This is a genomic window from Mesorhizobium sp. M0001 (genome assembly GCF_040324255.1).
Classification (GTDB): domain Bacteria; phylum Pseudomonadota; class Alphaproteobacteria; order Rhizobiales; family Rhizobiaceae; genus Mesorhizobium.
On the sequence record NZ_JAMYVS010000018.1, the window covers coordinates 1 to 57,671 of the forward strand.

Genomic DNA, 57,671 nt, shown 5'->3' on the forward strand with positions numbered 1-57,671 from the left:
CGAGCCATCGCGCGTTTTTCCACGACGCGCGCACAACAACATCGCCGCCTTGCGCCATCACCTTGGCGATCCGCTCGGCCTGCAGATAGGCGCGGTCACCGATGCGGATCTCGCCCGGCACCACCGGCACGCGGTCGATCAACTCGGCCTCGCTCTGATCGGTGATCTCGATGAAGTCGAACTGCTCGCGCTCAAGCTCAAAGGCGCAGTGCATGCGCCAAAGACCATTGTTCTTCTTCTCATACGCACCGGCCTTGGCAACCGCTGTCGCATCGAGGATGCGAACCAGTCGGCCTTTGGCCAAACCTGCATCCTCGCGCTTCAAAAGGTGCCCAATCAACTGCTGCAGCCATGGTCCTGCATTGCGCAGCCGGCCAAGCAACGCCACGTCCGAAATGTCGGCTATCCCGCTCGCCGCCGCCCAAGCCACGACGCCCCGCATGCCAACCTTGCCAAGGCAGTAAGCCAGTGTCAGGCGCAACAGGTCGCTCGCCGACCTGACGCCGCGCGGGCGCAGGAACGCCTTCGTCTCGCGGGCACTTCCTGCGATCAACTCTTCGCCGCCCAGAAGCTCAATCGTCTCGGCCCAGCCGTCATCAACAAGCGATTCGTGTGTCATCGCAGCGTAGAATCACACCCGATTCCGCAGGGCAATACCTATCTTAGCGCCTATGCCCACGAGGGGGGAGATCGCGCGCTTCATTGTTTTCGCCAACCTTCAACGTTGTAAGAAAGAGCCGTCGGCGAGGCTGCCAATCTCCCCCCTCGTGGGGGAGATGCCCGGCAGGGCAGAGGGGGGCGCCATAAAGCGCTACCTCGACCCCTCTGCGTAGCTCAGGTCGCGATGCCATACCGCTCTAGGTCCGCCTTGAGCGTTTTTGCATCTGTGAACAGCACAGCATTCCAGCCAGCCGCCCTGGCTCCGTCGACATTCCTGGGGCTGTCGTCGATGAACAGCGTGGCGGAGGGCTCCAGGCCGAACGCGACCACGTGATGGTCGTAGATGGCGCGGTCGGGCTTGATCTCACGGATATCGGCCGACACGGTCACGCCGCGCGGGCGGCTGAGGAAATCGAAGCGCAGTCTTGCCTCGGCAAGTGTGTCGGCGGCGAAGTTCGTCAGCATGGTCACGTCGTGGCCGCTCTCGATCAGGCCGAGCATGATGGCGACGCTGTCCTCATAGGCATGCGGCACCATGTCGTTCCAATAGCGTCGGAAATTGCGAATGTTTTCAGCATGATCCGGGTAATCCGCGATCAGCAGCGCTTCCGCCTCTTCCCACGTCCGGCCACGGTCCTGCTCGATGTTCCAGTCATGCGTGCAGACATTGTCGAAGAACCACTTGCGCTCTTCGGCATCGGGAATGAGGCGGCTGAACGGAATGTTCGGATCGTAGTGGAGCAAGACGCGGCCGATGTCGAACACGATATGGCGGATTTCAGTCATTTCTGGCCTTTCAAAGCGAATGCTAGTCAATGGGGCGGTGCTTTTTGGTTGCGCCCGGTATCGCTGCTTCGATGACCTTTTTCATGACCGTCGGCAGCGCTTCTCCGGAAATGTCATGGGCCAGCGACCAGAAATGCCCTTCCGGCGCATCACTTTTCACTTGAGCGTGAAAGACTTCGAGCTCGAGCGCGAAATGGGTGAAGACATGCGCGATCTCTCCAGCGCGCCGCCAGTCGGCAGGGAAGGGCGCTGCCTCCGAAGTGGTTGCACCGTCGATCCGCGCTGTCCAACCTGTGGTCGGCACCTCGGTCATGCCGCCGAGCAGGCCCTTGTCAGGCCGCTTGCGCAACAGGATGGCGCCGTCGCCGCGCTCGGCGACGAAGGCGGCACCCCGCCTGAGTGGTTTGTCGACCTTGGGCAGGCGGACCGGAAAGCGCTCGGGGTCGCCGGACAGGATGGCGCTGCAATCCTCGCGCACCGGGCACAGCATGCAGCGCGGCCGTCTTGGCGTGCAGATCGTGGCGCCAAGGTCCATCATTGCCTGGGCGAAGTCGCCCGGCCTTGTCTGCGGAACCAGTCTTTCGACGAGCGCGCGGATTTCAGGCTTTGCCTCGCTGAGCGGCGTTGCGATCGAATAGAGCCGCGAGATGACACGTTCGACATTGACGTCGACGACCGCCGCCGGACGGTCGAAGGCGATCGCCGCGATCGCCGCCGCCGTATAGGCGCCGATCCCCGGCAATTCCCTCAATCCCGTTTCGTTGTCGGGAAAACGGCCGCCCTGGCTCGCAACCAGATCGGCGCAGGCCTTGAGGTTGCGCGCCCGTGAATAATAGCCGAGCCCGGCCCAGGCCTTCATCACATCCTCGGCCGGCGCAGCCGCCAGCGCCTTCACATCAGGCCATTTCTCGACAAAGGCGCGAAAATAAGATTTTACCGCTTCGACCGTGGTCTGCTGCAGCATCACTTCCGAAAGCCAGATGCGATAGGGGTCCGGCCGTGCACCGCCGGCCGCGGCGTGCGGCGTGATCCGCCACGGCAGTTCGCGATGGTGCGCGTCGTACCAGGCAAGCAGACGCGCGGCGATCTCTCCCGATAGAGTTGGTCCGGATGCGGCCTTGCGGGTCTGTTCGTGCAGTGCCATTGATCGCGGGCTGGCTCTAGGCTGGTGAGGAGCGTGGCTGGAGAACGTACATGGCAGGGAGAACGCCTTACGGCAATCCCGTTCCGGTGAGCGATCTCGCGACCGCGATCCTCGACCCCGTGCTGCGCAAGCGGGCCGGCATTTCGATCGGGCTGGTGCAGTCATGGGAAGAGATCGCCGGCCCCAGGCTCGCCGGCCATTCGCGCCCCGAAAAAATCCAGTGGCCGCGCCGCATGCATGAGGACGATCCGTTCGAGCCGGCGGTGCTGGTCATCGCCTGCGAGGGCATGGCCGCGCTGCACCTGCAGCACGAGACCGGCGAGATCATCAACCGCGTCAATGCCTTTCTCGGCTTCAACGCGATCGGCAGGATCCGGATCGTGCAAAAGCCGGTGCTGAGGGACAAAGCCCGGCCGAAACCGACGCCGAGAGCACTGACTTCTGTCGAAAAGGCCAAATTGTCGGATACCGTCGGCAAGATCGAGGATGAAGGCTTGCGCGCCTCGCTGGAGCGTCTTGGCGCCACAATTCTTGGCCAAAGGAAGCGGCCAAGGTAATCAACCGGCAATCGGTCGGTCATGAACGCGTCATCTATCTCGCGCATTCGTGATCCTGCATGTAGAGTTTGGCGATTGGAATGGGGACGGCGATGCCTTAATTCCCGCCAACTCTCGCCTTTTCTAGCCTTTGCGTTGCAAAATCAAACCACAGTCAGGTGATTCGCATGAACCGTAGCTTGTCCCGCAGAAACCTCCTGTCTTCGCTGGCCGTCATTCCGGCAGTGGCTATGCTCGCCGCATGCAGCGATTCAGGCGAGGATGCCAAAGCAGCGGATGTGAAGCCTGCGGCTCCCGCGCCTGCTTCGACGCCTGCCACGCCGGCCGCCGTCAAGGTCCCGGAGTCTTCCGGCAATGTCGACATGGCCGAACTGCTGAAGCCCGGCGCTTTGCCCGACAAGCAGCTCGGCAAGGATGACGCCAAGGTCACCATCGTCGAATATGCCTCGATGACCTGCCCGCATTGCGCGCATTTCGCCGCAACCACCTTCCCTGAGTTGAAGACCAAATACATCGACACCGGCAAGGCGCGTTACATCCTGCGCGAATTCCCGTTCGATCCGAGCGCCGAGGCCGGTTTCATGCTGGCGCGCTGTTCGAAGGACAATTATTTCCCGATGGTCGACGTGCTGTTCAAGCAGCAGGCCAACTGGGTCGGCGTCAACAATACCAAGGATGCGCTGCTGCAGATCTCCAAGCTCGCCGGTTTCACACAGGAGTCCTTCGAGGCCTGCTTGACGGACCAGAAACTTCTGGACGATGTGAGATCGGTCCAGAAGCGCGGCGCCGATGAATTCAAGGTCGACTCGACGCCGACCTTCTTCATCAACGGGAAAACCTACAAAGGTGCGATGTCGATTGAGGAAATATCGGCCATCATCGACCCTCTGCTCTGACGTCCAGGCGGCGCCGGAGCGACTGCGCTTCGGCGTCAGCGCACCTTTGTGCCTTCCAGGCAGGCGCGAATGAAGTTTTCGCGCCTTCGCCTCCTCGGCTTCAAGTCCTTCGTCGAACCCGGCGAGTTCGTCATCGAACGCGGCCTGACCGGCATTGTCGGGCCGAATGGCTGCGGCAAGTCGAACCTTGTCGAGGCGATGCGCTGGGTGATGGGCGAAAGCTCATACAAGAACATGCGCGCGTCCGGCATGGACGACGTGATCTTTTCCGGCTCGGGAACGCGCCCGGCCCGCAACACCGCCGAAGTCACGCTGTTCCTCGACAATAGCGACCGGACCGCGCCCGCCGCCTTCAACGACGCCGATGAATTGCAGGTGTCGCGCCGCATCGAGCGCGAAGCCGGCTCGCTCTACCGCATCAACGGCAAGGAAGCCCGCGCCAAGGACGTGCAGCTTCTGTTCGCCGACCAGTCGACCGGCGCGCGCTCGCCATCCATGGTCGGACAGGGCCGTATCGGCGAACTGATCCAGGCCAAGCCGCAGGCGCGCCGCGCGCTGCTCGAAGAGGCCGCCGGCATTTCCGGCCTGCACACGCGCCGTCACGAGGCCGAGCTTCGGCTGAAGGCGGCCGAACAAAATCTGGAACGGCTGGACGATGTCGTCGGCGAACTGGAGAGCCAGATCGAAAGCCTTAAGCGCCAGGCGCGCCAGGCATCGCGCTTCAAGAACCTGTCGGCCGATATCCGCAAGGCGGAAGCCACGCTCTTGCATCTGCGCTGGACTTTGGCCAAAACCCAGGAGGGCGATGCGCGTTCGGCATTGGCGGTTGCCACAGCTCTGGTCGGCGACCGCGCCGCCGCCCAGATGGCTGCCGCCCGTGAGCAAGGCATCGGCGCCCACCGGCTGCCCGATCTGCGCGATGCCGAGGCCGCCGCGGCTGCCGCCTTCCAGCGCCTGTCGATCGCCAAGGCTCAGATCGAGGAGGAGGCTGGCCGCATCCGCGCCCGCCAGGCCGAACTGGAGCGCCGGCTGCAGCAGCTCGACGGCGACATCGCCCGCGAGGAGCGCATGGTCCGCGACAATGCGGATATTCTTGAGCGCCTGCGCGAGGAAGAAGCCACGCTCAACTCCGAAAATGCCGGCGCCGCCGAGCGCGAGGCCACGACGCGGGCCGCTTTCGAGCAGGCCGGCGCAACGCTGTCGCAGAGCGAAGCCAAGCTCGCTGCGCTGACCGCCGAACGCGCCGAGGCCGCCGCCGCGCGCAATCAGATCGAACGAACGCTGCGCGAAAACGCCGAACGCCGCGATCGCTTTGCCCGCCAGCTGGCCGATGTCGACCGCGAATTGTCCGAGATTGTGTCGAAGGTTGCGGGCTTGCCCGATCCCGCCGAGAAGCGCGCTCTGGTCGAGGACGCGCTCGCCCGGTTGGAGGAGGCCGAGGCCGGCGCCATTGCTGCCGAACAGGCGGTCGCCGAGGCGCGCGCCACCGAGAGTGCCGCCCGTCCGCCGCTGCAGGATGCCAGGGCCGAACTCGCCGGCATCGAGACCGAAGCCCGCACGCTGGCCAAGATCCTCAATGCCGCCAGCGGCGATCTTTTCCCGTCGGTGCTGGAGCAACTCAGCGTCGAACGCGGCTATGAGACGGCCCTTGGTGCTGCGCTTGGCGAGGATCTCGACGTGCCGCTCGACCGCAGCGCGCCGGTGCACTGGGGCGAAAGCCAGGTTCAATCAGGCGATGCGGCCTTGCCGGAAGGCCTCAAGAGCCTCGCCAGCGTGGTGCGCGCGCCTTCGCAGCTTGCCCGACGGTTGGCGCAGATCGGCATTGTCGACACCTCTGACGGCCGCCGGCTGCAGGCTCTGCTCGCTCCCGGCCAGCGGCTGGTCAGCCGCGACGGCGCGCTGTGGCGCTGGGACGGGCTGACCGCCAGCGCCGATGCACCGACCGCGGCCGCGCAAAGGCTGGCGCAGAAGAACCGGCTGGCCGAGCTCGATGCCGAGGCGGTACAGGCGACGCAGATCGTGCGCGAGGCCGAAGCCGCCCTTGCCCAGGCCGAACAGGCACTCCGCCAGGCGAGTGAGGCCGAACGCAATGCCCGCCAGGCCGGGCGCGATGCCCAGCACGGCCTGGACGCCGCCCGCAGCGCACTGGCCGAGGCCGAAAAGGCCGGCGGCGAATTGGCAAGCCGCCGCGCCGCGCTCGACGAGGCGCGCGCGCGCATCGTCGACAGCCATGAAGAGACGGCCGCCGCCTTCGCCGAGGCCGAAATGCTGCTGCAGGACGCCCCCGATCTCGGCGACCTGCAACTTCAGCTCGAACAGACCGCCGCCAATGTCAGCCGCGATCGCGCAACCTTGGCCGACGCGCGTGCCGTCCATGAAGGCCTGCGCCGCGAAGCCGAGGCGCGCACGCGCCGGCTCGATGCCATCGGCGCCGAGCGCAGCAACTGGCTGCAGCGGGCCGAAAACGCCTCGACCCAGATCGCCTCTCTCGGCGAGCGCAGGGCCGAGGCCGAGGCCGAGCGCGAAACGCTGGCCGACGCCCCCGACGAGATCGACGCCAGGCGGCGCGCGCTGCTGTCGCAGCTGACCGAGGCAGAGACCTTGCGCAAGGCGGCCGCCGACCGCTTGCAGGAGGCCGAGAACAAGCAGGCCGAGCTGGACAAGGCCGCCACCGCGGCGATCCAGTCGCTGGCCGATTCCCGCGAAACCCGCGTCCGCGCCGAAGAGCGTTTGACCGCCGCCGATGAGCGCCGGCTCGAGGTCGAGGCGCGCATCCAGGAAACGCTGAACACGCCGCCGCATCTGGTCATTCGCCATACTGGCCTGGAAGCCGACAGCCCGATGCCGGAAATGGCCGAGATCGAGCGCCAGCTCGACCGGCTGAAGGTTGAGCGCGAGCGGCTCGGCGCCGTCAATCTGCGCGCCGAGGAAGAGCAGAAGGAATTGTCGGACCGGCTGGAGACCATCGTCTCCGAGCGCGAGGACATCATCGAGGCGATCCGCAAGCTCAGGCAAGCGATCCAGAGCCTGAACCGCGAAGGCCGCGAACGGCTGCTTGCCGCTTTCGAGGTGGTCAACGGCCATTTCCAGCGGCTGTTCTCGCATCTGTTCGGTGGCGGCACGGCCGAACTGCAGCTGATCGAATCCGACGACCCGCTCGAAGCCGGGCTCGAAATCCTGGCACGTCCGCCCGGCAAGAAGCCGCAGACCATGACGCTGCTGTCCGGCGGCGAGCAGGCACTGACGGCGATGTCGCTGATATTTGCCGTGTTCCTGACCAATCCGGCGCCGATCTGCGTGCTCGACGAAGTCGACGCGCCGCTCGACGATCACAATGTCGAGCGCTTCTGCAACCTTATGGACGAAATGGCCGCGACCACCGAGACGCGCTTCGTCATCATCACCCACAACCCGATCACGATGGCGCGCATGAACCGCCTGTTCGGCGTGACCATGGCCGAGCAGGGCGTCAGCCAACTGGTCTCGGTCGATCTGCAGGCCGCCGAGGCGATGCGCGAGGCGAGCTGACGCAGCATGCTTTGTTGATTTCGTCGGCGATGGCCTCGATCCGACTGTTGCAACAGGACCGTCGCCCTTGCGACCTGCTTGCGACGCGCATTCTGTAAGGTTCGAAGAGAAGGAATTTAAGCGCCACCTGAGAGCGAACGCCAAAGCCCACATGCAAAGCGCCGGCCAACGCGAAAGCGATGCCTATAAGGCGCAAATGGCAATAGGCTCCGACAGCAATTCAGCTGCCACGTTTATCGGAAGCCCAGGAAGCTCAGTATCGCAATCACGATAACGACTGCTCCGATGAGCCAGATTATGTTGTTCACCGTATCTCTCCCGAATTAGTTGCTGGGAGTGAACTCGTAAGAGCCTACTAATGTTCCCGCATTTTCTGCGTCGAAACAAATGGCGGCCATCGCTTCGTCGATTGCCAGACCAAGGTCCGAACAGGGTATGACTGAAGTCCTGACGTCGGAGCCATAGGCCTGAAGGCGGGCAACCTATGCCCTCCCGATACATTGGAACCGGGCTGCCGAGCATGAGTCCCTTCATCGGTGGTCAATCGGGTGCCCGCCATTCCTGAGAGGTTAGCGGGCACCCGATTGTCGTGACACCGCCAACGGCGTGCGTTTCAACAGCGAGGCTAACAGTGACCTTTGTCCAGAGATCAGTGCGTGACGGCGCAACCCGACCCGCAAACGACAACGACAGTCCTGCGGAAGTTTCTTCCGTTCTTGACCTCATACCATCGGCTGACGACGACAAGGTCGCTGAGCTTGTCAGGCGAACAGAGCGCCTGGCAATCGCAGTGGTTATCGGAATCGCGGTTCTGCTGATCTTGGCGCCGGTGGTTTACCTTGCACTTTCTTACGGGATCTGAGACGGCCCGACTTAGGCGATCTAAGATGGCCTGATTGGTCTCGTAAATCTCACAAATTGTGCCGATGGTCTTCCTCGCAAGACAAGTGTTTCCCGTCACAGATCAGGAGATCGAACGCGACGACATAGAAGGGTCCTGTGCAGCGCTGCTTTGTCGAGTGGCGTAACCCTGGTGGTCGGCTTGAAAGAGCGCCTTTGCCAGAAGTTGCCAACAGGAGCTGCTGTCGCAACTTCTTCTTTCGATACGCCGTGTTGCACGGGAGCAGCCGTCACTGATCGCGCCCGTGGACCGACGACGCTACTCGGAACCAAAGGGATGGGACGCGGTTATCCCCGCGAAGGGATAATTAGCAGGTGGAGATATTACAATGAAAACAATGATCGTGAGCGCCTTGGCGCTGTTCATTGCCATGCCGACGATAGCTCCGGCAGCCGAAGCTGACGTGGTCATCACGACCCACCATCGACATCATCACAGGAGCGTAAAGGTCATCAATGACCAGGGTCAACGCCTTCATCACCGCAGACACGGCACGGTTGCCTTCTACGACCACGGCCGCAGACATCATCGCCGGGATACGGTCATCGTGACCGGCTCGATCGAGCGCAGCCATCATCGCTATTATCGACATCATCGGCATCATCCCGTCGTCATCCAGGACGACAACGATTACTGATCCTCTCCGCACGGCCCCGGCTCTGTCAACGGAGTCGGGGTCGCGTGGGAGTCAGATAGCTCCTGACGGCAGCCATCGACAAGGTCGGTAAATCATTGATTCCAAAGGCATGTGATTTGGCTGGGGCGCCAGGATTCGAACCTGGGAATGTCGGTACCAAAAACCGATGCCTTACCACTTGGCGACGCCCCAGCAAACGAGCTTTGCCCGCTGCGCGCGGCCTTATAGGACGAGCGGCACGAAAGCTCAATGCCGAGTTGGCCACTGTGCAAAACTGATCCACCGCTTGGCGCGGGGACGCGCTATTCGCCCCAGACCGCCAACTCGTTGCCAGCGGGATCGGTGAAATGGAACCGCCTGCCGCCCGGGAACGAGAATATCGGCTTGACGATCGTGCCGCCGGCGCTTTCGACAACGTCGAGGGTTGCTTCCAGATCCTGCGAATAGAGCACCGGCAATGGTTTCGCCGGAGCCTCGCCTGCATCGGCCTGGAAGCCGCCATCGAGCCCTTCGCCGAAGGCTGAATAGGTCGGCCCGTAATCGGTGAACGACCACGAGAAGGCGGCGCTGTAGAAAGCCTTGACGCTGTCCAGCGTTGCGCCGGTCGCGGGCAGTTCGAGATAGTCGAGTTTTCCGTTGAGTTTCATCACGCTGCTCCCAACTTGTTCCCTATATGTTCTATATCCTGGGCAGCGATCCGGCAAGTCTTTTCGACGCAGCTTTTGCTTAATCGATTGTAGTCGCCGGGCTTCGCTGCCACACCTTGCCTTTCGCACTGCAGCATAATAACGCTCGGGTCGGAACGCGGGGGAACCGGGTCTTGGCCCCGGTGTTCTATCTTCCGAGGACTTGGAGGGCGAGCATGACCAAATGGGTCTACACCTTCGGCGATGGCGCCGCGGAGGGACGTGCGGGCGACCGCAACCTTCTCGGCGGCAAGGGCGCCAATCTGGCCGAGATGTGCAGTCTTGGCCTGCCGGTGCCGCCGGGCTTCACCCTCACCACCGAAGTCTGCAACGCCTATTATGCCAACGGCAACAGCTATCCGGCCGCGTTGAAGGCCGACGTCGTCAAGGCGCTGGACCATATCGGGCAACTGACCGGGCGCCGTTTCGGCGATCCGTCGAAGCTGCTTCTGGTCTCGGTCCGCTCCGGGGCCAGGGCCTCGATGCCGGGCATGATGGACACCGTGCTCAATCTCGGCCTCAATGACGAGACGGTCGAGGCGCTGGCAGCCGATTCCGGCGATGCCCGCTTTGCCTATGACAGCTACCGCCGCTTCATCCAGATGTATTCCGATGTCGTCATGGGTCTCGACCACGAAGTGTTCGAGGAAATCCTGGAGGACCAGAAGGCGAGCCTCGGCCACGAGCTCGACACCGAACTGACAGCGCAGGAATGGCAGAGCGTCATCGCCCTCTACAAGGCCAAGGTCGAGGAGGAGCTCGACAGGCCGTTTCCACAGGACCCGCACGAGCAGCTGTGGGGGGCGATCGGCGCGGTGTTTTCCAGCTGGATGAACAACCGCGCCATCACCTACCGGCGCCTGCACGACATCCCGGAAAGCTGGGGCACGGCGGTCAATGTCCAGGCCATGGTGTTCGGTAACATGGGCGAGACGTCAGCCACTGGCGTCGCCTTCACCCGCAATCCCTCGACCGGCGAAAAGATGCTCTATGGCGAGTTCCTGGTGAACGCGCAGGGCGAGGATGTCGTAGCCGGCATCCGCACGCCGCAGAACATCACCGAGGCGGCGCGCATTGCCGCCGGCTCGGACAAGCCGTCGCTGCAGAAACTGATGCCGGACGCGTTTCGCTCCTTCGTCGACATCTCCGACCGCCTGGAACAGCACTACCGCGATATGCAGGACCTCGAATTCACCATCGAGCGCGGCAAATTGTGGATGCTGCAGACGCGTTCCGGCAAACGCACCGCCAAGGCGGCGCTGAAGATCGCCGTCGAGATGGCGCGCGACAAGCTGATCACGACGGAGGAGGCGGTCGCCCGCATCGATCCGGCCTCGCTCGATCAGCTGTTGCATCCGACCATCGACCCCAAGGCCGCGCGCGATGTCATCGGCGTCGGCCTGCCGGCTTCTCCGGGCGCGGCGACCGGCGAGATTGTTTTCTCCTCGAGCGATGCCGAGGATCTGAAGACGCAAGGTCGCAAGGCAATCCTGGTGCGCATCGAAACCAGCCCCGAAGACATTCATGGGATGCATGCTTCGGAAGGCATCCTGACCACGCGCGGCGGCATGACCAGCCACGCCGCCGTGGTCGCGCGCGGCATGGGCAAGCCTTGCGTTTCGGGCGCCGGCTCGCTGCGTGTCGACTACAAGGCCGGCACGCTGATGTCGATGGGCCAGACCTTCCGCAAGGGCGACATCATCACCATCGATGGCAGCAACGGCCAGGTGCTGAAGGGCGCCGTGTCGATGCTGCAGCCGGAACTGTCGGGCGATTTCGCCGCCATCATGGAATGGGCCGATGCGGTGCGCCGCATGAAGGTGCGCACCAATGCCGAGACGCCGCTCGATGCGCGCATGGCGCGCTCCTTCGGCGCCGAAGGCATCGGTCTCTGCCGCACCGAGCACATGTTCTTCGACGGCGAGCGTATCGTCGCCATGCGCGAGATGATCCTGGCCGATACCGAGAAGGACCGCCGCACCGCGCTTGCCAAGCTGTTGCCGATGCAGCGCTCGGATTTCCTCGAACTGTTCGAGATCATGGCCGGCCTGCCGGTGACGATCCGGCTGCTCGATCCGCCGCTGCACGAATTCCTGCCCAAGACGGAAGCGGAGGTGGCGGAGGTCGCCGCCGCCATGAACGTCTCGCTCGACAAGCTCAGGCAGCGCACCGAAGCCCTGCACGAGTTCAACCCGATGCTCGGCCATCGCGGCTGCCGCCTCGCCGTCTCCTATCCCGAGATTGCCGAGATGCAGGCGCGCGCCATTTTCGAGGCAGCCGTCGAGGCCGGCAAGAAAGCCGGCGCGCTGGTCGTTCCCGAGATCATGGTGCCGCTGGTCGGCCTGGTGAAGGAGCTCGACTACGTCAAGGCGCGCATCGATGCGGTCGCCAAGGCTGTCATGGACGAGACCGGCGTCAAGATCGACTATCTCACCGGCACGATGATCGAGCTTCCGCGCGCGGCGATCCGCGCCCACGTCATCGCTGCTACGGCCGAGTTCTTCTCCTTCGGCACCAACGACCTCACCCAGACCACTTTCGGCATCTCGCGCGACGATGCGGCGTCCTTCCTCGAGACCTATCGGCAGAAAGGCATCATCGAGCAGGACCCGTTCGTCTCGCTCGACATCGAGGGCGTCGGCGAACTGGTGCGCATGGCTGCGCAAAAGGGCAGGGCGACACGGCCCGACATCAAGCTCGGCATATGCGGTGAACATGGCGGCGATCCGGCCTCGATCCGCTTCTGCGAAGAGGTCGGCCTCGACTATGTCTCGTGCTCTCCCTACCGCGTGCCGATCGCAAGATTGGCCGCAGCCCAAGCCGCGGTGCAGATTGCCAAAACAGCAGTGCCGCGCCCCAAAAAGAGCGCCGCGGCATCCTGATTTCGACACAGTCCTTTCGGTATCGATGAAACGGCCACCCGTGGGTGGCCGTTTGGCGCTAAGCTTACGATTTTGTAAGCAAATTCACGCTGATGTGCGCGCCCCAACACGCAATCCCGACATCGTTTCTTCCCAATTTCACGGCCCCCCAACCCGCCCGGTGCCGAGAAAAAGATGTTACAGATTTCGCCCAGACCCTTCCGCTCGATCCTGATTATCCAGACCAAGTTCATCGGCGATATTGTTCTGTCCTCCACGCTCGCCAAGAACCTGCAGCTCGAATATCCCGGTGTCAGGATCGTCTTTCTCTGCGAGGCGCGCCTCGCCAGTTTCGTCACCGCGCACGGCATCGCCGCCGAGGTCGTCAGCTTCCGCCGCGCCGCCATGCGCGGCACCCCGCTGGAGCGTGGGCGCGAGCTCTATTCTATGATCAGCAAGCTGCGCCAATTCCGTTTCGACCTGACCATCGACCTCACCGATTCAAAGACATCGCGGCTCATCGTCAGGTTCCTCAACGCCAGCACCCGCATCGGCTACAATCCTCCGGAAAGGCCGCTGCGCTGGCATGAGCGCCAGCCCGCCAATGTCTTTGCCGAGCCGTTCGGTTTTGGCGAACGTCACTATCTCTACCGCTACCTTTCGCCGCTCGAGCCGCTCGGCGTCGGCCTGCGCGTGCGGGTGCCGTCGATTCGGCCATTGCCGATGGAGACGGCGAGGGCCCAGGCATTGCTGGACAAACACCATTTGCGGCCAAACGGCTTTATCGCGGTGCATGCCGGCGCAAGTTTTCACGGCCGGCGCTGGCAGCATGAACGCTTTGCCGCCGTGATCGACACGATTTCGCGCGAAACCGGACTGGATTTCGTACTCGTCGGCGGCCCTGACGAGCGCAAGCCGGCCGAACAGATCCTCGCCAGTGCCGCGTCGATCGTCAACCTCGTCGGCGCGCTGTCGCTGGAAACGCTGCTGGCGGTGTTGCAGCAGGCGCGGCTGTTTGTCGGCAATGAGAGCGGCCCCATGCACATGGCAGCAGCGGCCGGAACGCCGGTTGTCGGCCTTTTCGGCCTGACCAGCCCGGCCGTCTGGGGACCGGTCGGCGTGCCCAGCCTCGCCTTGCAGCCATCCATGCCGTGCAATTGCGTGGCGGGCAGCCTGTGCAATCCGCTCGATCCCAGCAAGGCCTGCTGCGTCTGGCGCCTCGAGGTCGAACCGGTCGTCGCGGCCGTGCGCGAAGTCCTGTCACGCACGCAGGTGGAACTGGAACACGCCGTCTGACGGTGCGCGGCGGTCACATTGTCGGGATATCAGCTTTCTCACGGCCACTATCCCAATTTCCGCCTTGTTGCGGGTCCTGGGATGCGGCTATGACAGCGCCGATTCTCAGACAAGACAGGCATCCCTTGCAAAAGCTGTTTTGCGCCTTGGCGCTATCTATCCTGGCCGTGTCCTCGGCCCAGGCCGCGCCGCTTGTCGAGCCGACGCTGCATCTGAAGGCTGAGGATGGTGGCAGTGGTAATGTAGGCCGCGTCGCGCTTACGCTCGACGCCTGCGGCGGCCAGACCGATACGAGGATCCTGTCGGCGCTGGTGGAGAACCGGATTCCGGCGACGATCTTCGTCACCGGCATCTGGCTGAAGCGCAACGCCGCCGTCGTCGAGATCATGCGCGCGCATCCGGACCTGTTCGAACTGGAAAACCATGGCGGCCATCACATCCCGGCCGTCGACACGCCGCGCAAGATCTATGGCATCCGCAGCGCCGGCAGCCCGGAAGCGGTGCGGGCCGAAGTCGAATCGGGCGCCGCCGCTCTCGCTGGCACCGGCGAGCCGGCGCCGAAATGGTTTCGCGGCGCGACCGCCGAATACAGCCCGTCGGCCATCGCCATGATCCGCAGGCTCGGCTTCAAGATCGCCGGCTTTTCGATCAACGGCGATGGCGGCTCGTTGCTTGGTGCAAAAGAAACCGCCCGGCGCATCGCCGCCGCCAAGGATGGCGATGTCATCATCGCCCACATCAACCAGCCGACCCACGCCGCCGGCGAGGGCGTCGTGCAAGGTCTGCTCGCGCTGAAGGCCAAGGGGCTGATGTTCGTGCGGCTGGATGACGCCGACGGTGTCGGCAACGACGGGACGACTGATTAGGATTGGGCGGCGGCAGGCAGTTTCATCGCCTTTGGACTAACGTCGCCGACGTTTGAGATAGCCGAGGCCTCTAAACTCGTCATCCCAGGATGAAACAGGAGCGAAGCTCCGTCGCGAAGAGCCTGGGATGACGAAGCGAGCAACGGCGGCTTGAGTCGCTTGCTCAGGCCGGTGCTGCTTCGATAGTGACCCTGTTGGGATAAAACGCGCCGTGGTCGCGAATCTCAGCCATTTCGTCGAAGGGCTGCTCATAGCCCCACATCGCGTCCTTGCCGGTCTCACCGGCCGGCAGCACGCTCCAGTAGCTGGCGTCGCCCTTGTAGGGGCAGTGGGTCGACAGGGTGGTTTTGCCGAGCTGGGTGAAGTCGATGTCTTCGAAGGGGATGTAGAATGCCTGGGGGTAGGGCGGTTCGGACAGAAGCTTCGCCCGCGTCGATGAGGCGATCACCGTATCGCCGGCACGCACGACCACGGTACCGCGATAGGGTTCGACGGTGATGACCTTGCCGGGATTGCTCTGAAAGCCGGGAGCGGGGTTGGCGATCTGGTCCATGCGGGGTTCTCCTTGTTCGATTGGGAGCACAGTCCGATTGAGAGAGTGCGGGGTTGCTTCCCATGTCCCTAAAATGTGTCTGGAGAACCCGTTGCGCAAGCCTTCGCCAGTAGGCCAGAGCTGGCCTTCCGATCACTAAAAACGATCCCGCGTGGAATGCTCAGGCTGCGGTCTTGAACACGTCCATCAGGCCGGCATAGGCCGCGGCAATACCGGCTACCGGGTTGGTGCTTCTTGACGTCGTCTCGACCTTCAGTGGGCCGCCGCCGGTCGGCAAGGTGAGCAGCAGGAACTGGCGATTGCCGCCGTCGCCGATCGATGCGGCGGCGACATGCTGGCCTTCGCCTTCGTTCTGGACGCACATTTTGAACAGCAGCGTGCCGCCGACCGCCTCAAGGGCGCCGCCGACCACCTCGACAAATTCGTCTTCGGAAACCTTTTTGGCCTCCGGCACGAGATCGGCCAGACTTGCGGCAAGCGTGTCTTCAAGCTCTTTGTCGTCGAGTTGAATATCGTCCAACTGCACGTCTTCGGCCCCGCTGTCAGCCAGCTGCCTGTCGTCGATCTGCCTGTCGTCGATCTGCCTGTCGTCGATCTGCCTGTCGTCGATCTGCTTGTCGTCGAGCTGCGTGTCCATGCGAACCTCTTTCAGTCGCCAATCCGCACCCCTACCCCGTTAACGAACCTTAACGTCGACGATGGCCGGATTGTGGCGGTTTTCCCCGCCTTTCGATCACTGCTTGCTTCAGCCGTTAACGGTTGGAGACGTCATGGCTGGACAATCCGTCCGTTCGTCCCACAATGGAACAAAAGACGGGAAAAACGAGGAAGCAATGGGAGGAACCAGATGCTCGGACTGATGCAGGAATGGCCGCTGCTCTGCCACAAGCTGATCGACAATGCCGAGCGGCAGCACGGGACGCGCGAGATCGTCTCGCGCTCGATCGAAGGTCCTGTCGTTCGCACCACCTATGCTGAAGTTCATCGCCGCGCGCTCAAGGTCGCTCAACGGTTGGAGCGCGATGGCTTTGTGCTCGGCGACCGCATCGCGACCCTGGCCTGGAACACGGCGCGCCACATAGAGGCCTGGTACGGCATCATGGGCATCGGCGCCATCTACCATACGCTTAACCCGCGTTTATTCCCCGAGCAGATCGTCTGGATCATGAACAATGCGCAGGATAGAGGGATCTTCGTCGACCTGACCTTCATGCCGCTGCTGGAAAAGATCGCCGGCGCGGTCAAATCGCTGAAAAAGGTGATCGTCCTGACCGACAAGGCGCATCTGCCTGAAACGACGCTGCCGAATGTGGTTGCCTATGAGGACTGGTTGAACGAGGCCGATGGCGACTTCGCCTGGAAGGTTTTCGGCGAAAACACCGCAGCCGGCATGTGCTACACCTCCGGGACGACGGGCGATCCCAAAGGCGTGCTCTACAGCCACCGCTCGAATGTGCTGCATGCCATGATCGCCGCCATGCCCGACGCCATGGGCCTCTCCGCGCGAGACACGATCCTCCCCGTTGTGCCGATGTTCCATGCCAATGCCTGGGGCCTTGGCCAGAGCGCCCCGATGATCGGCGCCAAGCTGGTCATGCCCGGTTGCAAGATGGACGGCGCCTCGATCTACGAACTGCTCGACACCGAGAAGGTGACCTTCAGCGCCGCCGTGCCGACCGTCTGGATGATGCTGCTGCAGCATCTGGAAGAGACCGGCAAGAAGCTTCCCTATCTCAGCAAAGTCGTCATCGGCGGCTCGTCCTGCCCGCGCGCCATCATCAGGAAATTCCAGGACAATTACGGTGTCGAAGTCATCCATGCCTGGGGCATGACCGAAATGTCACCGCTCGGCACGCTGTGCACCATGAAGCCGCAGTATCAAGCGCTCGAGGGCGAGGACCGGCTCGATATCCAGGGCAAGCAGGGCTACCCGCCCTTCGGGGTCGAGATGAAGGTGACGGATGACGACGACAAGGAACTGCCTTGGGACGGCAAGACCTTCGGCCGGCTGAAGGTGCGCGGTCCAGCCGTCGCCAGCGCCTATTATGGCGGCGTCGGAGCCGAGCAGTTCGACAAGGACGGCTGGTTCGACACTGGCGATGTCGCCCATATCGATTCCGGCGGCTACATGCAGATCACCGATCGCGCCAAGGACGTCATCAAGTCGGGCGGCGAGTGGATATCGACCATCGACCTGGAGAACCTCGCCGTCGGCCATCCCGATGTCGCCGAGGCCGCGGCGATCGGCGTCCATCATTCGAAATGGGGCGAGCGGCCCTTGCTGGTCGTGGTCGCCAAGCCCGGCAAGGAGCCGAGCAAGGCCGATATACTGGCGTTCATGGACGGCAAGGTGCCGAAATGGTGGATACCCGACGACGTCGCTTTCATCAGCGAAATCCCGCACACCGCCACCGGCAAGATCCAGAAGATCACCTTGCGCAAGCAGTTCAGCGACTACCGCCTGCCGACGGATTGACCGGGACCGTGCGTTTCCTTGACCTTCAAGCTACCGGCCGCAAAAACGTTAGGGCAGGGGATGTTCAATTTGAGCATCCTTTGCTCTAAGCGTCTGTGCGGGTTGGGGCGGTGCTGAAGACAATGGAAATTGACGAGCGGCAGACATCGAAGGCGGCCGGCTGGTCGCGGCGCACGGGCGCTTTTGCCCTGGTCCTGCTGCTCACCGTGCTGGCCGGCCATCATTTCGAACTGGTCGAAACGCCGGCCTTCCTGTGGGTGCTGGCGATCGTCGCCTTGCTTGCCGCGTTCGCTTTGCTGTTTGCCGGCCTCGCTTTGTCCCGGCTGTGGCATTTCGGTGACCGTGGCGGCCGCGACCTCTCGGTCGGCGCCCTGCTGGCGCTGCTGGTGCTGACGCCCTACGGCTTTGCCACCTATTTGGCGGCGACCACGCCGCCCCTGAGGGACATTTCGACGGACCTCGACAATCCGCCGGTGCTCGAGACCAGCGACCGCACCAAGGACATGAACGTGCTCGCGCCGCCAACGCCTGGCGAAGTGCGCCTGCAGGCCGACGCCTATCCGCTGGTCACCGGGCACAGCTACAATCTGCCGTTCGAAACCGTCGTCGACGCCGTTGAAACCGTGCTCGACCGCCGCGATTGGCAACTTACTGCGCCATATCCGGTGACGGACGGTCAAGACGAGGTGACGATATCGGCCGTTGCCCGGAGCTTCGTCGTAGGCCTGCCCGCCGACGTCGCCATCCGGGTCAGCAATGATGGCGACACCATCGTCGTCGACATGCGCTCAGCCTCCCGCTACGGCCGCTACGACCTCGGCGACAATGCGGCGCGCATCGTCGGGTTCCTCGCCGAACTCGACCAGGAGGTTGCAGGGCAGGTGGGTGCCGCGCCGGCTGAGTAGTTCTACCCCACCGGCACAAAAACGCCGTCGATGGCCGGGTCACCCTGGGTAGCAACCAGGCCGCGCGCCACCAGGTCCTCGAGATGGGCAAGCACCGACAGGCCGGCGGCGCCATGCAGGCGCGGGTCGGTGTCCCGGTAGATAGCCTTGACCATGTCCGGGATCGTCCGGTCGCTGTCGCGGATCCGTTCGAGGATCGCCCGTTCGCGCATCTTGCGATGGGTCTTGAGGCCGCGCATGAAGCTGCGCGGCGCGGTCACCGGGCCGCCATGGCCGGGCAGCAGCAGGCGATCGCCGCGCGCGATCAGCCTGTCGAGCGAGGCCATGTAGTCGGCCATCGCTCCGTCCGGCGGCGCCACGATCGATGTCGCCCACGCCATCACATGGTCGGCTGAAAACAGGATGCCGGTGCCTTCGAGCGCAAATGCCGCGTGATTGGCGGTGTGGCCCGGCGTCAGCACCGTCCGGATCGTCCAGTCATCGCCCTCGACCAGCGCATTGTCGGGCAACGCGATCTCCGGGACGAAAACCGTGTCGGCGCTGGCGTCGAGCGGGTTGATCTCGCCGATCCGCAGCGGCCTTGCCGGGCGGTGCGGGCCTTCGGCCAGTACAATAGCGCCGGTGTGCGCTTTCAGCCGGGCGGCCAGCGGAGAATGGTCGCGATGCGTGTGGCTGACGAAGATATGGCTGACCGGCCGGTTTGCGATCACCTTGAGCAGCGTCTGGAAATGCGCCTCGTCATCGGGGCCGGGATCGATCACCGCCAGCGTATCGCGCCCGACGATGTAGCTGTTGGTGCCGTGAAAGGTGAACGGGCTGGGGTTTTTGGCGGTGACGCGCAAGACGTCCGGCGCAACGGTGACGCCCTCGCCATATGCCGGATCGAAGCTGGTGTCGAATTTGAGCGCCATGGCGGTGTCGTTGAATCTCTGTTCAGGAAGACGGCAAAACTGATTGCCGCATAACACGGAAGCCAATATAGAAAAACGCAAGGCCGCGATCTGCGGCAATCCGGATTGGGGAAGACCATGGCACTTGCAACGACGATGCGCCCGCTTGTTTCTCTCGCTTTGCCCCAGGAGGGCGCGCAGCGCCTGGCAACCCAGCTTTTGCTGGCGATCGCCGGAACGCTGCTTTTGACCCTGTCGGCCAAGACGAAAGTCGTGCTCGGGCCGGTCGACATCTCGCTGCAGACGCTGGCCGTCCTGCTGATCGCCACTGCATTTGGCCTGCGGCTTGGCGTCGCTACCCTGCTTCTCTACATGGCCGAAGGCGCCATGGGCTTCCCGGTCTTCCAAAGCACGCCTGAAAAGGGCATCGGCATCGCCTACATGATCGGCGGCACCGGCGGTTATCTCGCCGGCTTCGTCGTCATGGCGGCCATTGTCGGCTGGGCCGCCGACCGCGGCTGGGACCGCCACCCGATCAAGTTGTTCAACGCCATGCTGGTCGCCGAAATCGTCATGATGGCCATGGGCTTTGCCTGGCTGGCCACCCTCATCGGCGCGGAAAAGGCGTGGCAGTTCGGCGTTTTGCCGTTCGTCCTCGGCGACCTGATCAAGGTTGCGCTCGCCGCCAGCCTGGTGCCGGCGGTATGGTCGCTGCTGCCCAAGCAGCCCTGAAACCGGACAAATGAATGAGCCGGCGGGTCCAAGGCCCGCCGGCTTTTTGTTGTCACGCGTCCGCCAGCCGATGGTGCAAGCCGGTTGCCAAATCGCCACGCCCATTTGCACCGTCAGCTTGTGCCTGGTCGGTCAAATTGCCGCGAGGCGGCAGATGCAGAGCAATTCTGGCGCCGATCCACGGCCGAGATTGAATTGACAAGCCATTGCGCGAAACCTAAGCACGGGCAACTTGATTTCGAGGCGGGGGCCGGTAATTCAAGGAGAGCTTGTTGAAGGGAATAATCCTTGCAGGAGGCAGCGGGACGCGTCTGTATCCCCTTACATTAGCGATCTCTAAGCAGATTCTGCCGATATACGACAAGCCGATGATTTTTTATCCGCTGAGCGTCTTGATGCTCGCCGGTATCCGCCAGATTTTGATCATTTCGACACCTCGCGACTTGCCGGTGTTTCGGGAGTTGCTGGGCGACGGTTCGGAATTCGGGGTCGAATTCTCCTATGCCGAGCAGGCGCAGCCCAACGGGCTTGCCGAGGCCTTCATCATCGGCCGCGACTTCATCGGCAAGGATAATGTGTCGATGATTCTCGGCGACAACATCTATTTCGGCGAGGGCCTGTCGCAGCTCTGCCGCACTGCTGCGCAGCGCCAAAGCGGCGCGTCGGTGTTCGCCTACCATGTCGAGGACCCGCAGCGCTACGGCGTGGTGTCGTTCGACAAGCTCAGCGGCACGGCTTTGACGATCGAGGAGAAGCCGCGGGAGCCGAAGTCCAACTGGGCGGTCACCGGCCTCTATTTCTACGACAATGAGGTCGTCGACATCGCGTCGACGATCAAGCCCTCGGCGCGCGGCGAACTCGAGATCACGGCGGTCAACAACGTCTATCTCGAGCGCGGGAAATTGCATGTGCATCAGCTCGGCCGCGGCTATGCCTGGCTCGACACCGGCACGCATGACAGCCTGCATGAAGCCTCTTCCTTCGTGCGCACGATCGAGCACCGCCAGGGGATCAAGGTCGCCTGTCCTGAAGAAATCGCTTTCGAGCAGGGCTGGCTGACCGCCGACAAGGTGCTTGAGCGCGCCACGCGCCTGGGCAAGAACGAATACGCCGCCTATCTGCGCCGGCGTGTCACCGAGCTGACGGAGACATAGGGTGCTGGAAGTCAGGCAGCTCGGTTTGGACGGCGTGCTGGAAATCGTGCCGAAGCGGCACGGCGATGCGCGCGGTTATTTCATCGAAACCTGGAATGCCGAGGCCTTTGCCGAGGCCGGCATCGATCTGCGTTTCGTCCAGGACAATCATTCCTATTCGGCTGCCGCAGGTGTCGTGCGGGGGCTTCACTATCAACTGCCTCCACACGCGCAGGACAAGCTGCTGCGCGTAATCAGAGGCCGCATTCTCGACGTGGCGGTCGACATCCGCCGCAGCTCGAAAACCTTCGGAAAATGGGTCGCGCTCGAAATATCGGCCGAGAGAGGCAACCAGATCCTCGTGCCGAAGGGTTTCGCGCACGGTTTCGTCACGCTCGTGCCGGACACCGAGGTTCTGTATAAGGTCACCGACACCTATTCGCCGGCGCATGATCGATCGATCCGTTTCGACGATCCTGATATCGGCATCGATTGGCCGTCGCCGGCCGGCGCCTTCGAGCTCTCGGCCAAGGACCTCAAGGCGTCGGCGCTTGCTGAGGCCGAGGTGTTCGCATGACGCGCGACGATGTGAGGAGAGCGCCATGAATTTTCTGGTGACAGGCGGTGCCGGCTTCATCGGCTCGGCCGTGTGCCGGCATTTGTGCGCCAATCCGGCCTACCATGTGACCAATCTCGACAAGCTCACCTATGCCGGCAATCTGGCCTCGCTGCGCACCATCGAGAATGCACACAACTACAAATTTGCGCAGGCCGACATCTGTGACGAGCGGGCGGTTCTCGACATCCTCCACCGCGACGAGATCGACGTCGTCATGAACCTCGCCGCCGAAAGCCATGTCGACCGCTCGATCGACGGACCCGGCGCCTTCATCGAGACCAACATCGTCGGTACCTACCGGGTGCTGAATTCGGCGCTCGAATATTGGCGCGGCCTTGACGAGGACAGGAAGGCGCGCTTCCGCTTCCACCATGTCTCGACCGACGAGGTGTTCGGCGATCTGCCCTTCGATGGCGGCATGTTCGTGGAGGAGACGCCTTACGCGCCATCCTCGCCCTATTCCGCCTCCAAGGCCGCATCCGACCATCTGGTGCGGGCCTGGTACGAGACGTACGGCCTGCCGGTCGTGCTCTCCAACTGTTCGAACAATTACGGGCCTTATCACTTCCCCGAAAAGCTGATCCCGCTGGTCATCCTCAACGCGCTCGACGAAAAGCCGCTGCCGGTCTACGGCGCTGGCGCCAATGTGCGCGACTGGCTGTTCGTCGAGGATCACGCCCGTGCTCTGGAACTGGTCGCCACAAAGGGCCAGCCCGGCGAAAGTTACAATGTCGGCGGCAATTCCGAGCGTACCAACCTTGGCGTCGTCGAGACGATTTGCGGCCTGCTCGACATCAGGCGTCCGCGCAGCGGCGGCAGGAGCTACCGCGATTTGATCAGCTTCGTCACCGATCGGCCCGGCCACGACCGCCGCTATGCAATCGATGCCTCCAAGATCGGCCGGGATCTCGGTTGGGCGCCGGCGGAGAGTTTCGACAGCGGCCTTGCAAGGACCGTCGACTGGTTCCTCGACAACAAATGGTGGTGGGGACCGATCCGCGAGCAGCGCTACGCCGGCGAGCGGCTGGGGCAAGTCCGGTCGCGCGGCCAGGTTGAAGGCAGGAAGGGCGCGGCGTGAGGCTGGTTGTCACCGGACGCGACGGTCAGGTCGCTGCCAGCCTGCTGGAGGCCGGGCAGAGGCGCGATGGCATCGAGGTCGTCACCCTTGGCCGCCCAGTGCTCGATCTGGCGCGGCCCGATACGGTGTTCGACGCACTCGCGGCAGCGCGGCCGGATATCGTGGTGTCGGCTGCCGCCTACACCGCCGTCGACCAGGCCGAGGACGAGCCCGATCTTGCCTTCGCTGTGAACGCCGTCGGCGCCGGCAAGGTCGCCGAGGCGGCCGCGAAGCTCGGCGTGCCCGTAATCCATCTGTCGACCGACTACGTCTTCGATGGCACCAAGGACGGCGCCTATGTCGAGACCGACGCCACCGCACCGCTCGGCGTCTACGGCGCCTCCAAGCTTGCCGGCGAGCTGGCCGTGGCCGCCGTCAATCCGCGCCATCTGATCCTGCGCACCGCCTGGGTCTACAGCCCGTTCGGCAAGAATTTCGTGAAAACCATGCTGCGGCTGGCCGGCGACCGCGACGAGATCGCCGTGGTCGCCGACCAATGGGGAAATCCGACATCCGCACTTGATATTGCCGACGCGATCCTGCATGCGGCGGCGGTGTTGCGCGGCGACGAGGCGTTTGACGGTTACGGCATCTATCATCTGGCCGGCACCGGGGGGATCAACTGGAGCGGCTTTGCCCGTCATATTTTGGAGACCAGCCGCGCTCATGGTGGTCCTTATGCGCGGGTAGGTAACGTCGAGACCAAGGACTACCCAACCAAGGCGTGTCGCCCTCGCAATTCGCGGCTGTCGACGGCCAAATTCTCTGCCGTGTTCGGATGGACGTCCCCGGAGTGGCCGGAAGCGACGGAAGTGGTGGCACACCGTCTCTTGAGCGGAGAGACGAAACTGGCATTGATAACATGAAAAAGTATCCATCACCTGACGCACTGCAGGACGCGAGGTCGACAAAGGGAAGAGATAAGTCACTTCGCAACATATACGAGGAGCATACCGGAAAAATATCGGACAAATGGTCGATTTATTTGGACGCATATGAAGATATATTTTCGGATTTCCGAAACAAGCCTGTTCGACTTCTGGAAATTGGCGTTCAGAACGGCGGTTCGCTGGAAATCTGGCGGCAGTATTTTCCGCAAGCGGAGCTTATTGTAGGCTGCGATATCAATGCGGCCAGTGGTAAGCTGACCTTCGATGATGAGAAGATCGCAGTTATCGTCGGCGATGCCAACACCGCCGACGTCGAACGCGACATTGTCGCCCAGACCGCAAAATTCGACATCATTATTGATGACGGCTCGCACCGATCCTCGGATATCATACGCTCTTTCGCCCGCTACTTCCCTCATCTTGCGGTGGGAGGCCTGTACGTAGCTGAAGATTTGCACTGCAGTTACTGGGGTAAGTATGAGGGCGGCCTATATGATCCTCTTTCCTCCATGTCATTTTTCAAACGTCTGCTTGACGTGGTCAACTATGAGCATTGGGGACTACACCACCTTCGTGTCGATGTACTGGCCGCGTTTTCTCAGAAGTACGACGCCGTGTTCGAGGAAACTTCCCTGGCTTCGATCCACTCCATCGGGTTCTTGAACTCGCTTTGCATCGTCGCCAAACGTCCGTCACAGGAAAATGTTCTGGGTCCCCGTCGTGTGGAAGGCCGGGTTGCACTTGTCGAGGGCAGCATGCTGGCCCTGAACGGTACGGTAAACATACCGATCGATGAGACCGGGAATCCATGGTCGTTGCGTCGTGCGACAATGGAAGAGGAGATTGAAACCAACCGGGAACTGGTCGAACACCAAATGGCTCGCATAGAGGCGCTCTCCAATGAGATCGCGCAGCGCGATGTCGAGATCGCGAATGAGATCGCGCAGCACGATGCCGAAATCGCGAGGCTGGCGGGCGAGAGCAAGGCTCATGAGGCTCTGGCCGGACAGTTGCTTGCCGAGCGGGAGCAAGCGCGCTCCGAGGAAAAGCGGCTGCGTAGCGTTCTCGATGCCGTTTATGCAAGCACCTCATGGCGCGTAGCCATGCCGATGAGAGCAGCAAAGCGCCTTTTGGTTGGCTTTGGAAAGGTCGGGCGAAAATTAACTCCCGGTGCACATCGGACCTCCAACTCTCCTGTTTCGCGGAATAGGACGAGCGACAATTCGAAAACCGGATGAGACCATGAGCGCCGATCCAAACAATAAACTTCGGGTATTTTCAGCAGCGAAGCCTTTAGTGTCCGTGATTATTCCTGTGAAGAACGGACTGCCGCAATTCAAGCGCGTCATCGAGATGGTTTCCAAGCAGGAATTCGAACAGGGATTTGAGGTAATTGTTATCGACTCCGGCTCAAAGGACGGCTCTAAGCAATTGGTGCCGACCAACGACCCTAGATTCAAATTAATCGAGATAGAGCCTTGCTCGTTTGGGCACGGAAGGACAAGGAACCTTGGCGTTCGTGAAGCAAGGGGAGAATTCTGCGCTTTCCTAACACATGATGCTTGTCCCGCCAATTCTTTTTGGTTGAAGGAACTGGTGAGACCGCTCTTGGAGGATGATCAGGTTGCTGGTGTATTCGGTCGCCATGCAGCCTACGAGGACGCAACGCCGTTCACGGCTTGGGAGATCGACACTCATTTTTTGGGATTAAGAAATTGGCCGAAAGTCTGGATCAGCGACGCGAGATTGTATTCGAAAACGCAGGGCGTTCGACAGGTATTTCATTTCTATTCTGACAATTCATCCTGTTTACGCAAGTCTGTGTGGCAAGATTATCCTTATCCAGACGTTGATTTTGCAGAAGATCAACTATGGGCAAAGGTGGTAATTGAAGCCGGTTTTCGTAAGGCCTTTTCATGGGATTCGTTGGTGAACCATTCTCATGAATACTCTCTATGGCAAAGGGTGCAGCGAAGTTATGATGAAGCAAAGGCATTCAGAGAGCTGTTCGGATACAAGTTGTGCCCGACAGTGCGGTATTTGTTCGGGCAAGCTTTGAGAACCAGCGCGCGCGATGTTGCGCTCGCGTTTAAGAATGGTTGGGTAATTTCTCATCCCGTAGCTACTTTCAAGAAACCTCTAGATAATTTAGCGCGACAGGTCGGGTATTACATCGGGACCAATAGTTCTAAGTTTGCGAGAAAATACGGTAATGCGTTGTCCAGAGACAAGCAATTGCACGCTAGATAGGGGTCGTTTTGGATATGCTGTCATCAAATCTTTCAAAATTTGCAAGGACTGTACGGCGAGAGGGATGGCGGGTCGCGACACGCAAGGCTGTTTCTCGAGTGATTGCAACGATGCCGCCAGTCATTCAGGGCAAACAAGACGCTATTGGGCACTATGAATTTCTTCTGGGGGAGGAGCAGGGTTTCGGATTGAGGATCACCCATGAGAATACTCCGATCGGCTCGATGACGTGGGTAATCCCAGACTTCAATGCGTCTTCAGGTGGCCACATAAATATTGTTCGCATGATGCGACTTCTGAAAGATCGAGGGTTCCCCAACCAGCATGTCGTGGTTATGGAACCGCATCGATGGAATTCTGTGGAAGAAGCGCAAATGGCGTTCAACCAGGCTTTCGGAGATCACGGGATTACAATTTCGCTCGGCGTTCGCTCAATCGAGCCGTGCAATTATCTGGTTGCCACGGGCTGGCAGACCGCCTATTGGGTTTCCAAATTTCGCGACACAGAGCATAAATTATACTTTGTTCAAGATTTTGAACCAGAATTTTATGCGCATGGTAGCGAATATTCGTTTGCAGAGAATACCTATAAGCTTGGTATGACAGGTATTACTGCCGGGACATGGTTGGCAGAAAAACTTAGCCGAGAATATGGAATGACGACGTTTCCGTATTCGTTCGCTTGTGACCTCAGTCTTTATAATCCGCAAAGAAGACGTTCGGGCTCCGTAAGGCATATACTTTTCTATGCTAGGCCAGTCACCCCGAGACGTGGATTCGAAATGGGTCTTCTCGCTCTGAAGAAAGTCTGTGAGAGGCTTCCGGATGTTGCGGTGATCTTTGCAGGTTGGGATGTCGGAGCGTACGAGATTCCTTTTCATCATCTCAATGCAGGCACGGTTTCCATTGGAGAATTGCCGGACCTTTACTCACAATGCGACGTCGCCCTAATTCTCTCGGCAACCAATCTTTCGTTGCTCCCGCTTGAAGTCGCAGCTTGCGGCTGTCCTGTAGTGCTTAACAGAGGGCCTCAGTCTGAGTGGCTCATGTCCGATGAGGAGGCTGTATACTGCGATATGAGTGTGGATGGGATATCACAAGCCTTGATCAGGCTATTGGAAGACCCGGTCGGAGCAGCTAGGATTGCAGAAGCGGGCTTGAGACGCGCGAGGGCAGGCAGTTGGGATTCCGAGGCAGACAAGTTGGCGGCATTCCTCGAGTCCCTATCTAGGGAGGCCGTCCATGCGCGCCCCTCGTAACAAATCTGAGTGGAACTGTGCATCTTGGCTCGGTCTCGGTGGAGAGGAATTTGAGTGGGAACGATCTTGAAGATGCTTCCTATCACCGCTAGGAAGCCCCGCCTTCCCAGCGGAGACCACATTACATGATTGTCAAGCCCGGCTTCGACACTAATACCAAGACAATCGTGATCATTGGAGTGCAGCGCGGCGGGACATCGATGGTCGCTGGGATAGCGCGGGAGCTTGGGGTCAACCTTGGGCGGAACCTCGGCAACAACCATGAAGATCCAGAATTCATCACGGAAGACCTACAGGCGATCAAGAAGGTAGTCGCTCATCGTGACGCGAAGTACAATGTATGGGGCTGGAAGATGCCCCACTCTTCCGAGTATATCGTGCGGTTGCTGCCTCACCTTCGCAACCCATTCGTGATCGTTGTGTTCCGCAATCTGGCCGCGATAGCCGAGAGTCAGATGAAGCAATCGGATGTAAATTTTCGCGATGCATTCAGCTTCTCGGCAACACGCTTGGCGCAGGTAGCTTCTGCAACTCAAGAGATCGATTGTCCTCTCATGATCGTCAACTATGAGCGGGCGGTGCTGAAGCCCTCGAATTTATTAGATGAGTTGTGCGCCTTCCTCCATCTGCGGCCATCGGAGGACGAGCGCGAACGAGCTCTCGCGATGACCGACCCGCAGCGCGGCTACGTCAGAACCAAGAAGGAAGACTGGACGGCCCGGGTATCAAAGGCGGAGAGTTTCGATTTCGGATCAAAAGACGCGATTGAGGCCTTCCAGTGTAATGTAGGACTATCTCTGGTCGACAATTGGATCCAGAAGGATGGTGATCAACCGCACATCCTGTTCGAAGGCCTAGCAGGTTACAAGCGGGTATATCTATCGTTTGTAAGGCGCAGCGCTCCGGCCTTTATCGATCTATGTGTCAACACAGGCGACGGCTACACTGACGGCCTCACCGACAGGATTCAGCTATTCCACGGCGAGAACGTGATCACCATTGACGCGGAAAGTATCAATGGGATTGCGATCTATCCACAGTTTGACGGAGCCGCGTCAAACACGGGCCTTTTCAGGATAACCGTTGATAAGGCATCACCAAATCGCCATCGAGGCACCTCGCTTGGAAGCATATCCTTGGTTTCGTAGCACTCGCCTAATGGACGTTTCACGCTCTTTTTGAAAATACCGTCGTTGTGCCCCACGCGATTTCGAACTGCTTTTCAAGCGAGAGACGCGTAAGAGGGGGATCTTCATCTCTTTCAAACCGTTCAGCCAGCGAGAAAATCTCTCGCACCGGCATGTTCAGAAATTCCTCTCGCACTCCAGCATCAAGTCCCGAATGATAGACTCGAAGTATCTGATTTAATGTGTTTATTGGATGGTTCGAGCGGTGGATCGTTTGGCTCTCAACGTCGAGCTGCTCAAATAGCTTCGTTGCACCAGATCGAGTTGCATTAAAATAATGGGACGGATAACCGTGCTCCGCCTGTAAGAATGGGATCATCAGAAGAAGTTTGCCACCGGGCTTCAGCACCCGTACCAGTTCCCTTGCGCATTGGAAGGGGTCATCTACATGCTCGAGAACAGCCAGTGATAGTATCCCCGCGAACGAGTTATCCTTGAAGGGTAGAGATTGTCCTATCGCAAGGACGTCTGTGCTGGGATAGTCATAGATCTCTACGTTTATCACGTTTGGAACCGGGCGCTTTCTCAGGCCAGCCCCAGCATCTAGTGCAATGGCTCCACTAGGCAATCGCTTGAGGAATTCATGAATCATTCCGCCGTAGAAATGCGAAGAGACAGCATCAATTTTAGATTCGAGTTGTGGCGAAATGGGCCAGCCTTCCGGCAGCGCCGACGGTGCTACGCAGCCCTCGCATTGTTGCAAGTCACGGTTCAAGATTTGCTTCAAAATATCAAGCTTGGCAGCTTGATTGGCTCTGCAACTGTTAGCCAAAGCAATCGCCTCATCAGTTACGGCAACTGCCACGTCGGCTGCCCTCTCGCCCTCAGCCCTGAATATCAGGTCCAACGTTCCCGCTTTGTGTATCTCGTTTCGTACGAAATCCACGTAAAAAGTGAAGCCAACGCCCTGAGAAGGGTCAAGATCAGCCCTCCGGTACGTTGATAATCGAAATTTCCCTGTTCGACCGTCCAAGGTTTCATAGCCAATGGAAATTTCAGTACCAAACGGCTTCGCGATCCAACCGTTAACGGCGTCGATTGGATGTCGTAGAAGCCTATCTCTGGGCTGGTCAATTTCTACTCTGGTTAGGCCCATGAAAAAATTCCTATCGCTTCTTCAAGGAATGGAATGGCAGGCTAGAGACCGGTCTTCTTCTCAAGGGCTTTCTCGAAATACTGTGCGCGCAGCGACATTGTTATCGCCCCGTACCGCTCATGCTTGCTACTGTCTTGGCGATGCCCTCGTCAAAATCGGTTCGTGGTACCCACCCCAGAACGGAGCGCGCGCGCGAGACATCCAGACTGGCAATGTCAACGTCAGTGTTTCTGGCAGCAACGTATTCGCGCTCGAAACGGTGGCCCGTTGCTGATTCGACCGCGGCAATTATCTCGGTAACGGACCGAACCTGGCCACTGCCAATGTTCAGGATTAGGCGGGGGGTGCTCGGCAGCACAAGCGCGCTTTCTATCGCGTTGATGACATCCTCAACGTAGATATAGTCGCGACGCGCTTGGCCGTCGCCGAAAATTCGGACGGGTAGGCCTTTCTGCCAGTGGTCTAGGATGGCTGGGATCAGCCCTTGACCCTTGCGGAAGGCTTGCCCTGGACCAAAAGGATTGGCGACCCGCAGGATCACGTATTCCAGCCCTTCGAGATGTCCATGCATCTGAATGTATTTTTCCACGATGAGCTTGGTCAGTCCGTGTGAATTTATGGGGTTGGTAGCGCAGGTCTCCGGCGTAGGTATTGGCGCACCAGGGCCATAAACCGTGCCCCCAGATGAGAGAAACAAATAGCGTCTCACGCCAGCCCGCACACAGGTTTGCAGGAACTCTACATGGGGAATAACATTTTCCTGAATATCGGCGATGACGTGGTCGTTCTTGAGGCCGGGACTCGAGGTCGATATTAATTGCACAACAGAGTCGACGTCTTGCAGCGAAGAGGCCATTGCGATCGGATCACGCAGGTCGGCTTCAACAAAGTCAACCGACTTGTCAAAGGAGCGAAGGAATTCTGGGTCAAATCTTCTGGATACGGCACGAATTGCCACACCCTGTACCGCCAACCGCCGAACAAAATGACGGCCAATGAACCCGTTCGCACCGTAAACCCCAATCATGCCGCTCCAACACCTTTGCCGCAAAACCCTTTATTACTTTATCAAACTAATCCAGCCCGTCCCTGCCCCAACTCCAGCAACTTTCTGTCATGACACGACAATTTTTTCAGTTCCGGTGTGTTTGACCGGCCCTGCCGTTAGCGATTCCACGCGGCCGCTTTTGAGCGTCAGCTTTTTTGTGCACACTCTTTCGATGAGGCTCTCATTGTGGCTTGCCAGAACGATGATGCCAGCCTTTTCCGCCAATTCGTCCATGCGCCTTTGGGCCTTGTCTTGAAAAGAGGCATCACCGGCACCGATCCATTCGTCCATTAGCAGAATTTCGGGATCGAGCGCGGTTGCTGCCGAAAAGGCAAGCCGCGCGGCCATGCCCTGGCTGTAAGCCTTGAATGGCATGTCGATGAAGTCGCCGAGCTCGCTGAAAGCGATGATACTTTCCATCTTTTCCTCGATCTCGGCTTCTGTCCATCCGTTGATCAAGCCACGCAGAACGATGTTCCTGCGGCCTGTGGCTTCGCGGCGAAAGCCTATGTTGATGTTGAAAAGGGCGTCGACCTTGCCTTCTATGGCGATGTTCCCTCCGGATGGTTCATAGATTCCGTAGAGCACCTTGAGTAGTGTCGTCTTGCCCGCTCCATTTGGGCCGACCAAGCCTAATCGGTCGCCGGCCTTGAGCTGGAAACTGACGCCGTCGAGCGCCTGCACGAACTGGTTTCTGCCTGAACTCTCAATCCTGCCGCCTGGTCCGCCCATACGCCGATCCGGCGCGGAAAGCGTCAACTTTTCGTGCAGTTTGTAGACCAGACTGACGTTATCCAGCTTGATAGAAACCATCGAAAAAACTCAAATCAGGAAAACAACTTGCCTGCGATATCGGCCAAGCAGCAACAATGCAATCGCCCACATGAACAAGGAAATATAGACCGTTACGGCGAATGCGTGCATCGGAAACGCGCCGTTCGTGATCGGCTCGCGCACGATTTCCAGGAAATAGCTGAATGGATTCCAGTGGTAGGCGTATTTCTGTATGCCGTCCTGTCCGCTGTAGATCCAGAAGACAGGCGTAAAAAACATCCCGACTCGCATGATGTTGCCGACGATGAACTGGCTGTCGGGAAAAAATGCGCCGAGGAAGGCGAAGACCGTGATGACAGCTGGAGTGGCGAACAGGATCAGGAGTAGCCCTGCAAGCGACCATAGCCATGCGGGGGTAAGTCCCGAGCCGCTCAGGAGCAGAATCACGATGCAACCTGCGATCGCATAGCCCACGCGAATGACGGACTGAACCGTCATCCGCATCACGTACACAAACAGGGGCAGGGTCGTGCCCTCTATGAAGCTCTCCTCACGCTGGAAGAGGGAAACACTCAAGGAGATGATTTCCATCAGGTAGAACCAGACCATCAGGCCTATTGCGACATAGGCGGAATAGCCTGCGGCATCCTTACCGGCAGGCTGGAACACGAAAACGAATGTGCCGACGAACGCGATGTAATTGACCAGCAGCCAAAGCGGGCCAAGTGTCGTGCGTCTGTGCTGGTCGCCGATATCTTCGTGAGCAAGCGCAATCCAGACCCGATGCAGCCTCATAGCCTTGCTGATATCGTCGAGGGCGCCGTTCAGTGCCAAAATCATTGTTGGTGTCGCAATCCGTTCTTGGTCGCTTCGTATGTCCGATGGCCACATGAGGCGAGGGACATTTCATAGCCATTGCGACGAGCGTATGGCAAATGATTGCGGCTTAGTGAAGCCCAGCAATATCTTGAGCGCAACCATTAGCAATGTCTTTTGGACCTGTACAATTGTCCTGAAAGGCCACAGTTCAGCCAATTGCGATTGGTCCGGAACAGCCGCATTCACCTTTGATCACATATTCGTCAAAAACATCTGGCGATACCCCCGACTCCGCGCTATTGCGATAGCTGGGCAAGGGACTTGGAATTTGCAATCTGGAGTGGTGACGGATGATGTTCCATCCGGTGCCTGTCCGGTATTGATATACCCGCGCCTGGAGTTCAGTACTACCCAATGACATCATACGTACAAGCCGTATCGGGACTTCGGCCGAAGATGCGGCGCGCCATTATAATGATCCAGGACCTGGTCATGGTCTTGGTCGCGGTGGCGCTGAGTCTCGGGCTTTCGCAGTCGAGACTTTCATTCGATGCGCTCTCCTGGCCGGGCCTGGCGTGCTGGGTGAGCATTGTTCTTCTCAGCCATCTCTTGTTTCGCTATTGCGGCCTCTACAACACCGTGTGGCGTTTCGCCTCCACGCCGGACTTCTTCAACATCCTGAAGAGCTGCGCGATCCTGACCGTCACGCTCTATGTCGTCTCGCTGGCGGTCCGATGGTTTCAGCCGGTGACCGGCCTCAACGAGCGCCAGTTCATCGTCTTTTTCCTCGTCTCCTTCACCATCATATCGGCGCCTCGGCTCTATTACCGGTTCCTGCGCGACGGGGCGAGCTGGCGAATCCTGAGCCGCAACGCAAACAATGCGGCGATCAAACAAGCGCTGTTCGTCGGCAGGCTTGGCGAAGCAGACGTCATCATCCGCTTCACACGCACGGCCGAGCCGGCCGAATATTCCATCGCCGGCATCATGGCCATCGAGAACGGCGCGCCGTTGGGCACGCAGATACAGGGCGTTCCGGTGGTGGCCGTGCGGCCCCGCCTGGTCGAGGTCCTCGAAGAATATGCAAGAGGCACCAAAAGCCTCGACATGCTGATTTTCGGCAATGGCACCGAACGCGAGATCGAGGAATATTCGGAACTGGTCCGTGTCGCCCGTCACAGCGGTATCGCCGTCGTCCAATTCTCCGGCGTTTCGGAGCTCGGCCAAGGCGGAAAGCTGGTACTCGACGCTGTCGAGATGGAAACCATCCTGCGCCGCTCCACAGTTGCTTCCGATATTGAGCGGATCGGCGGCTTTATCGGTGGCAAGCGCGTCCTGGTCACCGGCGGCGCCGGCTCAATCGGTCGCATCCTGGTCAAGCGGTCGCTGGAACTTGGCGCCGAGGCGGTTCTGGTCGCCGATATCTCGGAGTTCGGTATTTTCCAGCTCGACCAGCAGGTTGACGAAAAGGACCATGTCCGGCTCAAGAGCCGCATCGTCGATGTCACAGACCGGCGCCAGATCACCCGCGTCGTCAGCGATTTCAAGCCCGACATCATCTTCCATGCCGCCGCGCTCAAACATGTGCCGCTGCTCGAGGAAAATTGGGAATCGGCGATCCAGACCAACATTTTGGGCACCCTCGTCTGCGCCGAGGTTGCCGCCAAATGCGGGGTGCCGCAGTTCCTGTTGATTTCCAGCGATAAGGCGGTCGATCCGACCTCGGTGCTCGGTATGACGAAACGCGCCGCCGAGCAGATCGTCTCTTCGCTGCACGAAACGCACGCCACCGGGCCCAGCGGCCGTCGCTCCGGCACCAAGTTCATCGCCGTGCGGTTCGGCAATGTCTTCGGCTCCAATGGCTCGGTCGCCACCATCTTCCAGGCGCAGATCGAGGCCGGCGGTCCGGTCACCATCACCGATCGCCGCATGACCCGCTACTTCATGACGGTGGCCGAAGCCGTCGACCTCGTCATCATGTCGGCGGCCGACGCCGAGCGGCGCCAGGGCAAGGACGACTACGCCATCTACATGCTCGACATGGGCAAGCCGGTGCCGATCCTCGAAGTCGCTGAAACCATGATCCGCATGGCCGGCAAAAGCCCCTACATCGACATTCCGATCCGTTTCACCGGGATCAGGCCGGGCGAGAAGCTTCACGAAGTGCTGCATGGCGGCAATGAGGAGATCGTCGCGCTGGATATCCCCAAGATCTTCGGCCTCAGGACCGATGTCGTGGGATGGCCCAAGGTCCAGGCGGCGCTGACATTGCTGCAGGCGGCCATGGGCGATCAGGACAAGGCCTCGGCGCTCGCCGTCATGGCCGGCCTCTATCAGGCGGAAGAGCCTCCAAGTGACGCACGCCGGGAAACCGTTGCGAAAACAGTCGGGCAAGCTGGTTAGAGCAATTCCAGGAAAAGTGTGGAGCGGTTTTCCGTCCGGGATTGCGTCAAAACAAAGAGCCTGTCCTGATCGACCGGGATTGGCTATTGAAACCGATCCGATGGCCGTTCCCAGGCGTTTGCAGATGATTTTGAACCAGTGAGCAGACAAGATCAGCGCGTGGCCGTGCTGCTGGGCACGAAAGATGGCGCGGCTTTCCTTGACGAGCAGCTCGCGTCGCTGGCTGCGCAATCGCATCCTGTTGTCGACCTCTGGGTTTCCGACGACGGTTCGACAGACGGCACTTCGGCCATTATCGGCGCCTGGCAGAGCCGCTGGTCCAAGGGCCGGTTGACCCTGTCGAATGGTCCTCGCCAAGGCTTTGCCGCCAATTTCCGCGCGATGATCATCGATCCGCGTATCGAGGCCGACTACTACGCCTTCTGCGACCAGGACGACATCTGGGAGCCGGACAGGCTGGAGAGCGCCATTGCCTGGATGCAATGGCACGATGCCGGAACGCCGCTGCTGTTTTGCTCCAGAACCGCGACCATGTCCGAAACCGGAGCAGCGCAAGGGTATTCGCCGCTGTTCCAGCATCCACCCGCATTTCGCAATGCGCTTGTGCAAAGCATTGCCGGCGGCAACACGATGATGATCAACCGCGCCGCGCGAAAGTTGCTGGCAAAGGCATCGGCAAGGACCGAGTTCGTCAGCCATGACTGGTGGACCTATCTGATCGTCACGGCTGCCGGCGGCATTGTCCGCTATGACCCGCGACCGCTGGTGCGCTACCGCCAGCATGAGGCAAACTTGGTCGGCGCCAACGTGTCGTGGAAGGCGAGGCTGTCGCGGCTGGGGCGCCTCTTCAGGGGCGAGTTCGCCGTCTGGACCGATCACAATCTGAGCGGCCTGGCGGTCAATCGCGACATCCTCACGAGGGATGCCGCCGCCTGCCTCGGCCTGTTCATCAGGGCGCGAAAGGGCGGTATCTTGCGACGCCTGCGCCTTCTCCGGAAAAGCGGCGTCTACCGGCAGACGCTGGCTGGTACACTTGGGCTCTATCTGGCCTTCATCTGGCGGCGGATCTAGAGCATGCAGACACGGCCATGAGGGAACCCAAGCGAGCTTTCGACCTGGCGGTGGCGGCGCTGCTGCTGCCACTGGCCTCGCCTTTCGTCCTGCTTGCCATGCTGGCAATCAGGACGACGTCGCCTGGACCGGCACTCTTCTCTCAAACCCGTGTCGGCCAGCACGGGGTGCCGTTTGCCTGCCACAAGCTGCGCACGATGGTTGTGGGAACGCCGTCTCTGCCCTCGCATCAGGCGCCGGCAATTTCCGTCACTGCCGTCGGCAAGGTGCTGCGGAAATTCAAGATCGACGAGCTGCCGCAGCTCTGGAACGTGCTCAAGGGTGAGATGAGCCTGGTTGGGCCGCGTCCATGCCTGCCCACGCAAACCGAATTGATCGAACGCCGCAGGCAATTGGGTGTGCTTGCCGCACTTCCGGGCATTACCGGGCTGGCACAGATGAAAGGCATCGACATGTCGGATCCGAAACTCTGCGCCGAAACGGATGCCGAATATCTCAGGGGGGCCTCGATCGGACTCGACGTCAAAATCCTGCTTGGCACAATCTACCGGACCTGACGGGCCTGTCGTGCAAGTTCCTCAATCCGGCCGAGCGTGTCGGTTTCCGGCATCCAGCCTTCCGAGATCAGCAGTGACGGGTCGCAAATCTGTGTCGCCATGGAAGCGTCGTACGCTGCTTTTCTGCCTAGCAGTGTGGCGAACAGCCTGAATGGCCAGGCCGGCACAGGAACGAGCCGGGTCGGAACGTCGTATCCGTGCCTGAATGCAGTCAAGATTTCGAACATCGCAACGGGGGAAGCATCGCCCAGGACATAGGTCGGGCGCGGTGGCGTGGGACGAGTCAAAAGATGCGCCACGGCGCCAGCCACCGCGTCGCGCGATATCAGCGAACGAACTGCGGTGAAAGCGCCTAAGGGCAATGGTAAGGCAATGGCGGCAGCCCGCATCATTCCACGCAGGTTTCCCTTCATGCCTTCGCCATAGACCGGCGGCAGGCGCAGCGCCGTGGCATCGGAGGGCCTGGACGCATAGGCTTCCAGTGTCTTGATCTCGCCTTCGCGTTTCGAGCGCCCGTAGGCGCATTGCGGGGCAGGGAGCGTCGCCTCGCTGATCGTTCCGCTGAAACCGGGACCGGCTACTGCCCGGATCGACGACAGATAGATGAAGCGCCCGCTTGTCCGCGAGGCGGCCGCGCGCGCCAGCTGCGCGGTCAGTGTCGCGTTGGCTGCCATGAAGTCGGCTTCGCTCGCCTTGCGGTCATTGTTGAGCGCCGCACAGTGGACGACATGGGTGACATCTCGCATCAGCGCCTGGAATGCCTGGGCCGGCGCATCGAATTCCGGCAACAAAACCGCATCGCTCACGGGATCGAGCCGTTCCGGGTGGCGCGATGCCATGCGCACCCCGAACCCGGCTTCGCGCAGCTGGTTGACGACCTGCCTGCCGATGAAACCCGTCGCGCCTGTGACCAGCACTTTCACGGCCGGCTTGCCTGGGGCGCCGGGGCCGGTGCCTGTTGTTCCGGCAGCATTTGTTGCCGGCCCGATGCAAGATATGTCCCGGACACCAGGAACACCATCAGTGTGGCATCGAGGATGTCGTGGCCGACCAGAATGCCGGTCAGGCCGCCGATGAGGTAGGTGATCGCAGTGACGACAATCATCGTGGCGCCGAACCGCTCGATCGCGTCCGTGCTGGTGCGCAGCACGATGGCCGCGTTTCTCGCGGCAACGAAGAACACAGCCGCGAGCGTTACGGCTCCAAGCAGCCCGGCCTCCACCAATGCAGTCAGGAAGCCATTGTGAAAATGGCTGAAGCCCGTGGACGGCATGTGGAACTGATTGTGGAATCCATCCTTTATCAGCTCACGGCTTGCAGCAATGCCGTGACCGAAAATCGGCATGTCGTGGAAGGCGCTCAGCCCAATCTGCCAAAGTGCTGCGCGCAAGCCGAGCGCGGTCGTGTGGTCGCCCTTCGTGGCGAGCGCATCCCAGTCGCTGAACAGGAAGGCCGCGCGCTCGGAAATGATGGGGAGACCAATGACCGCGATGACGATGCCGATCGCGCCCGCAATCAGCAAAAGCCGAATGGCGTTTCTGTTGTTGAGCTTGCGACGGTTGATCAGCAGGACCGCGATGCCGGCCACCAGCATCGCCAGCCAGATGATCCGCGACCCCGAATAGACAATGTCGACCGCGCCGGCCAGTGTCGCGCAGGCCAGCAACGCCCTGTTCTTTTCGACACCCGATAAGGCGCCTGCCAGGCACATCATCATGCTGAGGCAGGCGACGGTCGCGAACACGATCGGATTGCCGGCGCCGCCTTCGGCCCGTATGCCCAGCCCGTGATATTGCACGACCGCCAGCAGCAGGGCGCCAAAACAGGCGGCGGCGCTCGCCAGCACGACAATGCGCGTCAGCGTGGTTTTCTCGGTAATGCTCCAGGTCGCGTATGAGACAGGGAAAAACAGGAAGGTGATCAGCCCTGCCAGATGCGGCGCATCCCTGGCGATCGAATTGTTGACGATGGAGGCGAGCACGCTGGCTGCGCAATAGGCATAGATGGCCACCGTCATCGCGGTCATCGGCCGGTCGATGTTGAAACGCCGTCTTTTCAGCGCAAGCAGAAGCACCGACCACAGGCCGCCGCCATTGAACAAAAAGCTGACCGCCGATCCCAGTACCGGCGGGAAAAAGAAGCACAAAATGGAGAAGGTGACGTTGATCCGTGACGGCGAAACGTGCTGCTTGATGGCGGAGATCGGGGTCAATGCTCTGGTTCACAATGCGCTGGGTCGCGTGGCGACGGACAATGTTTGGCGGCGGCATTTGCGGCATGCCGCCCGGCGCAGGTTCAGGAGCCGGTATAGCGGCTGGGTGCGGTTTTCGAAAGTGCGACGAGGTCCGGCCGGCGTTTCTTTCGGTCCAGGCAAGATTTTTCCCGGCCTTTGAATGCTATCGCTCCGTCGGGCAGGAATTTTCGGATTCTAGGCTTTTCATGGAAAATTCGTTGCCGATCGGTGTGGCCGCCGGCCTTTCCAGCGTTGTTATATCAGGTGGCGATCTGCTAGAACGCCGGCACGAACCGATAGTGTCCAGCAGTGAAGCTTGAACCGGGCGGCTGAAAAGGACGCCCGATCCATCTGATGCAAGGTCTGGATTGCACGAGAGAACGCTCACAGTCCATGAACATCGCGCTTACGCACCTGCAGCGGCTCGAGGCCGAGTCCATCCACATCTTCCGTGAGGTTGCCGCCTCCTTCTCCAAGCCGGTGATGCTCTATTCCGTCGGCAAGGATTCCTCCGTGCTGATGCATCTGGCGATGAAGGCCTTCTATCCGGCCAAGCCGCCTTTCCCCTTCCTGCATGTCGACACCACCTGGAAGTTCCGCGAGATGATCGCCTTTCGCGACCAGATGGCGCAGAAGCTCGGCTTCGACCTGCTGGTCCACGTCAATGAAGACGGCGTGCGCGACGGTATCAACCCCTTTGACCATGGCTCGAACACCCACACCCATGTCATGAAGACGGTGGCGTTGCGCCAGGCGCTCGACAAATACGGCTTTGACGCTGCCTTCGGCGGGGCTCGGCGCGACGAGGAGAAGTCGCGCGCCAAGGAGCGCATCTTTTCCTTCCGCAACGCCCAGCATGTCTGGGACCCGAAGAACCAGCGGCCGGAGATGTGGAAGATCTTCAACACCCGCATCGCGCCGGGCGAATCGATCCGCGTGTTTCCGCTGTCGAACTGGACCGAGCTCGATATCTGGCAGTACATTCTGCAGGAAAACATCCCGATCGTGCCGCTCTATTTCGCCAAGGAGCGGCCGGTGGTCGAACGCGACGGCATGCTGATCATGAAGGATGACGATCGCATGCAATTGCGCCCCGGTGAGACGATGGAGAACCGTCTGGTGCGTTTCCGCACGCTCGGCTGTTATCCGCTGACCGGCGCCATCGAATCCGACGCGGACACGCTCGAAGCCATCGTCGGCGAGATGCTGACGGCGCGCACCTCCGAGCGCCAGGGCCGCCTCATCGACCGCGATGAAGCCGGCTCGATGGAAAAGAAGAAGCGCGAGGGATATTTCTGAGCATGCGCCATATCCTGGCCAAGAGCCTCGCTCCCACCGACGGCGTGCGCGAATACATGGCGGCGCAGGAGAAGAAGTCGCTGCTGCGCTTCCTCACCTGCGGCTCGGTCGACGACGGCAAGTCGACGCTGATCGGCCGTCTTCTGTCCGACACAAAGCAGATCTTCGAGGACCAGCTCGCCGCACTCGAGCGCGATTCCCGCAAGCACGGCACCACTGGCGACGACATCGACTTCGCGCTTCTGGTCGACGGCCTCGAGGCCGAGCGCGAGCAAGGCATCACCATCGACGTCGCCTACCGCTTCTTCGCCACGCCCAAGCGCAAGTTCATCGTCGCCGACACGCCCGGCCATGAACAGTACACCCGCAACATGGCGACCGGCGCATCGACTGCCGATCTCGCCATCGTGCTGATCGATGCGCGCCAGGCTGTGCTGCGCCAGACCCGGCGCCACTCGATCATCGCTTCGCTGCTCGGCATCCGCCATATCGTGCTTGCCGTCAACAAGATCGACCTCGTCGATTTCGACCAGGCGGTGTTCGACCGTATCGTCGAGGATTACCGGCAGTTCTCGCACGAGCTCGGCTTCCAGACGATCGTGCCGATCCCGATGTCGGCCCGCTATGGCGACAATGTCACCAGCCGCTCCGGCAAGACGGCGTGGTATTCCGGCCCGTCGCTGATCGAGCATCTCGAAACTATATCGGTCGACGAGGCCGCGGTCGAACTGCCGTTCCGGTTTCCGGTGCAGTATGTCAACCGGCCCAATCTCGACTTCCGCGGCTTTGCCGGCACCATCGCGTCCGGCTCCGTCGCGCAGGGCGACGAGGTGGTGGTCGCCAAATCCGGCAAGGCCTCGCGGGTCAAGCGCATCGTCGCGCAAGGCGGCGATCTTGCCCAGGCGGTGGCCGGCCAGGCCATCACCCTTGTGCTCGATGACGAGGTCGAGGTCTCCAGAGGCAACATGCTGGTGTCGCCGGCGGCACGGCCGCAGGTCGCCGACCAGTTCGCCGCCAACATCGTCTGGTTCGACGAGGCAGCGCTGCTGCCGGGACGCTCCTATATACTGCGCACCGAGACCGACCAGACCAGCGCCACCGTCACCGACCTGAAATACCGCGTCAACGTCAACGACTTCGCTCGCGAGGCGGCGAAGTCGCTCGAGATGAACGAAGTCGGCATCTGCAACATCTCGACCCGGGCGCCGATCGCCTTCGACACCTTCGCCGACAACCGCGATACCGGCGCCTTCATCCTGATCGACCGCATCACCAATGCCACGGTCGGCGCCGGCATGATCCTGCATACCTTGCGCCGCGCCGAAAACATCCACTGGCAGTCGCTCGATGTCGGCAAGCGTGGCCGTTCCGACTTGAAGAGCCAGCGTCCCGCCGTGTTCTGGTTCACCGGCCTTTCCGGTTCGGGCAAGTCGACCATCGCCAACCTGCTCGAGAAGAAGCTGTTCGCTTCCGGGCGCCACACCTACATTCTCGACGGCGACAATGTCCGCCACGGCCTCAACCGCGATCTCGGCTTCACCGACGCCGATCGGGTCGAAAACATCCGCCGTGTCGCCGAAGTGGCAAAGCTGATGGCCGATGCCGGGCTGATCGTCATCGTCTCCTTCATTTCCCCCTTCAGCGCCGAGCGGCGCATGGCCAGGGAGTTGATGGCCGACGGCGAGTTCGTCGAAGTGTTCGTCGATACGCCGTTCGAGGAATGCGCCCGACGCGACCCGAAAGGCCTTTACGCACGGGCGCTGAATGGCGAGATCAAGAACTTCACCGGCGTCGATTCCCCGTATGAAGCTCCCGAAAATCCCGAAATCCATCTCAAGACACTCGGCAAGACGGCCGAGGAGATGGTAGAGGCTCTGGAACACTGGCTGAATGAGCGCGACATTGCCGAAGACCAATATGACAGCGGCGGCGGCATCTGACGACGAAGTGATGCTCGACGTGTTCGAGCGCCTGGCGCTCGAAGCCGGACGCGAGGTGATGCGGGTCTTCAAGGCCGGCTGCGCGGTCGACAGCAAGTCGGACTCCTCGCCGGTCACGGAAGCCGACCGCGAGAGCGAGACGATCATCCTCGCCGGCCTGCGTGCGGCCTATCCCGATATTCCCTGCGTGGCCGAGGAAGAGGTCGCCGAAGGCATTGTGCCGCCCGATCTGGATGGCGCCTTCTTCCTGATCGATCCGCTCGATGGAACGAAGGAATTCGTCAACCGCCGGACCGATTTCACCGTCAACATCGCGCTTGTCCGGCACGGCGTGCCGGAGATCGGCGTCGTCTTCGCACCGTGCAGCGGGCGGTTCTTCTCTGGACGGCCGGGCTGGGCCGAAGCAATCGAGGTCGATGGCGACTTCCGTATCGTCGGCCGCCGGCGGATTTCGGTTAGGAGGGCGGTCACGCCGCTGGCGGTCGTTGCCAGCCGCTCGCACAACACCCCGGAGACCGAAGCCTTCATCAAGGATCTCGGCGCCGCCGAGATCGTCTCGGTCGGCTCATCGCTGAAATTCTGCCTGCTCGCCGCAGCCGAAGCCGACATCTATCCGCGCTTCGGCCGCACCATGGAATGGGACACGGCGGCCGGCGACGCCGTACTGCGCGCCGCCGGCGGCATGACGCGCACGCTGGACGGCGAGCCGCTCACCTATGGCAAGCGCAAACAGAGCGACGACGAGGATTTCGCCAACCCGCATTTTATTGCGAGCGGGAAGGCGGCGGACGCGGCGTAACTTACGCCGCCGCTACATGCGCCGAGTTCGAGCCAATGTAGTTGCGGATCGTCTCGATGATGCGGTCCTGGTCGGCTTCGCTGAGATAGGGATGCATCGGCAGGCACAGGATGCGCTTCGGCAGTTCCTCCGAAACCGCAAGCCCGGTCGGCGTGCGCGGATAGTCGCGATAGGCGACCTGCTCGTGCAGCGGCTTCACATAATAGATCACCGAAGGGATGCCCTTTTCGCCGAGATGCGCCCTCAACCCGTCGCGCTTCGGCGTCTCGATGGCGTATTGCGCCCAGGCCGAGCGGCCACCGCCCAGATTGCGTGACGCCTTGACGATGTCGCCGAGACCTTCGGCGTAGCGCTTGGCCACGACCTGGCGGGCGACCATCTCGTCTTCGAGGATGGCGAGTTTCTCGATCAGGATCGCCGCCTGGATGGTGTCGAGGCGTGAATTGATGCCGACGCGGACATTGTCATACTGCGTCCCGCCCTTACCGTGGAACGCAAACGAGCGCAGCTGGTCGGCCAGCGCGTCGTCATTGGTGAACATCGCGCCGCCATCGCCGTAGCAGCCCAGCGGCTTGGCCGGATAAAAGCTGGTCGAGCCGACATGGCCGAAGGCGCCGCACATTGTGCCGTCGGCCGAACCGCCGATCGACTGCGCCGCATCCTCGATCACCAGCAGCCCTTCGCGCCTGGCAATCGCCATGATCGCCTCGTAGTTGGCGGCAAGCCCAAACAAGTCGACGGGAATGATCGCCTTCGGCTTCAGCCGGCCTTCCTTCTTGATCATGGCGATCGCCGCCTCGAGGCTGGCGATGTCGATGTTGTAGGTCTCGGCCTCGACATCGACGAACACTGGTTCGGCCTTGGCAAGCGCCACCACTTCCGCCGTCGCGGCAAAGGTGAAGCTCGGCACGAACACCGCGTCGCCGGGGCTGATACCGGCGGCAAACAGCGGCAACAGCAGCGCGTCGGTGCCGTTGGCGCAGGCCACGACATGCTTGGTGCCGATATAGGCTGCGAGCTTGTTTTCGAATTCGGTGACTTGCGGTCCGAGGATATAGCGGCCTTCCTCGACGACATTGTCGATCGCGGCCTTCAGCCGGTCGCGGATACGTTCGCGCTGCGCGCCAAGATCGATGAACTGCATGTCGGCCTCAAAACGGTGTGGTGCGGGCTGCCCCGGGGACAATGACACGCACAGAAACAACAACTTAACCGGGCCGCTGGTACCAGAGTTGGGCCGGTCTAGAAAGCCGGACCGGCCGCGGGACGGGTTGTCTAGGTGTCGCAGCCTGTTACTTCAGGCTTTCCCTGCATTGCCGCAAGATGCCGGAAATCCGGGCTTCGCCGCCTATTAATCCGGCTGATCAGTCCGTCTTTCCGGCTCGCGGAAACATAAAGTGATCGGCTGCTTGCAGCGGCTGGCGGCGGACTAAGCGTGGATCAGGCGATTTCGTGCCGCCAGGGCGGGTTGGCGCCGGCCCGCGACACGGTCACCGCCGCCGCTTTGGCGCCGAGCGCCAGCGCCTGACGGATGGCGTCCTCCGAAAGGCCGCCGATCCCGGCCTTGGTGAGCAGGCCTTGCTCGTGCAGCGAGGCCAGAATGCCGGCATTGAAAGTGTCGCCGGCGCCGACCGTGTCGACCACCTCCACCTTATGCGGCATCACCGTGACCTTGTGTTCCCTGCTGTAGCCGACGGCACCTTCGCTGCCGTGGGTAACGACGATCAGCTTCGGGCCGCGATCCAGCCAGTTGCGGATGACGTCCTCATGCGAGCCGGCCTCGCCGAACCAGTGCAGATCCTCATCCGATAGCTTCACGATGTCGGCCATCGCCATCATCGAGCGGATGCGCCGGAGGTGCTTGGCTTTGTCGGGGATGAAGTTCGGCCGGATGTTGGGGTCGAGCATCATGACGCGGCGTTCGTGCTCGCGTTTCATGAATTCTTCGTAGGCAGCACCCGCCGGGTCCGAAATCAGGCTGATGGCGCCAAACAGCATGGCTTCGATCTCGGCGCCCAGTTTCGGCAGATCCTCTGTCGTCAGCATGCGCCCGGCGGTGTTTTCGTCGTAGAAAGTGTAGGTCGCCTGGCCGTTGGTGAGCCGCACGAAGGCGAGCGTGGTCGGGCGAGGGGAGGTGTGCGCATAGGTGGAGCTGACCTTGCTTGCGCCGAGCGCCTCGCGGAACTGGCCGCCGAACAGATCCGACGACAGGCCGGAAAAGAAGCCGGCGGGCGCGCCGAGGCGGCCAAGCGCGATCGCCGTGTTGAACACCGCGCCGCCGACATAGGGCGCAAAGGCCGGCTCGCCCTGTGTCGTGGTGCGCGGCAGCATGTCGATCAGGGCTTCGCCGCAGCAGAGGATCATGATTTCTTGTTCTCCGGCGGATAGATCACGCCCTTGCGGATGATGATGTTGGCGTAGAGCCGGGGTTCGCTGGTCCCGACGATCGCATATGCCGACCGGACGCGTGCATAGAAGTCGGCGCCCGCCAGCGCAACCACCTTGCGGCCCGGCGCGCGCCTGGTGCAGATCGTTTCGATTTCATGGTGGACCGGATCGGCGACCGAGGGATCGCCTTTTACCGAGGCACGAAACAGCGCTTCCGGCACGAAGTCGTCCACCGGCAGCACGCTCAAAATGGCGTCAAGCACCGGTATGAGGTGAAGACCGTCGGCGCGGATCAGCCTGTTTGCCTGTTCTTCCGCCGGATAGTTGCCGTCGACAAGCGCGATCTCGTCGCCATGGCCCATGGCGCGCAATGTCGCCAGAAGCTCCGGACCGAGCAGCGACGGAATACCGATCAGCATTCAGGTGCTCCGGGAAATGGTGTTCGAACCGATGAGGAAGCGTTCGGACAGCGGCAGGCTGGCGCCGCCCAGCGCCCGGGCATGGATGCCGACGGTGCCTTCGCGCACCACCGGAAGCTTCAGGCCTTCGCCGTCAATGGTGCCGATCGCCTGCCTGACGGCATCGACGAGCCGGCGGCGTACGGCGAGCGGCATCCAGCCATCGATCACCGCGGCCTCGAAATCGATCACCGAGGACGCCGCGACAATGGCGTAGGCAAGCGCCTGCGAGGCGGTGGCAATCCAGTCGTCCAGATCGGCGCCGATCTCGCCCCATTCCTGCGGCGAGGTCCAGAGATAGGAGCCGTCAATGCCGCGTGCGTTAAGCGCCTTTTCCAGCATGGCGATCGAGGCGACGTCGATGAGCTGCGTCGGCTTGCCGTCTGGTCCCGGCACCGGCATCGAACCCAGCGCCCCGGCATTGCCTGTCGGTCCGCCAAAAAGCCGGCCATTGAGCACGATGCCGCCGCCGGCAAAGGCGCCGATGTAGAAATAGACGAAGTCGCGCGCGCCGCCGGTCTGGCCGAACACCAGTTCGGCGCCGCAGGCCGACGTCGCGTCATTCTGCAGATAGACCGGGAATTCGCATTGCGCCTGGATATCGGAGCGAATGTCGCGATGGCGCCATTCGTCCATGATGTCGCGTGGCGCGCCGGCGGTGTCGGCCCAGTTCCACAGTTCGAACGGCATGGCGATGCCGAGCCCGGCAATGCGCTTGTCCTGCGCAGGTGTCAGTTCGGCGCGCATCGTCGTCATGCCTGATGTCACGAACTCCACCGTCTCGCGCGGCGCCGGATAGCGGTAGGAGTGCTGCAGCATGGAACGCACAGTTCCGAGGAAATCGATCAGCACCAGTTCGGCGCTGCGGCGGCCGATCTTGAGGCCGATGAAGAAGGCGCCTTCGGGGTTCAGCGCCATCGGGATGGAGGGCTGGCCGATCTTGCCGCGCAACGGCGCCTGGCGCAGCAGCAGGCTGTCTTCCTCCAGTTCGCGCATGATGACCGAGACGGTCTGCGCTGAAAGCCCGGTCATGCGCGCAATGTCTGATTTGGCCAAGCTGCCGTGCTGGCGAACCAACGACAGCACCAGCCGCTCATTGTGGTCGCGCATGCCGCTCTGGTTGGTGCCACGGTGGAGACGGCTGGCGGCCGCCTCGGGCGAACCGTGCCTCGCAATGCCGGTCTCCACCCTTGTTCCTTCCCTTGGTTTATTCTTACTGCTTTTGCGGCAGAATGAGTGAACCGCGCAAAGCTGTCAATAATAAATAAGAGTGATTTAATTATTGACAGGCGGCTCCCGCTGGTGTCATTTGAGGGCGCGTCCACACTGGGAGAACTTCAGTGGATGCGCTCGAGATGCCGGTTGGCGGCATCCGCATAGTTCCATGGGAGGAAGATCGTGACCAAAGCATTATTGAAGTCCACCGTGTTCGCCGCGGCGGGCCTCGGCCTGATGGCGTTTGCTTCGACAGCATCGGCCGCCGGCGTCGGCGCCTGCCTGATCACCAAGACCGACACCAACCCCTTCTTCGTCAAGATGAAGGAGGGCGCGACCGCCAAGGCCAAGGAACTTGGCGTCGACCTCAAGACCTATGCCGGCAAGATCGACGGCGACAGCGAGAGCCAGGTGGCGGCGATCGAAAGCTGCATCGCCGACGGCGCCAAGGGCATCCTGATCACCGCGTCCGACACCAAGGGCATCGTGCCGACGGTGAAGAAGGCGCGTGACGCCGGCCTGCTGGTGATCGCGCTCGATACCCCGCTGGACCCGATCGATGCCGCCGACGCGACCTTCGCGACGGACAATCTGGAAGCCGGCAAGCTGATCGGCGCCTGGGCAGCCGCGACCCTCGGCGACAAGGCCAAGGACGCCAAGATCGGTTTCCTCGACCTGACCCCCTCACAGCCGACCGTGGATGTGCTGCGCGACCAGGGCTTCATGATGGGCTTCGGCATCGACGTGAAGGATCCCAACAAGATCGGCGATGAGGACGATGCCCGCATCGTCGGCCACGACGTCACCAACGGCAATGAAGAAGGCGGCCGCAAGGCGATGGAAAACCTTCTGCAGAAGGACAACTCCATCACCGTCATCCACACCATCAACGAGCCCGCCGCTGTCGGCGCCTACCAGGCGCTCAAGGCGGTCGGTCTCGAAAGCCAGGTGCTGATCGTCTCGGTCGATGGCGGCTGCCCCGGCGTGAAGTCGGTGACCGAAGGCGTCATTGGCGCCACCTCGCAGCAATACCCGCTGCAGATGGCGGCACTCGGCATCGAGGCGATCGCCGCCTTCGCCAAGGACGGCGCCAAGCCGAAGCCGACCGAAGGCAAGAACTTCTTCGACACCGGCGTCAACCTCGTCACCGACAAGCCGGCCAATGGCGTGAAGTCGATCGACACCAAGGAAGGCCTCGCCAAGTGCTGGGGCTGATGGCTGTCTGACAGCCAGCGACAAGCTGACGGCCGGGGGCTTGATCCCCGGCCGCTTCGGGTGGACGATGCGTCACGCGAATAATCCCGGCAGCAGACCGGACAGGCGCGAGCGGGTCTCGGCATGGAGCTGAAGCCCAGGGGAGGAAACATGGCTCAAGCACAGGAATTCGAGAAGGTTCTCTCGAGCAGCGACACAAGCGTTGCCGCCTTTGACGAGCACAAATCGGCCGTCAAGCGCATCCAGCATTTCCTGCACTCCACGCCGGCGGCGGTGCCGCTGATTGTGCTGGTCCTGTCGATCGTAATTTTCGGCATCGCCATTGGCGGGCGTTTCTTCTCATCCTATACGCTGACGCTGATCCTGCAGCAGATCGCCATCGTCGGCATCCTCGGTGCCGCGCAGACACTGGTCATCCTGACCGCCGGCATCGACCTGTCGATCGGCGTGATCATGGTGATTTCAGCCGTGATCATGGGCAATTGCGCGGTCAGCTACGGCATGCCGGCCGTGCTCGCAGTGCCCATCGGGCTTGCCGCCGGCGCAGCCTGCGGCCTGCTCAACGGTTTGCTGGTCGCCTACATGAAGCTGCCGCCGTTCATCGTCACGCTCGGCACCTGGAACATCGTCATGGCGACGAACTTCATCTATTCGGCCAACGAGACGATCCGCGATACCGATGTCGACGCCCAGGCGCCGCTGCTGCATCTCTTTGCCCTGAGTTTCAAGATCGGCACGGCGGTGCTGACACTGGGCGTCATCGCCACGGTCGTGCTCGTTTTGATCCTCTGGTACGTGCTCAATCACACCGCCTGGGGCCGCCATGTCTACGCCGTTGGCGATGATCAGGAGGCGGCGAAGCTGTCTGGTATCCAGACCAAGAAAGTGTTGATGACGGTCTACACCCTTGCCGGGTTGATCGCCGCTTTCGCTGCCTGGGTTTCCATCGGCCGCAACGGCTCGATCTCGCCGTCAGCCGCCGTCACCGACTACAACCTGCAGGCGATAACCGCGACGGTGATCGGCGGCATTTCACTGTTCGGCGGGCGCGGCTCAATTCTGGGCACCCTTTTCGGCGCGATGATCGTCGGCGTCGTCTCGATGGGCCTCAACATGCTGGGCGCCGATCCGCAATGGAAGGTGCTGCTCACCGGTGTGCTGATCATCGGCGCCGTGGCGATCGACCAATGGATCAGAAAGGTTTCGGCATGACCGTGGAACCCATCCTCACCGCGCGCGGCCTGATCAAGCGCTATGGCCGTGTCACCGCCCTCGACAATGCCGACTTCGACCTCTACCCCGGCGAAATCCTGGCCGTCATCGGAGACAATGGCGCCGGCAAATCATCGCTGATCAAGGCGATTTCCGGCGCCGCCGTGCCCGACGAAGGCGAGATCCGTCTTGAAGGCAAGGCTGTCGCTTTTAAATCGCCCATGGAGGCGCGCGAGGCGGGCATCGAGACGGTCTACCAAAACCTGGCTTTGTCGCCGGCCCTGTCGATCGCCGACAACATGTTCCTCGGCCGCGAGATCCGCAAACCCGGCTTCCTCGGCGACTGGCTTCGTATGCTCGACCGGCCCGCAATGGAAAAGCGCGCCCGCGACAAACTCACCGAGCTTGGGCTGATGACCATCCAGAACATCAGCCAGGCGGTGGAAACGCTGTCCGGCGGCCAGCGCCAGGGCGTTGCGGTGGCGCGCGCCGCCGCTTTCGGCAGCCGCGTGGTGATCATGGACGAACCGACTGCGGCACTCGGCGTCAAGGAGAGCCGCCGCGTGCTGGAACTGATCCTCGACGTCAAGAAGCGAGGCCTGCCGATCGTGCTGATCTCGCACAACATGCCGCATGTCTTCGAGGTTGCCGACCGCATCCATATCCATCGGCTCGGCCGCCGCCTATGCGTCATCGATCCCAAGCAATATACCATGTCCGACGCCGTCGCCTTCATGACCGGAGCGAAGGTTCCGCCGGAGGCTGCACTCGCTGCCTGATCCGCTCGACGGATAAATTGCCGCAGGGGAACTGGCGGCATGCTGGTCTAAATCGATTGAACGTATGTTGCGATGCACTAGGATAGGCTGGGACTGAGAGCGAAAGCCGGTATGATCGCAGCACGATCACGAGAGGCAGTATGACGCGAACAATGACAGCCAAAGCCCCCGATCTCGAAATACCCGATCCCAAGACGCTGGCCGACGAAGTCTTGCTGGCTCTCAAATACCGGGTCGGCAAAGGCACCTCCGTTGCCACGCAATATGATTGGCTGACAGCCTCGATCAAGGTCGTGCGCGACCGCATCGTCGATCACTGGATGCAGGCGACGCAGGAGGCCTACGCCCAGCAGGAAAAGCGCGTCTATTACCTGTCGCTCGAATTCCTCATCGGCCGGCTGATGCGCGATGCCTTCTCCAATCTAGGCCTGATGGACAATATGCGAGAAGCGCTCAAGTCGCTGGGCGTCGACCTCGACCTCATCGCCGGGCTCGAACCGGATGCGGCGCTCGGCAATGGCGGTCTCGGCCGGCTCGCCGCCTGCTTCATGGAAAGCATGGCGACCGTCGACATTCCCGCGCATGGCTACGGCATTCGCTACGCCAACGGCATGTTCCGCCAGGAGATCCATGATGGCTGGCAGGTCGAACTGCCCGAAACCTGGCTCGACCACGGCAACCCTTGGGAGTTTGAGCGGCGGGAGCGTGCCTTCGAGGTCGGCTTCGGCGGCTCGGTGGAATCGATCACCTCCAAGGATGGCCGGCTCGAGCGTCACGTCTGGAAGCCGACCGAGCATGTCCAGGCCGTCGCCTACGACACGCCGGTGGTTGGCTGGCGCGCCAACCGCGTCAACACGCTGCGGCTTTGGTCCGGCATGCCGGTCGATCCGATCCTGCTCGACAAGTTCAACGCCGGCGACCACATCGGCGCGCTGGCCGAAAGCAACAAGGCCGATGCCTTGTCGCGCGTGCTTTACCCCGCCGATTCCCACAAGGCCGGCCAGGAACTGCGGCTGCGGCAGGAATATTTCTTCTCCACCGCGTCGCTGCAGGACATCGTCCAGCGCCATCTCAGCCAGTATGGCGATCTCGCCTCGCTGCCCGACAAGGCGGCGATCCATCTCAATGACACCCATCCGGCGATCGCCGTGCCGGAGCTGATGCGCCTGCTGATGGACGTCCATGGCATGGATTTCGACCAGGCCTGGGATATTACCAAGCGCACCTTCGGCTACACCAACCACACGCTGCTGCCAGAGGCGCTGGAAAGCTGGCCGGTGCCGCTGTTCGAGCGGCTTTTGCCGCGCCACATGCAGATCGTCTACGCCATCAATGCGCAGGTTTTGCTTGAGGCCCGCGCCACCAACCAGTTTTCCAATGAGCAGATCAGCCGCATCTCGCTGATCCAGGAAAATGGCGACCGCCGCGTGCGCATGGGTAACCTGGCCTTTGTCGGCTCGCACTCGATCAATGGCGTGTCGGCGTTGCACACCGAACTGATGAAGGAGACGGTGTTTGCCGATCTCCACAAGCTCTATCCCGAGCGCATCAACAACAAGACCAACGGCATCACCCCACGCCGCTGGCTGATCCAGTGCAATCCAGGCCTCACCGCGCTCACCCGCGCGGCGATCGGGGACCGTTTCCTCGACGACATCGACGCCATCAAGGGGCTCGAAGCCTTTGCCGGTGACGCCGCCTTCCGCGACAAGTTCGCCGCCGTCAAGCGCTCCAACAAGGTCAAGCTCGCCAATCTGGTCGCCGACCGGCTCGGCATCAAGCTCGACCCGTCGGCGCTGTTCGACATCCAGGTCAAGCGCATCCACGAATACAAGCGCCAGCTGCTCAACATCCTGGAAGCGATCGCGCTCTACGATCAGATCCGCTCGCATCCCGAGCAGGACTGGATGCCACGTGTGAAATTCTTTGGTGGCAAAGCGGCGCCCAGCTACCACAATGCCAAGCTGATCATCAAACTGGCCAACGACGTCGCCAAGGTCATCAACAGCGACCCGTCGGTGCGCGGTCTGCTGAAAGTGGTGTTCGTGCCGAACTACAATGTCAGCCTGGCCGAGGTGATGATGCCGGCCGCCGACCTGTCCGAGCAGATTTCGACTGCCGGCATGGAGGCGTCGGGCACCGGCAACATGAAGTTCGCGCTGAACGGCGCCTTGACCATCGGCACGCTCGACGGCGCCAATGTCGAGATCAAGGAATGCGTCGGCGACGACAACATCTTCATCTTCGGCCTGAGCACGGCGGAAGTCGCCGAGCGGCGCAGCAATGGCTACAACCCGCGCGCCGTGATCGAGGGCTCCCCTGAATTGGCGCAGGCTGTTGCCGCAGTATCGTCGGGCGTGTTCTCGCCCGACCAGCCGGATCGCTACCGCGAGCTGGTCGACGGCCTCTACAACAGCGATTGGTTCATGGTGGCGGCGGATTTCGACGCCTATGCCGCCGCCCAGCGCGATGTCGACGCCGTCTGGCGCAACAGCCCCGACTGGTACGCGCGTGCGATCCGCAACGTTGCCCGCGTCGGCTGGTTCTCTTCCGATCGCACGATCCGCCAATATGCGAAAGAAATCTGGAACGTGCCCGCCTGATATGATTGCATGAGGCCACGAGCAACGGGTCTTGTGCACAAGAACTGGTTCCCAGGGAGGGACACCGCCTGATGAAGAAACCGCGCGCGACCGCGACGACGAGCGGGTCGGACGGGCTGGCGTCAGCCGGCGATGTCGCCGCAATTGTTGCAGGCACGCATGGTGATCCCTTCGCAGTGCTGGGTGTGCATGAAGCCGACAAGGGCCTGGTTGCCCGCTGCTTCGTCCCCAATGCCGAGTTCGTCACCGCCTATACGCTGACCGGCAAGAACGCCGGCGAACTCACGCGGCGCGACGACGCCGGTTTCTTCGAAGGCAGACTGTCGATCAAGAAGCGTCAGCCGCTGCGCTATCACGCCAAAAATGCCGGCGGCGACTGGTGGCTGACCGATCCCTATTCCTTCGGCCCGGTGCTCGGCCCGATGGACGACTACTATATCGCGCAAGGGTCGCACCTCAGGCTGTTCGACAAGCTCGGCGCCCATCTCCTCGACCATGAAGGCGCGTCGGGCGTCCATTTCGCCGTCTGGGCGCCCAATGCAAGGCGCGTCTCCGTGGTCGGCGACTTCAACGAATGGGACGGCCGCCGTCATACGATGCGCGACCGCCGCGACACCGGCATCTGGGAGCTGTTCATTCCCGATATCGGCGCCGGCCACCCCTATAAATACGAGATCATTGCCCCGGACGGCGTGCGCCTGCCGCTCAAGGCCGATCCGTTCGCCTTCAAGTCGGAATTGCGCCCGGCCACAGCCTCAGTGACGGCGGTGCCGCCGGCGCATGAATGGGGCGACGAGGCGCATCGCAATTACTGGCGAAAGGCCGATCCCCGGCGCGAAGCCATATCGATCTACGAGGTCCATGCCGGTTCGTGGCAGCAGCACGATGATGGCAGCTTCCTGTCATGGGACGAACTCGCCAACCAGCTTATCCCCTATGCTGTCGAGACCGGCTTCACCCACATCGAGTTCCTGCCGATCTCCGAACATCCCTATGACCCGTCATGGGGTTATCAGACAACCGGACTTTATGCCCCCTCGGCGCGCTTCGGCGACCCCGACGGCTTCGCCCGTTTCGTCGACGGTGCGCACCGCGCCGGCGTCGGCGTCATCCTCGACTGGGTGCCGGCGCATTTCCCGGTCGACGCGCATGGCCTGGCCAATTTCGACGGCACAGCACTTTATGAGCATGCCGACCCGCGCAAGGGTTTTCATCCCGACTGGAACACCGCGATCTACAATTTCGGCCGCCGCGAGGTGGTGTCGTTCCTGGTCAACAATGCGCTGTTCTGGGCCGAGAAATACCATGTCGACGGTTTGCGCGTGGATGCAGTGGCCTCGATGCTCTACCTCGATTATTCGCGCAAGGCTGGCGAATGGATCCCCAACGAGAAAGGCGGCCGCGAAAACCTCGAAGCGGTGTCCTTCCTGCAGAAGATGAACAAGGAGGTCTACGGCCACCATCCCGGCGTGATGACCATCGCCGAGGAATCGACCTCATGGCCGAAGGTCTCGGCGCCGGTGCATGAAGGCGGGCTGGGCTTCGGCTTCAAATGGAACATGGGCTTCATGCACGACACGCTGGAGTATTTCGCCAGGGAGCCGATCTTCCGCAAGCACCACCACAACGACCTGACGTTCGGCCTGACCTACGCCTTTTCCGAGAATTTCGTGCTGCCGCTGTCCCATGACGAGGTCGTGCACGGCAAGGGCACGCTGCTCGGCAAGATGGCCGGCGACGACTGGCAGAAGTTCGCGACATTGCGCGCCTTTTACGCCTTCATGTGGGGGTATCCCGGCAAGAAGCTGTTGTTCATGGGCCAGGAATTCGCCCAGCGCCGCGAGTGGAGCGAGGCGCGCGCGCTCGACTGGAACCTGCTCGACTTCCACCCGCATCGCGGCGTCTGGCAGACGGTGCGCGACCTCAACTATCTCTATCGCTCGCGCCCGGCGCTGCATGCACGCGACTGCGAGCCGGACGGCTTCTCCTGGCTGATCGTCGACGACAAGGAAAACTCGGTCTTCGCCTGGCTGCGCAGCGCGCCCGGCGGCAACCCGATCGCCGTCATTTCCAACTTCACGCCAGTGCCGCGCGACAATTATCGCGTGCCATTGCCCAAGGTCGGCAAATGGCGCGAAATCATCAACACCGACGCTTCGGACTACGGTGGTTCGGGCAAGGGCAATGGCGGTGTGGTCGAAGCCAGGGCGGAAGGAGGAGGCATTTCGGCAACGATGCTTTTGCCGCCGCTGTCGACGATCATGCTTGAACTCGTTGCGGACTAGGTCCGTCGACTCGTTGCGGACCGGGCGATGCTCCAGACTGGTAATTTGGGAGGGTAAAAATGGCAGACTTGAAGAGAACCCAGCCGCTGGCGCGCGATGCCATGGCCTATGTGCTGGCCGGCGGCCGCGGCAGCCGGCTCAAGGAATTGACCGACCGCAGGGCCAAGCCGGCTGTCTATTTCGGCGGCAAGACGCGCATCATCGATTTCGCGCTGTCCAATGCGCTGAATTCCGGCATCCGCCGCCTCGGTGTCGCCACCCAGTACAAGGCGCATTCGCTGATCCGCCACCTGCAGCGCGGCTGGAACTTCCTGCGGCCGGAGCGGAACGAAAGCTTCGACATCCTGCCGGCCTCCCAGCGTGTCTCAGAAACGCAGTGGTATGAAGGCACGGCCGACGCCGTCTACCAGAACATCGACATCATCGAGGCCTATGGCCCCGAATACATGGTCATCCTGGCCGGCGACCACATCTATAAGATGGACTACGAGCTGATGCTGCGCCAGCACGTCGATGCCAATGCCGATGTCACTGTCGGTTGCCTTGAAGTGCCGCGCTTGGAAGCGACCGGCTTCGGTGTCATGCATGTCGACGGCAAGGACAACATCATCGCCTTCGTCGAAAAGCCCGCCGACCCGCCCGGCATTCCCGACAAGCCGGAATTCGCGCTGGCCTCGATGGGCATCTATGTCTTCAAGACCAAGTTCCTGATGGAACAGCTGCGCCGCGATGCGGCCGAGCCAGGCTCCAGCCGCGACTTCGGCAAGGACATCATCCCCTACATCGTCCAGCATGGTAAGGCGATCGCGCATCGCTTCGCCAAATCCTGCGTGCGCTCGACTGCCGAGAACGAGGCCTACTGGCGCGATGTCGGCACGGTCGACGCCTACTGGGAAGCCAATATCGACCTGACCGATATTACCCCCGAACTCGACCTCTACGACCGTGACTGGCCGATCTGGACCTATGCCGAATTGAAGCCGCCGGCAAAGTTCGTGCATGACGAGGATGGCCGGCGTGGTTCGGCCGTCTCCTCGCTGGTCTCAGGCGATTGCATCGTCTCGGGTGCTTCGCTGAAGCGCAGCCTGATCTTCACCGGCGCGCGCATCAACTCCTATTCGACGCTGGAAGAGGTCGTCATGCTGCCCGACGTTCATGTCGGCCGGAACGCAAAGTTGAAGCGCGTCGTCATCGACCACGGTGTAAGGATACCGGAAGGGCTGGTGGTTGGCGAAGACCCTGTTCTCGACGCCAAGCGTTTCCGGGTTTCGGAAAAGGGCATCTGCCTGGTCACGCAGGACATGATCGACAAGCTGAAGCTGTAAGACGGGGTACCATAAACGCATGCAGGTTCTGTCGGTCACGCCCGAGATATTTCCGCTGATCAAGACCGGCGGACTTGCCGACGTGACCGGCGCATTGCCGATCGCGCTGGCCGCCAAGGGCGTGACCATGCGCACGCTCATCCCCGGCTTTCCCCAGGTGATGGACGCCTTCAAGAAAAAGAAGGCTGTCTACCAATACCCGCTGCTGCAGGGCGGCAAGGCTTCGGTCCATGCCGTCAAGATCGCCGGGCTCGACCTGTTCGTGCTCGACGCGCCGCATCTCTACGACCGTCCCGGCGGCCCTTACGGCAATGCGGCCGGCGCCGATTGGCCCGACAATTGGCGGCGTTTTGCTGCGCTGAGCCAGGTCGGTGGCGATATCGCCGGCGGCGCCATTTCCGGCTACCAGCCGGATCTCGTCCACGCCCATGACTGGCAGTCGGCGATGACGCTGGCCTATATGCGCTACGGCAAGGCGGTCGGCGTACCGTCGCTGATCACCGTGCACAATCTTGCCTTCCAGGGTCAGTTCGGCGCCGGCATTTTTGGCGAGCTCGGCTTGCCGGCCGCGGCGATGGCGCTTGACGGCGTCGAATATTATGGCGGCGTCGGCTTCCTCAAGGCCGGCCTGCAGGCGGCCTGGGCGATCACCACGGTGAGCCCCACCTATGCCCAGGAAATCCGCTCGCCGGAATTCGGCATGGGCCTCGACGGCCTCATCAACATGCGCTCTTCCGACCTCTACGGCATCGTCAACGGCATCGACACCGACATCTGGAACCCGCAGACCGACAAGCATCTGGTGTCGGCCTACTCCGCCGCGACGCTGAAGGCTCGCCTTCCCAACCGGGCGGTTGTCGAGGACCGCTTCAGCCTCGAGCGCGACGACAGTCCGATCGTCTGCGTCGTCAGCCGGCTGACCTGGCAGAAGGGCATGGACATACTGGCGGCTGTGGTCGACGGCGTCGTCGCCACCGGCGCGCGGCTGGCGATCCTTGGCTCAGGCGACGCCGGCCTGGAAGGCGCGCTGCTGGCTGCAACCGCCCGCCATCGCGGCCGTGTCGGCGTCGTCGTCGGCTATGACGAGGGGCTTTCCCACACCATGCAGGGCGGCTGCGACGCCATCGTCATCCCATCGCGCTTCGAGCCTTGCGGGCTGACCCAGCTTTACGGCCTGCGCTATGGCTGCGTGCCGGTCGTCGCCCGCACCGGCGGCCTTGCCGACACCATTATCGACGCCAATGAAGCAGCGATCTCGGCAGGTGTCGCCACCGGGTTCCAGTTCGCGCCCAATAGTGGCGGCGCCATGCTGCACGCCATCCG

The 57,671-nt window shown here is 61.5% G+C and carries 48 protein-coding genes and 1 tRNA gene (1 of these 49 running past the window's edge); 31 read left to right on the plus strand and 18 right to left on the minus strand.

The annotated features are described in order from the left end of the window. From NKK50_RS28530 to mutY, 3 genes are all read right to left on the minus strand, one after another. A partial coding sequence (locus NKK50_RS28530; RefSeq protein WP_502902434.1) for a transposase occupies positions 1-619 on the minus strand: 619 nt, incomplete at its 3' end. 215 nt (positions 620-834) lie between these two features. Then, positions 835-1,446 carry an HAD family hydrolase gene (locus tag NKK50_RS28535; RefSeq protein ID WP_352522288.1) on the minus strand — a complete coding sequence of 204 codons (612 nt, stop codon included), beginning with the start codon at positions 1,444-1,446 and terminating at the stop codon, positions 835-837. Positions 1,447-1,468: 22 nt separating this feature from the next. Continuing rightward, the gene (gene mutY / locus NKK50_RS28540; RefSeq protein ID WP_352544242.1) at positions 1,469-2,590 is read right to left on the minus strand and encodes an A/G-specific adenine glycosylase; all 1,122 of its coding nucleotides are present in this window, start codon (positions 2,588-2,590) and stop codon (positions 1,469-1,471) included. A gap of 50 nt (positions 2,591-2,640) precedes the next feature. Here mutY and NKK50_RS28545 point away from each other — a divergent pair, with 50 nt between their 5' ends. The 4 genes from NKK50_RS28545 to NKK50_RS28560 all read left to right on the plus strand — a co-directional run bounded on the left by NKK50_RS28545 (position 2,641) and on the right by NKK50_RS28560 (position 9,109). Continuing rightward, entirely contained in the window at positions 2,641-3,147 is a 507-nt protein-coding gene (locus NKK50_RS28545; RefSeq protein ID WP_023687168.1) for a DUF721 domain-containing protein, read from the plus strand. Positions 3,148-3,314: 167 nt separating this feature from the next. Beyond that, positions 3,315-4,043, plus strand: coding sequence for a DsbA family protein (locus NKK50_RS28550; RefSeq protein ID WP_023692056.1), 729 nt, complete (start codon positions 3,315-3,317; stop codon positions 4,041-4,043). A gap of 69 nt (positions 4,044-4,112) precedes the next feature. Further along, positions 4,113-7,571, plus strand: coding sequence for a chromosome segregation protein SMC (smc, locus tag NKK50_RS28555; protein WP_352544243.1), 3,459 nt, complete (start codon positions 4,113-4,115; stop codon positions 7,569-7,571). A 1,229-nt stretch (positions 7,572-8,800) separates the two neighbouring features. Further along, positions 8,801-9,109 carry a hypothetical protein gene (locus NKK50_RS28560; protein ID WP_023670691.1) on the plus strand — a complete coding sequence of 103 codons (309 nt, stop codon included), beginning with the start codon at positions 8,801-8,803 and terminating at the stop codon, positions 9,107-9,109. A gap of 117 nt (positions 9,110-9,226) precedes the next feature. Here NKK50_RS28560 and NKK50_RS28565 read toward each other — a convergent pair. Together NKK50_RS28565 and NKK50_RS28570 are read right to left on the minus strand one after the other, a co-directional pair. After that, a tRNA-Gln gene (locus NKK50_RS28565) sits at positions 9,227-9,301 on the minus strand. A 110-nt stretch (positions 9,302-9,411) separates the two neighbouring features. Next, positions 9,412-9,756 (minus strand): VOC family protein, encoded by a 345-nt coding sequence (locus NKK50_RS28570; RefSeq protein WP_023687172.1) that lies wholly within the window; start codon positions 9,754-9,756, stop codon positions 9,412-9,414. 215 nt (positions 9,757-9,971) lie between these two features. Between NKK50_RS28570 and ppdK the strand changes: the two genes are divergently transcribed. The 3 genes from ppdK to NKK50_RS28585 all read left to right on the plus strand — a co-directional run bounded on the left by ppdK (position 9,972) and on the right by NKK50_RS28585 (position 14,818). Beyond that, the gene (gene ppdK, locus NKK50_RS28575; protein WP_352499578.1) at positions 9,972-12,677 is read left to right on the plus strand and encodes a pyruvate, phosphate dikinase; all 2,706 of its coding nucleotides are present in this window, start codon (positions 9,972-9,974) and stop codon (positions 12,675-12,677) included. Between the two features lie 174 nt (positions 12,678-12,851). Then, complete coding sequence (locus tag NKK50_RS28580) at positions 12,852-13,952, plus strand: glycosyltransferase family 9 protein (protein WP_352499577.1); 1,101 nt, start codon at positions 12,852-12,854, stop codon at positions 13,950-13,952. Positions 13,953-14,041: 89 nt separating this feature from the next. Beyond that, a complete protein-coding gene (locus NKK50_RS28585; protein WP_050590348.1) occupies positions 14,042-14,818 on the plus strand; it encodes a polysaccharide deacetylase family protein in 777 nt (258 codons plus the stop codon). A gap of 163 nt (positions 14,819-14,981) precedes the next feature. Here the strand turns inward: NKK50_RS28585 and NKK50_RS28590 are convergent, their stop codons facing one another. Beyond that, on the minus strand, positions 14,982-15,371 hold the full coding sequence (locus NKK50_RS28590; protein WP_023698131.1) for a DUF427 domain-containing protein: 390 nt from the start codon (positions 15,369-15,371) through the stop codon (positions 14,982-14,984). Between the two features lie 160 nt (positions 15,372-15,531). Continuing rightward, entirely contained in the window at positions 15,532-15,891 is a 360-nt protein-coding gene (locus NKK50_RS28595) for a hypothetical protein (protein ID WP_023670697.1), read from the minus strand. 327 nt (positions 15,892-16,218) lie between these two features. Between NKK50_RS28595 and NKK50_RS28600 the strand changes: the two genes are divergently transcribed. Together NKK50_RS28600 and NKK50_RS28605 are read left to right on the plus strand one after the other, a co-directional pair. Next, positions 16,219-17,847: a fatty-acid--CoA ligase gene (locus tag NKK50_RS28600; RefSeq protein ID WP_023834460.1), complete on the plus strand. Its 1,629-nt coding sequence runs from the start codon at positions 16,219-16,221 to the stop codon at positions 17,845-17,847. 122 nt (positions 17,848-17,969) lie between these two features. Next, positions 17,970-18,752: a DUF1499 domain-containing protein gene (locus NKK50_RS28605; protein WP_023703206.1), complete on the plus strand. Its 783-nt coding sequence runs from the start codon at positions 17,970-17,972 to the stop codon at positions 18,750-18,752. Between the two features lie 2 nt (positions 18,753-18,754). Here the strand turns inward: NKK50_RS28605 and NKK50_RS28610 are convergent, their stop codons facing one another. Beyond that, on the minus strand, positions 18,755-19,663 hold the full coding sequence (locus NKK50_RS28610) for an MBL fold metallo-hydrolase (RefSeq protein WP_023692735.1): 909 nt from the start codon (positions 19,661-19,663) through the stop codon (positions 18,755-18,757). A gap of 117 nt (positions 19,664-19,780) precedes the next feature. Here NKK50_RS28610 and NKK50_RS28615 point away from each other — a divergent pair, with 117 nt between their 5' ends. The 9 genes from NKK50_RS28615 (at position 19,781) to NKK50_RS28655 (ending at position 28,790) form a co-directional block, all read left to right on the plus strand. Beyond that, positions 19,781-20,374: a biotin transporter BioY gene (locus tag NKK50_RS28615; RefSeq protein ID WP_023703207.1), complete on the plus strand. Its 594-nt coding sequence runs from the start codon at positions 19,781-19,783 to the stop codon at positions 20,372-20,374. 272 nt (positions 20,375-20,646) lie between these two features. Continuing rightward, positions 20,647-21,528, plus strand: a complete 882-nt coding sequence (rfbA, locus tag NKK50_RS28620) for a glucose-1-phosphate thymidylyltransferase RfbA (RefSeq protein ID WP_023698135.1) — start codon at positions 20,647-20,649, stop codon at positions 21,526-21,528. 1 nt (position 21,529) lies between these two features. After that, positions 21,530-22,084, plus strand: a complete 555-nt coding sequence (rfbC, locus tag NKK50_RS28625; RefSeq protein ID WP_023670703.1) for a dTDP-4-dehydrorhamnose 3,5-epimerase — start codon at positions 21,530-21,532, stop codon at positions 22,082-22,084. Between the two features lie 25 nt (positions 22,085-22,109). After that, the gene (gene rfbB / locus NKK50_RS28630; RefSeq protein WP_023725246.1) at positions 22,110-23,204 is read left to right on the plus strand and encodes a dTDP-glucose 4,6-dehydratase; all 1,095 of its coding nucleotides are present in this window, start codon (positions 22,110-22,112) and stop codon (positions 23,202-23,204) included. Next, positions 23,201-24,109 (plus strand): dTDP-4-dehydrorhamnose reductase, encoded by a 909-nt coding sequence (rfbD, locus tag NKK50_RS28635; protein WP_023743690.1) that lies wholly within the window; start codon positions 23,201-23,203, stop codon positions 24,107-24,109. The genes rfbB and rfbD overlap by 4 nt, the downstream gene beginning before the upstream one ends. Continuing rightward, positions 24,106-25,371 carry a class I SAM-dependent methyltransferase gene (locus NKK50_RS28640; RefSeq protein ID WP_023743691.1) on the plus strand — a complete coding sequence of 422 codons (1,266 nt, stop codon included), beginning with the start codon at positions 24,106-24,108 and terminating at the stop codon, positions 25,369-25,371. The genes rfbD and NKK50_RS28640 overlap by 4 nt, the downstream gene beginning before the upstream one ends. 4 nt (positions 25,372-25,375) lie before the next feature. Further along, on the plus strand, positions 25,376-26,383 hold the full coding sequence (locus NKK50_RS28645) for a glycosyltransferase family 2 protein (RefSeq protein WP_081726137.1): 1,008 nt from the start codon (positions 25,376-25,378) through the stop codon (positions 26,381-26,383). 14 nt (positions 26,384-26,397) lie between these two features. Further along, a complete protein-coding gene (locus tag NKK50_RS28650) occupies positions 26,398-27,642 on the plus strand; it encodes a glycosyltransferase family 4 protein (protein WP_032889279.1) in 1,245 nt (414 codons plus the stop codon). 125 nt (positions 27,643-27,767) lie between these two features. Beyond that, positions 27,768-28,790 (plus strand): sulfotransferase family protein, encoded by a 1,023-nt coding sequence (locus NKK50_RS28655; protein ID WP_023743693.1) that lies wholly within the window; start codon positions 27,768-27,770, stop codon positions 28,788-28,790. Between the two features lie 19 nt (positions 28,791-28,809). On the opposite strand, the gene NKK50_RS28660 is transcribed toward NKK50_RS28655, so the two are convergent. From NKK50_RS28660 to NKK50_RS28675, 4 genes are all read right to left on the minus strand, one after another. Further along, complete coding sequence (locus NKK50_RS28660; RefSeq protein WP_050591296.1) at positions 28,810-29,925, minus strand: methyltransferase domain-containing protein; 1,116 nt, start codon at positions 29,923-29,925, stop codon at positions 28,810-28,812. A gap of 100 nt (positions 29,926-30,025) precedes the next feature. Then, a complete protein-coding gene (locus tag NKK50_RS28665; RefSeq protein ID WP_023743695.1) occupies positions 30,026-30,952 on the minus strand; it encodes an NAD-dependent epimerase/dehydratase family protein in 927 nt (308 codons plus the stop codon). Between the two features lie 87 nt (positions 30,953-31,039). After that, on the minus strand, positions 31,040-31,786 hold the full coding sequence (locus NKK50_RS28670) for an ABC transporter ATP-binding protein (protein ID WP_023743696.1): 747 nt from the start codon (positions 31,784-31,786) through the stop codon (positions 31,040-31,042). Positions 31,787-31,795: 9 nt separating this feature from the next. Then, the gene (locus tag NKK50_RS28675) at positions 31,796-32,587 is read right to left on the minus strand and encodes an ABC transporter permease (RefSeq protein WP_023743697.1); all 792 of its coding nucleotides are present in this window, start codon (positions 32,585-32,587) and stop codon (positions 31,796-31,798) included. Between the two features lie 393 nt (positions 32,588-32,980). Between NKK50_RS28675 and NKK50_RS28680 the strand changes: the two genes are divergently transcribed. The 3 genes from NKK50_RS28680 to NKK50_RS28690 all read left to right on the plus strand — a co-directional run bounded on the left by NKK50_RS28680 (position 32,981) and on the right by NKK50_RS28690 (position 36,597). Then, a complete protein-coding gene (locus NKK50_RS28680; RefSeq protein ID WP_031204331.1) occupies positions 32,981-34,969 on the plus strand; it encodes a UDP-N-acetylglucosamine 4,6-dehydratase in 1,989 nt (662 codons plus the stop codon). Between the two features lie 138 nt (positions 34,970-35,107). Then, on the plus strand, positions 35,108-36,040 hold the full coding sequence (locus NKK50_RS28685; RefSeq protein WP_023743699.1) for a glycosyltransferase family 2 protein: 933 nt from the start codon (positions 35,108-35,110) through the stop codon (positions 36,038-36,040). A 17-nt stretch (positions 36,041-36,057) separates the two neighbouring features. Then, positions 36,058-36,597 (plus strand): sugar transferase, encoded by a 540-nt coding sequence (locus NKK50_RS28690; protein WP_023670714.1) that lies wholly within the window; start codon positions 36,058-36,060, stop codon positions 36,595-36,597. On the opposite strand, the gene NKK50_RS28695 is transcribed toward NKK50_RS28690, so the two are convergent. After that, the gene (locus tag NKK50_RS28695; RefSeq protein ID WP_023743700.1) at positions 36,585-37,520 is read right to left on the minus strand and encodes an NAD-dependent epimerase/dehydratase family protein; all 936 of its coding nucleotides are present in this window, start codon (positions 37,518-37,520) and stop codon (positions 36,585-36,587) included. The genes NKK50_RS28690 and NKK50_RS28695 overlap by 13 nt on opposite strands. Further along, a complete protein-coding gene (locus NKK50_RS28700) occupies positions 37,517-38,809 on the minus strand; it encodes an O-antigen ligase family protein (RefSeq protein WP_031198404.1) in 1,293 nt (430 codons plus the stop codon). The genes NKK50_RS28695 and NKK50_RS28700 overlap by 4 nt, the downstream gene beginning before the upstream one ends. Before the next feature lie 414 nt (positions 38,810-39,223). Here NKK50_RS28700 and cysD point away from each other — a divergent pair, with 414 nt between their 5' ends. From cysD to cysQ, 3 genes are read left to right on the plus strand one after another with little or no spacing between them, the layout of a single operon-like run. Beyond that, positions 39,224-40,129, plus strand: a complete 906-nt coding sequence (gene cysD / locus NKK50_RS28705) for a sulfate adenylyltransferase subunit CysD (protein WP_023670717.1) — start codon at positions 39,224-39,226, stop codon at positions 40,127-40,129. A 2-nt stretch (positions 40,130-40,131) separates the two neighbouring features. Beyond that, positions 40,132-42,069 carry a sulfate adenylyltransferase subunit CysN gene (cysN, locus tag NKK50_RS28710; RefSeq protein ID WP_023684584.1) on the plus strand — a complete coding sequence of 646 codons (1,938 nt, stop codon included), beginning with the start codon at positions 40,132-40,134 and terminating at the stop codon, positions 42,067-42,069. Positions 42,070-42,079: 10 nt separating this feature from the next. Next, entirely contained in the window at positions 42,080-42,868 is a 789-nt protein-coding gene (gene cysQ, locus NKK50_RS28715; RefSeq protein WP_031196090.1) for a 3'(2'),5'-bisphosphate nucleotidase CysQ, read from the plus strand. 1 nt (position 42,869) lies between these two features. On the opposite strand, the gene NKK50_RS28720 is transcribed toward cysQ, so the two are convergent. The 4 genes from NKK50_RS28720 to NKK50_RS28735 all read right to left on the minus strand — a co-directional run bounded on the left by NKK50_RS28720 (position 42,870) and on the right by NKK50_RS28735 (position 46,902). After that, positions 42,870-44,012, minus strand: coding sequence for a DegT/DnrJ/EryC1/StrS family aminotransferase (locus tag NKK50_RS28720; protein ID WP_023743701.1), 1,143 nt, complete (start codon positions 44,010-44,012; stop codon positions 42,870-42,872). Positions 44,013-44,308: 296 nt separating this feature from the next. Then, positions 44,309-45,232 carry a carbohydrate kinase family protein gene (locus NKK50_RS28725; protein WP_023684582.1) on the minus strand — a complete coding sequence of 308 codons (924 nt, stop codon included), beginning with the start codon at positions 45,230-45,232 and terminating at the stop codon, positions 44,309-44,311. Continuing rightward, entirely contained in the window at positions 45,229-45,675 is a 447-nt protein-coding gene (locus NKK50_RS28730) for an RbsD/FucU family protein (RefSeq protein ID WP_023684581.1), read from the minus strand. Before NKK50_RS28730 ends, NKK50_RS28725 begins: the two co-directional genes overlap by 4 nt. Then, positions 45,676-46,902 carry an ROK family transcriptional regulator gene (locus NKK50_RS28735; protein ID WP_023743702.1) on the minus strand — a complete coding sequence of 409 codons (1,227 nt, stop codon included), beginning with the start codon at positions 46,900-46,902 and terminating at the stop codon, positions 45,676-45,678. 264 nt (positions 46,903-47,166) lie between these two features. Between NKK50_RS28735 and NKK50_RS28740 the strand changes: the two genes are divergently transcribed. The 7 genes from NKK50_RS28740 to glgA form a co-directional block, all read left to right on the plus strand. After that, the gene (locus tag NKK50_RS28740) at positions 47,167-48,144 is read left to right on the plus strand and encodes a sugar ABC transporter substrate-binding protein (RefSeq protein ID WP_081725578.1); all 978 of its coding nucleotides are present in this window, start codon (positions 47,167-47,169) and stop codon (positions 48,142-48,144) included. A gap of 150 nt (positions 48,145-48,294) precedes the next feature. Further along, positions 48,295-49,356 carry an ABC transporter permease gene (locus NKK50_RS28745; protein WP_023670725.1) on the plus strand — a complete coding sequence of 354 codons (1,062 nt, stop codon included), beginning with the start codon at positions 48,295-48,297 and terminating at the stop codon, positions 49,354-49,356. Then, on the plus strand, positions 49,353-50,135 hold the full coding sequence (locus NKK50_RS28750) for an ATP-binding cassette domain-containing protein (protein ID WP_023670726.1): 783 nt from the start codon (positions 49,353-49,355) through the stop codon (positions 50,133-50,135). Before NKK50_RS28745 ends, NKK50_RS28750 begins: the two co-directional genes overlap by 4 nt. A 140-nt stretch (positions 50,136-50,275) precedes the next feature. Further along, entirely contained in the window at positions 50,276-52,738 is a 2,463-nt protein-coding gene (locus tag NKK50_RS28755; RefSeq protein ID WP_023743703.1) for a glycogen/starch/alpha-glucan phosphorylase, read from the plus strand. 71 nt (positions 52,739-52,809) lie between these two features. Then, complete coding sequence (gene glgB, locus NKK50_RS28760; protein ID WP_023829104.1) at positions 52,810-55,023, plus strand: 1,4-alpha-glucan branching protein GlgB; 2,214 nt, start codon at positions 52,810-52,812, stop codon at positions 55,021-55,023. A 59-nt stretch (positions 55,024-55,082) separates the two neighbouring features. After that, on the plus strand, positions 55,083-56,348 hold the full coding sequence (gene glgC, locus NKK50_RS28765) for a glucose-1-phosphate adenylyltransferase (RefSeq protein WP_023715696.1): 1,266 nt from the start codon (positions 55,083-55,085) through the stop codon (positions 56,346-56,348). A gap of 19 nt (positions 56,349-56,367) precedes the next feature. After that, positions 56,368-57,671, plus strand: partial view of a glycogen synthase GlgA gene (glgA, locus tag NKK50_RS28770; RefSeq protein ID WP_023684577.1) — the 5' portion only. The gene runs 142 nt beyond the window's last position; only the first 1,304 of its 1,446 coding nucleotides appear in the window; the start codon lies at positions 56,368-56,370; the stop codon falls past the right edge of the window.

Bases quoted from the DNA above. Each gene is read 5' to 3' on its own strand.
- NKK50_RS28535 (WP_352522288.1), bottom strand. From the start codon at position 1,446: ATGACTGAAATCCGCCATATCGTGTTCGACATCGGCCGCGTCTTGCTC.
- mutY (WP_352544242.1), bottom strand. From the start codon at position 2,590: ATGGCACTGCACGAACAGACCCGCAAGGCCGCATCCGGACCAACTCTA.
- NKK50_RS28545 (WP_023687168.1), top strand. From the start codon at position 2,641: ATGGCAGGGAGAACGCCTTACGGCAATCCCGTTCCGGTGAGCGATCTC.
- NKK50_RS28550 (WP_023692056.1), top strand. From the start codon at position 3,315: ATGAACCGTAGCTTGTCCCGCAGAAACCTCCTGTCTTCGCTGGCCGTC.
- smc (WP_352544243.1), top strand. From the start codon at position 4,113: ATGAAGTTTTCGCGCCTTCGCCTCCTCGGCTTCAAGTCCTTCGTCGAA.
- NKK50_RS28560 (WP_023670691.1), top strand. From the start codon at position 8,801: ATGAAAACAATGATCGTGAGCGCCTTGGCGCTGTTCATTGCCATGCCG.
- NKK50_RS28570 (WP_023687172.1), bottom strand. From the start codon at position 9,756: ATGAAACTCAACGGAAAACTCGACTATCTCGAACTGCCCGCGACCGGC.
- ppdK (WP_352499578.1), top strand. From the start codon at position 9,972: ATGACCAAATGGGTCTACACCTTCGGCGATGGCGCCGCGGAGGGACGT.
- NKK50_RS28580 (WP_352499577.1), top strand. From the start codon at position 12,852: ATGTTACAGATTTCGCCCAGACCCTTCCGCTCGATCCTGATTATCCAG.
- NKK50_RS28585 (WP_050590348.1), top strand. From the start codon at position 14,042: ATGACAGCGCCGATTCTCAGACAAGACAGGCATCCCTTGCAAAAGCTG.
- NKK50_RS28590 (WP_023698131.1), bottom strand. From the start codon at position 15,371: ATGGACCAGATCGCCAACCCCGCTCCCGGCTTTCAGAGCAATCCCGGC.
- NKK50_RS28600 (WP_023834460.1), top strand. From the start codon at position 16,219: ATGCTCGGACTGATGCAGGAATGGCCGCTGCTCTGCCACAAGCTGATC.
- NKK50_RS28605 (WP_023703206.1), top strand. From the start codon at position 17,970: ATGGAAATTGACGAGCGGCAGACATCGAAGGCGGCCGGCTGGTCGCGG.
- NKK50_RS28610 (WP_023692735.1), bottom strand. From the start codon at position 19,663: ATGGCGCTCAAATTCGACACCAGCTTCGATCCGGCATATGGCGAGGGC.
- NKK50_RS28615 (WP_023703207.1), top strand. From the start codon at position 19,781: ATGGCACTTGCAACGACGATGCGCCCGCTTGTTTCTCTCGCTTTGCCC.
- rfbB (WP_023725246.1), top strand. From the start codon at position 22,110: ATGAATTTTCTGGTGACAGGCGGTGCCGGCTTCATCGGCTCGGCCGTG.
- NKK50_RS28640 (WP_023743691.1), top strand. From the start codon at position 24,106: ATGAAAAAGTATCCATCACCTGACGCACTGCAGGACGCGAGGTCGACA.
- NKK50_RS28645 (WP_081726137.1), top strand. From the start codon at position 25,376: ATGAGCGCCGATCCAAACAATAAACTTCGGGTATTTTCAGCAGCGAAG.
- NKK50_RS28650 (WP_032889279.1), top strand. From the start codon at position 26,398: ATGCTGTCATCAAATCTTTCAAAATTTGCAAGGACTGTACGGCGAGAG.
- NKK50_RS28655 (WP_023743693.1), top strand. From the start codon at position 27,768: ATGATTGTCAAGCCCGGCTTCGACACTAATACCAAGACAATCGTGATC.
- NKK50_RS28660 (WP_050591296.1), bottom strand. From the start codon at position 29,925: ATGGGCCTAACCAGAGTAGAAATTGACCAGCCCAGAGATAGGCTTCTA.
- NKK50_RS28665 (WP_023743695.1), bottom strand. From the start codon at position 30,952: ATGATTGGGGTTTACGGTGCGAACGGGTTCATTGGCCGTCATTTTGTT.
- NKK50_RS28670 (WP_023743696.1), bottom strand. From the start codon at position 31,786: ATGGTTTCTATCAAGCTGGATAACGTCAGTCTGGTCTACAAACTGCAC.
- NKK50_RS28675 (WP_023743697.1), bottom strand. From the start codon at position 32,587: ATGATTTTGGCACTGAACGGCGCCCTCGACGATATCAGCAAGGCTATG.
- NKK50_RS28680 (WP_031204331.1), top strand. From the start codon at position 32,981: ATGACATCATACGTACAAGCCGTATCGGGACTTCGGCCGAAGATGCGG.
- NKK50_RS28690 (WP_023670714.1), top strand. From the start codon at position 36,058: ATGAGGGAACCCAAGCGAGCTTTCGACCTGGCGGTGGCGGCGCTGCTG.
- cysD (WP_023670717.1), top strand. From the start codon at position 39,224: ATGAACATCGCGCTTACGCACCTGCAGCGGCTCGAGGCCGAGTCCATC.
- cysN (WP_023684584.1), top strand. From the start codon at position 40,132: ATGCGCCATATCCTGGCCAAGAGCCTCGCTCCCACCGACGGCGTGCGC.
- cysQ (WP_031196090.1), top strand. From the start codon at position 42,080: ATGCTCGACGTGTTCGAGCGCCTGGCGCTCGAAGCCGGACGCGAGGTG.
- NKK50_RS28720 (WP_023743701.1), bottom strand. From the start codon at position 44,012: ATGCAGTTCATCGATCTTGGCGCGCAGCGCGAACGTATCCGCGACCGG.
- NKK50_RS28725 (WP_023684582.1), bottom strand. From the start codon at position 45,232: ATGATCCTCTGCTGCGGCGAAGCCCTGATCGACATGCTGCCGCGCACC.
- NKK50_RS28730 (WP_023684581.1), bottom strand. From the start codon at position 45,675: ATGCTGATCGGTATTCCGTCGCTGCTCGGTCCGGAGCTTCTGGCGACA.
- NKK50_RS28740 (WP_081725578.1), top strand. From the start codon at position 47,167: ATGGCGTTTGCTTCGACAGCATCGGCCGCCGGCGTCGGCGCCTGCCTG.
- NKK50_RS28745 (WP_023670725.1), top strand. From the start codon at position 48,295: ATGGCTCAAGCACAGGAATTCGAGAAGGTTCTCTCGAGCAGCGACACA.
- NKK50_RS28750 (WP_023670726.1), top strand. From the start codon at position 49,353: ATGACCGTGGAACCCATCCTCACCGCGCGCGGCCTGATCAAGCGCTAT.
- NKK50_RS28755 (WP_023743703.1), top strand. From the start codon at position 50,276: ATGACGCGAACAATGACAGCCAAAGCCCCCGATCTCGAAATACCCGAT.
- glgB (WP_023829104.1), top strand. From the start codon at position 52,810: ATGAAGAAACCGCGCGCGACCGCGACGACGAGCGGGTCGGACGGGCTG.
- glgC (WP_023715696.1), top strand. From the start codon at position 55,083: ATGGCAGACTTGAAGAGAACCCAGCCGCTGGCGCGCGATGCCATGGCC.